At 72.6% G+C, this 57671-nt stretch carries 30 protein-coding genes and 1 pseudogene (1 of these 31 running past the window's edge); 9 read left to right on the top strand and 22 right to left on the bottom strand.

What is annotated here, in order from left to right; genetic code table 11:
• The 6 genes from ACFWIS_RS21180 to ACFWIS_RS21155 form a co-directional block, all read right to left on the bottom strand.
• Positions 1-1887 carry the 5' portion of an FtsX-like permease family protein gene (locus tag ACFWIS_RS21180; RefSeq protein WP_380461491.1) on the bottom strand. The gene continues 696 nt to the left of window position 1, outside the view, so only the first 1887 of its 2583 coding nucleotides appear in the window; the start codon lies at positions 1885-1887; its stop codon lies off the left edge, out of view.
• On the bottom strand, positions 1881-2714 hold the full coding sequence (locus ACFWIS_RS21175) for an ABC transporter ATP-binding protein (RefSeq protein WP_380523953.1): 834 nt from the start codon (positions 2712-2714) through the stop codon (positions 1881-1883). Before ACFWIS_RS21175 ends, ACFWIS_RS21180 begins: the two co-directional genes overlap by 7 nt.
• A 100-nt stretch (positions 2715-2814) precedes the next feature.
• Complete coding sequence (locus ACFWIS_RS21170; protein ID WP_380461489.1) at positions 2815-7527, bottom strand: DNA repair ATPase; 4713 nt, start codon at positions 7525-7527, stop codon at positions 2815-2817.
• A 24-nt stretch (positions 7528-7551) separates the two neighbouring features.
• Positions 7552-9573 carry a flotillin family protein gene (locus ACFWIS_RS21165; protein WP_380461488.1) on the bottom strand — a complete coding sequence of 674 codons (2022 nt, stop codon included), beginning with the start codon at positions 9571-9573 and terminating at the stop codon, positions 7552-7554.
• Positions 9574-9638: 65 nt separating this feature from the next.
• Entirely contained in the window at positions 9639-10433 is a 795-nt protein-coding gene (locus ACFWIS_RS21160; RefSeq protein WP_380461487.1) for a hypothetical protein, read from the bottom strand.
• A 290-nt stretch (positions 10434-10723) separates the two neighbouring features.
• Positions 10724-11851: a PucR family transcriptional regulator gene (locus tag ACFWIS_RS21155; protein WP_380461486.1), complete on the bottom strand. Its 1128-nt coding sequence runs from the start codon at positions 11849-11851 to the stop codon at positions 10724-10726.
• A gap of 249 nt (positions 11852-12100) precedes the next feature.
• Between ACFWIS_RS21155 and ACFWIS_RS21150 the strand changes: the two genes are divergently transcribed.
• Entirely contained in the window at positions 12101-12862 is a 762-nt protein-coding gene (locus ACFWIS_RS21150) for a tyrosine-protein phosphatase (RefSeq protein ID WP_380461485.1), read from the top strand.
• A gap of 96 nt (positions 12863-12958) precedes the next feature.
• Here ACFWIS_RS21150 and ACFWIS_RS21145 read toward each other — a convergent pair whose 3' ends face one another.
• Complete coding sequence (locus tag ACFWIS_RS21145) at positions 12959-13819, bottom strand: ABC transporter permease (protein ID WP_380464051.1); 861 nt, start codon at positions 13817-13819, stop codon at positions 12959-12961.
• Complete coding sequence (locus ACFWIS_RS21140; protein WP_380464049.1) at positions 13816-14727, bottom strand: ABC transporter ATP-binding protein; 912 nt, start codon at positions 14725-14727, stop codon at positions 13816-13818. Before ACFWIS_RS21140 ends, ACFWIS_RS21145 begins: the two co-directional genes overlap by 4 nt.
• 134 nt (positions 14728-14861) lie before the next feature.
• Between ACFWIS_RS21140 and ACFWIS_RS21135 the strand changes: the two genes are divergently transcribed.
• Entirely contained in the window at positions 14862-16094 is a 1233-nt protein-coding gene (locus tag ACFWIS_RS21135) for a sensor histidine kinase (protein WP_380464047.1), read from the top strand.
• Positions 16091-16747: a response regulator gene (locus ACFWIS_RS21130; RefSeq protein WP_380464045.1), complete on the top strand. Its 657-nt coding sequence runs from the start codon at positions 16091-16093 to the stop codon at positions 16745-16747. The genes ACFWIS_RS21135 and ACFWIS_RS21130 overlap by 4 nt, the downstream gene beginning before the upstream one ends.
• Before the next feature lie 254 nt (positions 16748-17001).
• On the opposite strand, the gene ACFWIS_RS21125 is transcribed toward ACFWIS_RS21130, so the two are convergent.
• The 9 genes from ACFWIS_RS21125 to ACFWIS_RS21085 all read right to left on the bottom strand — a co-directional run bounded on the left by ACFWIS_RS21125 (position 17002) and on the right by ACFWIS_RS21085 (position 27179).
• Positions 17002-18108: a hypothetical protein gene (locus tag ACFWIS_RS21125; protein WP_380460794.1), complete on the bottom strand. Its 1107-nt coding sequence runs from the start codon at positions 18106-18108 to the stop codon at positions 17002-17004.
• 370 nt (positions 18109-18478) lie between these two features.
• Positions 18479-19132 carry a hypothetical protein gene (locus ACFWIS_RS21120; protein ID WP_380460792.1) on the bottom strand — a complete coding sequence of 218 codons (654 nt, stop codon included), beginning with the start codon at positions 19130-19132 and terminating at the stop codon, positions 18479-18481.
• Positions 19133-19292: 160 nt separating this feature from the next.
• Complete coding sequence (locus ACFWIS_RS21115) at positions 19293-20312, bottom strand: N-acetylglucosamine kinase (RefSeq protein ID WP_380460790.1); 1020 nt, start codon at positions 20310-20312, stop codon at positions 19293-19295.
• A 136-nt stretch (positions 20313-20448) separates the two neighbouring features.
• Positions 20449-21747 (bottom strand): 6-phospho-beta-glucosidase, encoded by a 1299-nt coding sequence (locus tag ACFWIS_RS21110; RefSeq protein ID WP_380460788.1) that lies wholly within the window; start codon positions 21745-21747, stop codon positions 20449-20451.
• Positions 21747-22646 carry a carbohydrate ABC transporter permease gene (locus ACFWIS_RS21105; protein WP_380460786.1) on the bottom strand — a complete coding sequence of 300 codons (900 nt, stop codon included), beginning with the start codon at positions 22644-22646 and terminating at the stop codon, positions 21747-21749. Before ACFWIS_RS21105 ends, ACFWIS_RS21110 begins: the two co-directional genes overlap by 1 nt.
• Positions 22647-22667: 21 nt before the next feature.
• Positions 22668-23666 carry a carbohydrate ABC transporter permease gene (locus tag ACFWIS_RS21100; protein ID WP_380460784.1) on the bottom strand — a complete coding sequence of 333 codons (999 nt, stop codon included), beginning with the start codon at positions 23664-23666 and terminating at the stop codon, positions 22668-22670.
• Positions 23667-23690: 24 nt separating this feature from the next.
• Positions 23691-25037: an ABC transporter substrate-binding protein gene (locus ACFWIS_RS21095; RefSeq protein WP_380460798.1), complete on the bottom strand. Its 1347-nt coding sequence runs from the start codon at positions 25035-25037 to the stop codon at positions 23691-23693.
• A 151-nt stretch (positions 25038-25188) separates the two neighbouring features.
• Positions 25189-26379 carry an ROK family protein gene (locus ACFWIS_RS21090; protein WP_380460782.1) on the bottom strand — a complete coding sequence of 397 codons (1191 nt, stop codon included), beginning with the start codon at positions 26377-26379 and terminating at the stop codon, positions 25189-25191.
• Between the two features lie 344 nt (positions 26380-26723).
• Positions 26724-27179, bottom strand: a complete 456-nt coding sequence (locus ACFWIS_RS21085; protein ID WP_380460780.1) for a MarR family winged helix-turn-helix transcriptional regulator — start codon at positions 27177-27179, stop codon at positions 26724-26726.
• A gap of 151 nt (positions 27180-27330) precedes the next feature.
• On the opposite strand from ACFWIS_RS21085, the gene ACFWIS_RS21080 reads away from it, so the two are divergent.
• Both ACFWIS_RS21080 and ACFWIS_RS21075 read left to right on the top strand, forming a co-directional pair.
• Complete coding sequence (locus ACFWIS_RS21080) at positions 27331-28830, top strand: MFS transporter (RefSeq protein WP_380460778.1); 1500 nt, start codon at positions 27331-27333, stop codon at positions 28828-28830.
• A gap of 36 nt (positions 28831-28866) precedes the next feature.
• Positions 28867-30864, top strand: coding sequence for an aldehyde dehydrogenase family protein (locus ACFWIS_RS21075; protein ID WP_380460776.1), 1998 nt, complete (start codon positions 28867-28869; stop codon positions 30862-30864).
• A 64-nt stretch (positions 30865-30928) separates the two neighbouring features.
• Here the strand turns inward: ACFWIS_RS21075 and ACFWIS_RS21070 are convergent, their stop codons facing one another.
• On the bottom strand, positions 30929-32080 hold the full coding sequence (locus ACFWIS_RS21070; protein ID WP_380460774.1) for a mechanosensitive ion channel family protein: 1152 nt from the start codon (positions 32078-32080) through the stop codon (positions 30929-30931).
• A gap of 526 nt (positions 32081-32606) precedes the next feature.
• On the opposite strand from ACFWIS_RS21070, the pseudogene ACFWIS_RS21065 reads away from it, so the two are divergent.
• Positions 32607-33110: pseudogene (locus ACFWIS_RS21065) on the top strand (HNH endonuclease); the annotation flags it as partial.
• Between the two features lie 282 nt (positions 33111-33392).
• On the opposite strand, the gene ACFWIS_RS21060 reads toward ACFWIS_RS21065, so the two are convergent.
• Positions 33393-37181 carry a beta-N-acetylglucosaminidase domain-containing protein gene (locus ACFWIS_RS21060; protein ID WP_380460772.1) on the bottom strand — a complete coding sequence of 1263 codons (3789 nt, stop codon included), beginning with the start codon at positions 37179-37181 and terminating at the stop codon, positions 33393-33395.
• A gap of 329 nt (positions 37182-37510) precedes the next feature.
• A complete protein-coding gene (locus tag ACFWIS_RS21055) occupies positions 37511-41959 on the bottom strand; it encodes a ricin-type beta-trefoil lectin domain protein (RefSeq protein ID WP_380460770.1) in 4449 nt (1482 codons plus the stop codon).
• Between the two features lie 214 nt (positions 41960-42173).
• Between ACFWIS_RS21055 and ACFWIS_RS21050 the strand changes: the two genes are divergently transcribed.
• From ACFWIS_RS21050 to ACFWIS_RS21040, 3 genes are all read left to right on the top strand, one after another.
• Complete coding sequence (locus ACFWIS_RS21050; RefSeq protein ID WP_380460768.1) at positions 42174-49514, top strand: polymorphic toxin-type HINT domain-containing protein; 7341 nt, start codon at positions 42174-42176, stop codon at positions 49512-49514.
• A gap of 724 nt (positions 49515-50238) precedes the next feature.
• A complete protein-coding gene (gene malQ, locus ACFWIS_RS21045; RefSeq protein WP_380460796.1) occupies positions 50239-52401 on the top strand; it encodes a 4-alpha-glucanotransferase in 2163 nt (720 codons plus the stop codon).
• 9 nt (positions 52402-52410) lie between these two features.
• Entirely contained in the window at positions 52411-52635 is a 225-nt protein-coding gene (locus ACFWIS_RS21040; protein WP_380407886.1) for a hypothetical protein, read from the top strand.
• 120 nt (positions 52636-52755) lie between these two features.
• On the opposite strand, the gene pepN is transcribed toward ACFWIS_RS21040, so the two are convergent.
• Together pepN and ACFWIS_RS21030 are read right to left on the bottom strand one after the other, a co-directional pair.
• On the bottom strand, positions 52756-55335 hold the full coding sequence (pepN, locus tag ACFWIS_RS21035; protein WP_380460766.1) for an aminopeptidase N: 2580 nt from the start codon (positions 55333-55335) through the stop codon (positions 52756-52758).
• Positions 55336-55468: 133 nt separating this feature from the next.
• Positions 55469-57157 carry a PQQ-binding-like beta-propeller repeat protein gene (locus tag ACFWIS_RS21030; protein WP_380460764.1) on the bottom strand — a complete coding sequence of 563 codons (1689 nt, stop codon included), beginning with the start codon at positions 57155-57157 and terminating at the stop codon, positions 55469-55471.
• Positions 57158-57671 lie beyond the last annotated feature (514 nt).

Here is a 57671-nt window from a genome sequence, read left to right as displayed (position 1 = left end):
GGCCAGCCGGACCGCGACCTGCCCGCCGACCCGGGGCGAGCCCGGCCAGGTGCGGCTGAGCGCGACCGAGCCGGGGCCGAGGTCGGCGAGCGAGCCCGCGACCACCGGCAGCCGGTCGACCTCGGCCAGTGCGGCCGGGTCCGCCGTGGCGGCGCTGAGCGGCACCAGGGCCTGGCCGGTCGGGTCGACGGCCATCAGCGAGGTCGGGGTGATGACCAGCGCCCGAACCCCCGGGACGGCCCGGACCCGCTCCACCACGGCCCGGTTCAGCCCGGGGGTACCGGCCGGGCTGACCACCAGGTCTGCGGCGGACAGCTGGTGGCGGACCTCGCTGACCTGCGCGCGGTTGATGGTGTCGATGCTGCCGAGCAGGCACCCGGCGAAGGCGATCACCAGCACCACCGGGGTGGTGGTCGCCGCGGTGCGCCGGAAGGCGGTCAGCGAGCTCTGCCGGGCGGTGGCCCAGACGATGCCCCCGGCCTCCTCGGCGGGGCGCCCGCGCAGCCGGCCCACCAGCGCGGGCAACGCGGTCAGCAGCCGGATCGCCGGCCCGGCCAGGACGGCCGCCAGCAGCACGCAGCCGGCCACGACGGCCAGCAGCAGGGCCAGCGAGTCGGCGGCGTTGGCCGCCGCGTCCGGCCAGGTGCGGGCCGTCAGCACCAGGGCGACGATGCCGCCGCCCAGCACCACCAGGCCGCTCACCCAGCGGAACACCAGCGCGCCGCGCGAGCGCCGCTCCACGTCCGCGTCCGCGAGCGCCTCGCCGGGGCTGATCAGCCCGGCCCTGAGCGAGGAGATCAGCACGCCGCCGAACGCGGTCAGCAGCCCGACGGCGCCCGCGACCAGCAGTCCCCACCAGGTGACCGGCACGGTGAACTCGGTGGGCACCATGCCGTGGTCGACCAGCCAGCGGCCGGCCGGCGCCGCCCCGGCCGCGCCCAGTCCGCACCCGGCGGCGGAGGCCAGCACGCCGACCACCAGCGCCTCCCGGTTGACCAGGGCGCGCAGCTGCCGACGGGTGGCGCCGATCAGCCGCAGCAGCGCGAGTTCGCGCCGGCGCTGGGCGATGGACAGCGCGAAGGTGCCGGCCACCACGAACACGGCGGTGCCGCTGGAGACCGCGGCGGACAGGCCGAGCGGGGTCTGCACGTCGTCCAGCCTGCTGCTGACCTCGGCGTGGTGCGGGTCGACCTGGCCGCGCTCGGCGCCGGTGAGCACCCGGGCGACGCTCGCGCCGCCGGCCGCGTCGACGGCCCGGCGCACCGCGTCGACGGGGCCGAAGGCGGCCAGCACGCCGACCGCGGGGCAGTAGCGGGCGGCCTGGGCGTCGGTGAAGAAGACGGCGTGCTCGAAGGCCTCGGCCTCGGTGACGCCGGAGACCGTCGCGGCGTGCGGGCCGTCGGCGGTGACGTACCGGACCTGCTGGCCGACCAGCTCCGGGCTCCCGCCGCCGATCACGACCTGGTCGTCGGCCGCGGGGGCGGTGCCGGCGGTGAGCCGGTAGCCGCCCAGGGCCGCGCCGGACCAGGCGCGCCCCACCTGGCCGCGCGGGCCGTCGGCGAGCTGGGCGTAGAAGGTGTGGTCGGCGACGGTCGGGCCGGTCGCGGCGACGGCGGTGATCAGGGCGGCGGGCAGGCCCGGCTGGGCGGGGACCGGGGTGGGCTGGGGGTCGCCGCCGCTCGCGGGGGTGAAGTCCACGTTCAGGTCGGCGGTCACCAGGACCGGGGCCTGGGAGAAGCGCTGACGGCCCTGGTCGGGGACGTCGGCGGTGGCGGCGATGACCAGCAGCGAGGTGGCCATCAGGGCGACGCCGCAGGCCAGTGCGATGAAGCTGCCGACGAACGAGGCCCAGCGGAGCCGGACGGAGGCGAGCGCGAGGGTCAGCATGCGACGGCCTCCAGCGAACCGGCCTCCGGCGAACCGGCCGCCGGCGAACCGGCCGCCGGCGAACCGGCGTCCGGGGAGTCGGCCGTCGGCGAACCGGCCTCCAGCGCCGTCATCCGGGCGGCGACCTGCTCGGCGGTGGGCCGCTCCAGCGAGCCGGCCAGCCGACCGTCCCGGAGGAAGAGCACCCGGTCCGCGTAGGAGGCGGCGACCGGATCGTGGGTGACCATGACCACCGCCCGGCCCGGGTCGTCGGCCGTCCCGCGCAGCAGGGCGAGCACCTCGCGGCCGCTGGTGGAGTCCAGCGCGCCGGTCGGCTCGTCGGCGAGCAGCACGGCGGGGCGGGCGAACAGCGCCCGGGCGATGGCGACCCGCTGCTGCTGCCCGCCGGACAGCTCGGCCGGTCGGTGCCCGGCCCGGTCGGCGAGGCCCACGGCGGCCAGTGCGGCGGTCACCTCGGCCGGTGCGGGGCGGCGGCCGGAGAGCCGGGCCGGGAGCGCGACGTTCTGGGCCGCGGTCAGCGCGGGCAGCAGGTTGAAGGACTGGAAGACGAAGCCGATCCGCTCCCGGCGCAGCACGGTCAGCTCCTTGTCGCGCAGCCCGCCGAGGACGGTGCCGTCGACCCGCACTTCGCCGCCGTCGATGGCCTCCAGACCGGCCGCCGACCGCAGCAGGGTCGACTTGCCGGAGCCGGAGGGACCCATGACGGCGGTGAAGGTGCCGAACGGGAACCCGATGGTCACGTCGTCGAGGCCGATGACGGGTTCGGGCCCGCGCCGGTAGGTCCGGCGGACGGAGCGGAGTTCGACGGCGAGGTCGGTGGCGTTCATGATCCCCATCCCACCGCCCGGGGCGGTGGTGGCTCAATGACCAGGGGTTCACTTCCGGGGGTGTAGCTGGCTACACCCCCGCGTGCCACCGGCGCCTCGGCTACACCCCCTCGCGCCACCTGCGCTTCAGCTGCTCCCAGCGCGCCGACTGCTCCGGCGTCAGGGCGCCGCGCAGCTCCGCCAGCTTCAGCAGCTGGGCCTCGGCCTCGGCGCCGAGCGGCTGGGCCTCGGCCCGGTAGTGGTCGGTGAGCAGGGCGTCGAGTTCCGGCCGGGTGAGGGCGGGGTCGAGGCGCTGGGCGAGCTTGGCCATGTTGCGGTAGGAGCCCTGGAGCAGGAACGGCGGCTCGGTGCGGGCGCGGTCGTCCTGGGCGGCGGAGGCGAGGTAGGCGCGGTTGACGGCCAGCACGGTGCCGCGCAGGTGGAGCAGTCCGGCCAGTACGGCGGTCATCCGCTCGGCCTCGGCGGCCGGCCAGGCGCCGGCCAGGGTGCCGCCGGGGGTGCCGGAGGCGCGGGCGAGCAGGGTGTCCAGGTCGGCGCGTTCGGCGGTGGCCAGCGGGGCCAGGTGGGGGCTGGCGGGCAGGGCGTTCTCGACGAAGCTGAGGGCGAAGAGGTCCTCCCGGCCGGCCACCGCGTCGCCGAGGTTCCAGACGTCGGCGCGGTTGGCGAGCATGTCGGGCAGTCGGAAGAGCCGGCCGGACTCGGTGTACGGGTTGGCGGCCATCACCACCGCGAAGCGCTTGCCGCGCAGGTCCCACTCGCGGGCCTCGCCGTCGTGGACGCCGTCGATCCGGCGCTGGGCGTCGCAGAGCGGGATGAAGCGCTGCAGGAACTCGGGCGAGGTGTGCTGGACGTCGTCCAGGTGGAGCAGCACGTTGTCGCCCGCGTGCAGGGCGAAGTTGAGCTTCTCCAGTTCGCGCCGGGAGGTGGCGTCGGGGGCCTCGGCCGGGTCCAGTGAGGTCACCCGGTGGCCGAGGGCGGGGCCGCTGACCGAGACCAGCAGCAGGCCGAGCCGCTCGGCGAGGTACTCGACCAGGGTGGTCTTGCCGTAGCCGGGCGGGGAGACCAGCAGCAGCAGGCCGCTGCGGTCCACCGGCCCGCCGGTGTCGGTGGTGCCGAGCTGCTTGGCGAGGTTGTCGCCGATCAGCGGCAGGTACACCTGGTCGATCAGCCGGTTGCGGACGAAGCCGTTGAGCGGCGCGGGCCGGTACTGGTCGAGCCGCAGCCGGGCGTGCTCGGCGGTCAGCAGTTCGCCGCGCAGCCGCTGGTAGGCGCGCTGGCCGGGGGCGTCGACCCGCTCGAACTCGCGGACGCGGGAGAGCAGTTCGTCCAGTCGCAGGTCGAGTGACCCGCCGGTCAGCCGGGGGTGGTCGCCGAGCAGTCCGGTCAGCCGGGTACCGACGGCGCCCTCGGCGGGGCGGCGCGGCAGGGCCGGGCAGAGCAGCACGGCGGCGGCCTCGGCGCGATCGCCCGGGTCGGCGTCGCCGGCGGCCGACTCCAGCCAGGCGGAGGCCAGTTGGCGCCGTACCGGGAGCAGCGCAGGGTCGTCGGGGAGGGTGGCCAGGGCCTGGGTCAGCCCGGCGGACTCGGGGGCGGCGTGGAACTTCTCCAGCAGCGCGCCGGCCCCGGCCGAGTGGGCGAAGCTCGGTGCGGCGGCGGCGAGTTCGGCCACCAGGTAGTCGCCCGCGCCGACCGCACCGGGGGTGAACTCCGCAACGGCTTCGGAGAGTTCGCGGGCCAGCTCGGCCAGTGCCGGGACGGTGCCGCCGTACGCCTGCCGGGCGAGGCCGAGCGAGCGGGCCCGGGTGTGCCAGACCAGCCGTTGCCGGTCGTCCGTGCCGTGCGCCCAGTACAGCTGGGCGGCCGCCCGGGCCTCCGCCGGGTGGCGCAACAGGCCCGCCTCGGCGTCGAGTTCGAGCAGGGCGCGGAGCACCAGTGCCGCGTCGTGGTCGTGCACCCCGCGCTGGTAGCCCTCGTCCGGGCGCTGTTCGGCAGCCCGGCGGACGTACTCCAGGAGGTCCGCGTCGGAGGACAGCGAGCCCGGTTCGGCGGCCAGCAGCAGGCTGGCGGCCAGGTACTCGGCCCGGTAGAGCGCGGGTGTCTCGGAGGGCAGCGGGCGGGACCAGTAGCGCTCGGTGGCGGCGAAGGCGGGGTCGGTGACGGGGGCGCGGTAGCCGGTGCCGGTGAGGGTGAAGGCGGGGCGGCCGTGCCAGGGCAGCAGGGTGAGTTCGGGGCGCTGGGTGGTGACGGTGAACAGGTGGCGGCCGAGCCGCAGGGTGCCGGGGCCGTCCCCGGCGAGTTCGGCGCGGTCGCGCAGGGCGCGGTGGGCGCGGCCGCGGGCGGCGCGCAGCCGTCCGGTCAGCTCCTCGGCCCGGACGGTGTCGCCGAGTTCGGTCAACCGGCCGGCGAGGTCGCGGAGTTTGACGGCGGTCGGGTCGGCGGCCAGGGCGGCGTCGATCTCGGCGGCGGTGCCGAGGGCGGCGAGGCGCCGGTGCAGGGTGTCGAGGATGCGCTCGGCGGAGGCGGCCAGCCGGTCGGCGCGGCCGGCCCGCTCCTCCAGCAGGTGCTGGCGGCGGGCGGTGAGCGCGTCGTGGATCTCGGTGCGGCGTTCGGCGAGCTGTTCGCCGAGTGAGGGGTCGGCGTCGGCGAAGCGGGTCTCCAGCTGCTCGATCCGCAGCAGCAGTCGGCCGAGCCGGTCGTCGCAGGCCTCGGGGGTGTCGGCGGCGGCGAGGGCCGCGGTGACGGCCTGGGCGAGCAGCGCCGTCTCGGCGGCGAACTCGGCGGCGGCCTCGCGGGTGCGCAGTTCCCGGCGGCGGACGGTCAGCGTGGAGCGGCCCCGGTTGAGCAGCCCGAGCACGTCGGCGAGCCGGTCCAGGATCGCGGTGCGGGTGGTGGCGTCGGCCAGGTCGAGGGTGCCGACCAGCTCCGAGACGGTCTGCAACGCCTCGCTCTGCTCGGCCAGTCGGGCGGACAGCGGCTCCGCCTCGGCAGCGGTGGTGATGCCCGCGCAGCGCTCGGCGAGCTCGCCGGCCCGGTGCCGGTGCGGCTCGAAGGCCGCGGGTTCGGCGAGCTGGCCGACGGCCCGGCCGGCGGCCTCGGCCAGCCCCTCGGCGAGGTGTGCGGAGAGTGCGTCGATCCGCTGGGGGTCGGCCCGGGGCAGGTCGCGCAGCGCCTCCACCCGGCCCTGGGCGCGGCGCAGGGCGGCCAGCCGGTCGACCCACTCGGCGGCGTCGGCGAGGGTCTCGCCCCGCGCGGTGCGCAGCAGGCCCTCGACGTGCTCGGTGGCCTCCTCGGTGCGGGCCGCGGCGTGCGCGGTGAGCTGGGCGATCGCCTCGTACTCGGCGATCACCTGCCGGGTGGTGTCGCGGATCGCGGCGAGCGGCGCGGCGAGGTCGCCGAGGCCGTCCTGGCCGAGCCAGTGGTGCCGGTCGGCGGTGCGGGCGCAGGCGGCGAGCACGGCCCGGTGCCCGGCCGGGGTGTCGGCGCCGGCGGCGGCCAGCCGGGCGAGGGCCAGGCAGTCGGCCAGGCCGCGGACCAGGTCGGCGTTGCCGATCCGGGCCAACGGGCCGGTGCCGGGCGGCTGTTCGGCGGCGTGCCGTTCGCTGGTGAACGGGCTCTGCCACAGCTGGACGGGGTGCAGCCGGGTGGGGCCGTCCTCGGCGGGGCGCAGCGCGATCAGGGTGCCGTCGTCGAGCAGCGCGTAGCCCTGGCAGGCGAGCGGGGTGGCGGCCTCCTGGCGGACGGAGTTGTACGGCTGGAGCAGCGCGTGCCCGTCGGTGGTGGAGCGGAACTCGTAGAGCACGTCCTCGCCGTTGGGGGAGAGGACGGTGCGCTCGTAGGCCAGGCCGTCCACCGGCTGGTCGAAGGTGCGCACGGTGCCGTCGGCGAGGTGGCAGCCGCCGGGGAAGGCGACGCCCTGGTCGGCGGGCAGCCGCAGGCAGGCCCGGCCGAGGGCGTCGATCCGGGTGACCTGGCCGGTGGGCAGGTGGACCACCAGGTGCCGGACGGTCTCCTCCTGGTACGGGCGCACCCGCACCAGCAGCAGGGTGGCGAGCCGGGCGTGGGCGATCTGGGCGTCGGCGAGGGTCTGCAGGGCCTCCGCGAGCGGCTCGTGGTGCAGTTCGCGGCCGTCGGGGGTGGTGAAGGTGAGCCGCCCGCCGTCCACGCCGAGGTGGACCTCCCCGGCGAGGTCGGCGCGCGGTGCGCTGCCGGGGGCGGCGGGCAGCTGGTCGTCGCGGGTGAGCGGCGTCCAGTCGAGCTGCTGGCCGTCGGCCGGGGTGTGGTCGCGTTCGCCGCGCCCGTCCTGGTAGTCGGCCCGGTCCTCGTCCAGGCGCCAGCGCAGCACCCGGACGTCGGCGGCGGCGGGGCCGGTGCGGAAGACGGCGAGCAGCCGGCCGCCGACCGGGCGCAGCCGTTCCAGTCGGGCGTCGCGGAAGTAGCGGCGCAGGTCGGCGAGGTCCTGGCGCAGCCGGGGGTCGTCCAGCAGGGCGCCGTCGGTGGGGGAGAGGTCGTCGGGCCGGTAGAGGCCGAGGACGTCGGTGAAGTCCTCGGCACCGTCCAGCACTTCGGCCGGCCGGGTGCCGAGCAGCAGCCGGCCGCCGACGGCGGTGAGGTCCTGCGGCAGGCAGGGCCGGGCGGTGGTGAGCCGCCCGGTGCCGGTGAGCCGGAGCTCCCCGCCGCCGAACTCCTCGACCCGGCGTGTGTTCAACGCCTGTGCACGGTCGGTGAGTTCGGCGGCGGACCGGGCGAGCCGGCGGCGCAGGACCTCGTAGCTGCCGGTGTCGGGCCGGGCGTCGTCGAGGGCTTCCACGGTCACGTTCCCCAGGTGCTCGGCGGGTGGCTACTTGCTGCCGTTCAGGGAGGCGCCGGCCAGCGCCCCGATCGGGGTCTCGGCGATCCCCAGCCTCTTGGCGGAGTCCAGCAGTTGGCGCAGCTGCCCGGCCTGCTCGCCGCCGCCGCCGATCAGCTTGAGCAGCAGCGCGGACACCGTGAGGTTCTGCACGTCCGCGGTGGACACCGAGGACAGCACCCGGGTGAGGTCCTCGGTGAAGCTGGCCCGGCCGTCCAGCCAGGGCCCGGCCAGCGCCTGGGTGGTCTGCGAGTGGCCGACGAACGCGTCCACGCTCTTGCCGGCCGTCACCGACTGCACCAGCTTGTCGAAGAACACCGAGTCGCCGCCGACGATGTCGATCTTCGCCTTCTCCAGCCCGGTCGCGACCAGCGCGGCCTGGGCCTCGGCGATCTGCCGCTGCGTCTCCAGCCCGGCGAGCCGGACGTCCTTCTCGGCGGCCAGCCGCAGCCGGTACTCCTCGTGCCCGCGCGAGGCCTCGTCCAGCTTGGCCATCGCCGCGGCCTTCTCGGTCAGGCCCTCGGCCTCCGCCTTCAGCTTGGCGCCGACCTCCAGCGCGGCCGCCTTGGCCTTCTCGGCCTGGACGGCGGCCTCGGCGCGGCCGACCTTCTCCACCGCCGCGGCCTCCTGCTCCCGCACCTGGACCCGGGCCAGCCCCTCGGCGGCGGCCTCCGCCCGGACGCCCTCGGCCAGCTTGACCTTGGCGGCGGCGTCCAGCTCGGCGGCCTGCTGCCGGGCCTCGGCCAGCACCAGCGACTCGCGGGCCTTGTGCGAGGCGGCCTGCTCGGCGGCCTCGGCGGCCTTGATGTCCTTGACGAGCCTCTCCTGTGCCTCCGCCTCGGCCTGGATGACGACGGCCTTGCGCACCCGCTCGGCCTCCTCGACGGCCCGCAGGGTCTTGACGGCCTCCTCCTGCTCGGCGACGGTGCGGTCGACCGCGACCCGCTCGCGGACCACGTCGGCGACCTCCCGGCGGCGCGACTCGACCTCCTTCTGCTTGGCCATGACGGCGAGTTCGGTCTCCCGCTCGCGGCCGACGACCTCCAGCAGCCGGTCCTTCTCGATCCGCTCGTTCTCCACCGCGATCACCCGCTCGCGGTTCTTCTGCGCCACCGCGACCTCACGGGCCTGGTTCTCCCGCTGCACCCCGAGCAGTTCCTCGGTGCGCAGGAAAGCGGTCTGGGCGTTGAGCCGCTCCTCCTCCTGCACCCGGGCGATCACCGCGTCCTCCTTGGCCCGCAGGGTCTCGATCTCGCGGCGCTGGCGGATCTCGGCGTCGGCCTGGCGGCGTTCGAGCTCCAGGACGGTCTCCCGGGCGTCCACGTTCTGCCGGGTGATCTCCTTCTCCTCGGTGCGCTGGTACTCGTTGGTGCGCACGTGCTCGATCGCGGTCAGCTCGGTGATCTTGCGGATGCCCTGGGCGTCCAGGATGTTGTCGCTGTCCAGCTGGCTCATCGGGGTCTGTTCGAGGTGGTCGATGGCCGCGTCCTCAAGGGTGTAGCCGTTGAGGTCGGTGCCGATGACCGCGATGATCTGGTCCCGGAACTCGTGCCGGTGGGTGTAGAGGTCGGTGAAGTCCAGCTGCTTGCCGACGGTCTTCAGCGCCTCGGCGAACTTCGCCGCGAAGAAGTCCTGGATCGCCTGCGGGTCGGAGGCCCGGGCGGTGCCGATCGACTGCGCGACCTTGACGACGTCCTCGACGGTCTTGTTCACCCGGACGAAGAAGGAGATCCGGATGTCCGCCCGGATGTTGTCCCGGCAGATCAGGCCGTCCCGGCCGGCCCGGTGGATCTCCACCGTCTTCGCCGTGATGTCCATCAGCTCGGCCTTGTGCAGGATCGGCAGGACGATCGCCCCGGTGAAGGTGACGTCCACGCTCCTGGTCCGGGAGACGATCAGTGCCTTGCCCTGCTCGACCTTCTGGAACAGGCGGCCCACGAAGAGCAGCGCGGCGAGCAGGATGAGGAGCACGACGGCGATGAGTACGCCGAAACCCACGGCGATGGTGTCCATCACGGAGTCCTTTGACGGAGATGGTGGTGCGAAGTGGTTGTGTCTGGAGAAGAACTGACGTGACGTCAGAGACCTGGCGGGGACGGGTCGAACGGCGCCACCAGGAAGTGCTCGCGGTCCGCGTCGTAGTCGTAGATCAGGGCGGTGCGCCCGGCCGTCAATCCCGGCTCGGCGTCCGGGGTGCGGACCTGCAGGGTCGCGGTGGAGCCGTCCTCGGCGGTCACCTCGGCCTGCCCGAAGTCGGCCGTCACCCGGCCGGTGCGGATCACGCAGACCCGGCCGACGAAGTCCCCCCGGGTGATCGGCCGGTCCTGCGGGAACAGCCGCCGCAGCGGCCGGACGAGCACCCGGGTGCCCGCCCAGGAGGCGACCAGCGCGACGGCGAACACGCCGCCGCGCGCTGGTGCCCCCGAGGTCAGGACGGTGCCGGCCAGGCTGACGAACCAAGCGAGCGCGACCAGCAGCGAAACCGCCACCGTCGCGGGTACCCCGCCCAGCCCCAGCGCGTCCAGCACGCCCCCGTGGTGGCCGGCGCCCCGCCCCCCGTGGGCACCGTCGTGGGCGTTCCCCCCGCCGGCACCGTGCCCGCCGGACGCCCCGTGGGCCACGTGCCCCCCGGCACCGTGCCCCCCGGCACCGTGCCCCCCGGCACCGTGCCCGACGTGACCCACCGGGCCCACGTGCCCGGCGTGCCCGGTACCCAGGTGGTGCCCGACGCCGTGCCCCCCGTGCAGGGCGTCGAACCCCAGGCCGCCGATCAGCATCAGCAGCCAGTACCCGATGACCACCACCAGCGCGAAGCTGAACAGCGCCGTCGGAAAGGCCAGCGCGGCCGCGAAGAAGTCCCCCGTCCCGGCCATGCCCCCCGCCCTTCCCACGGCGCCGCACATCGGCGCCGGGGAGATCATGGCAGCGGGGGAGGCGTCCGCACATTGCCAGGATCCGGCAATCTTTACGGCCTTTTGACACCCTGGTACGCGCGCTCGCCGTGACATTGCGACAACCGGGCAACAGGGCGGCCCCGGGCGGGTCATCCGGGGTTTGCCGATCTCTCCCGGCAGCTCTCCGGGGTCCTTCTGCGCCCCTCCCGGCGGCCCCTTCCGGCGGCCCCTTCCGGCGTTCCTTTCCCGGCAGTCGTCCCGGACGCGTCCTACAGCGGCTGCTCCGGCCAGTTCAGCAGCCGAGCCCCCATCGCCGCCGTCTCCAGGGTGAAGCGCTGCAGGGCGTCCGCCGGGTCGTAGCCGGTGAGCGCCCTGATCCGCTCCAGCCGGTAGCCGAGGGTGCGCACGCTCAGGCCCAGCCGACGCGCCGCCTCCGCGTTCACGTACGCCGCCTCCGCCTGCACCGCGATGGTGTCCAGCAGCGGACGGGCGCCGCCGCGCGCCTCGGTCAGCGGGCCGAGCACGCTGCGCACCAGGTCGGCCATCGCCGCCCGGTCGCGCATCAGCACCGGGAAGACCAGCAGCTCCTCGGCCTTCAGCAGGCGGGCCGGCAGGCCGAGCCGCTGGGCGTAGTCCAGGGCGTCCAGCGCCTCGTCGTAGCTGCGCAGCACCCCGCTGGCGCCCGAGTGCCGGCGCCCGGTCGCCACCCGCAGCACCGGGCGGTAACCGGAGCCGGGGCGCAGTGTGAGGTCCGCGAAGGCCTCCAGCACGGCCCGCTCGGAGTCCGGGGCGATGCACACCAGCCGGCCGTCCTTGCTGGCCAGCAGGACGTCCCGCTCGCCGAACCGCCCGGCCAGCTCCCGCTCCACCCGGTGCACCATCGGATGGACGTCCGCGAACGGCTCCTCGCCCACCGCCACCGCCACCGTGTACGCGCCCGCCAGCCGCAGCCCGAACCGCTCCGCGCGCTCGGCGAGCAGCCCGAGGTCGGTGCGGCCGTGCAGCAGGTCGTCGATGAACTCCCGCCTGGCGGCCTCTTCCTGACGGACCGCCAGGCGCTGCGCCCGCTCGTGGCCCTCGCCCAGCGCGGCCAGTGCGGCGTCGGTGGCGGCCAGCACCGCGTCGCCCATCCGGCGCAGCTCGCCGACGCTGGCGGCGGCGGTCGTCCCGGGCAGCGTCTGCCAGGCCCGCCGGGCCGCCGCCAGGCAGTGCGCGACCACCTCGCGCAGCCCGTAGCCGGCCTCGGCGCAGTGCTCGCCCAGCCGGCGCAGGCGCTCCAGCTCGTCCCGGCGCAGCAGGCGCCCGGTGCGGGAGACGTCGGCGAGCAGGAGGAGGTAGGCCTCGGCCAGCTCGGTGGGTATGTCGTTCTCGTTGCCGTTCTCGTTGGTGTCGTTCACCGCGCGCTGCCAACCCCCGTGTGGCCTGGATTTTCGGCGGTGAACCTTATCAGGATCCTTACGGTCGGGGGCCCCGCGCGGCCCCGGTCCGCCGTTCCGAGGTGCCCCCGGCGGGGTGGGGCGGAGGATGGAAGGGGCGCCGTTGGGAGGCCGTGGCTTGCCCGGCGCCCCGGTGAGGCGTTAGACATCTAGATGTCCTGTTGGACGTCCTGCTCCGCCCGGCGCGGCTCCACCTGAAAGGCCACCCGCATGTCCCTGGTCAACTTCCGCGATCCCGCCGTCCTCAGCGACCCCGAGGGCCTGCGGATCCGCCCCGGTGTGCTGTACCGCTCCGCCCAGCCCTACCCGGCCGCCGACGCGGCCGTCGTCGCCCAGCTGCGCTCCTGCGACATCCGCACCGTCGTCGACCTGCGCGACCCCCGGGAGACCCGCCCCGACGACTGGGCCGCCGCCGAGGCCGCGGGCATAGCCGTGGTCGCCGCCCCGGTGAACCCGGCCACCGACGTCCTCACCGCCCGCATGGCGACCATGACCACCGCCGCCGACCTCGGCGAGTTCTACCTGCTGCTCGCCGAGTCCGCCCCCGAGGCCGTCGCCGTCGCCGTCGAGGCCGCCACCCGTCCCGGCGCCGTCCTGCTGCACTGCGCCGCCGGCAAGGACCGCACCGGTCTGCTCACCGCGCTGCTCCTCGATCTCCTCGGCGTCCCCGCCGAGCGCATCGTCGCCGACTACGCCCGCACCTCCGACGCCCTCCCGCAGATCTTCGCCAACCTCGCCGAGCGTCACCGCACCGCCCTCAACGGCCAGGGCGCCACTCGCGTCACCGACTCCGACGGCCGCGCCCTCACCATCCCCGCCCCGCTGCTGGAGGCCCCCGCCGAGGCGATGACCGTCTTCCTCGGCCAGGTCCGCTCCCGCCACGGCGGCGCCGAGGCCTTCCTCCCCGCCTGCGGCGTCCCGGCCGCCACCCTCGGCGCCTTCCGCGCCAAGGCGGCGGTCACCACGGCCTGAGCCGCCGCCCTCGTCCCGGGTGCCCGCCCGAACGCCCGCACCCGCCGCCCGCCGAGACCGGGTGGCGGCTCGGCGGGCGGCGGGTGCGGGAGGGCCTCACACGTCCCGGCGTCGGACCACGACCACCGTCACCGCCATCGCCACGACCGCCCACACGCCCATGGTGATCCAGGAGTCCAGCACGCTCGGTGCCCACTTGCTGATCGTGGTCGAGGAGTCGGGGTTGTAGGTCAGCCGGTCGACGGTCTCCATCGGCAGGTGGGCGCCGATCTCGTGCAGCCAGCGGTAGCGGTCCCCGCCGAACATCAGCGGCAGGATGAAGAACAGCATCACCAGGGAGACGATCGAGGCGGTGGCGTGCCGCAGCACCGCGCCCAGCGCCATGCCGATCAGCGCGCAGACCGGCACGATCGCCGCGTAGCCGAGGACGGCCCGCAGGCTGACCCCTTCGGTGATGGAGAGCCCGACGTGCCGGGAGGCCAGCATCGCGTTGCCGCCGAAGAAGGACGCCGTCGACACCACCACCCCGGCCAGCGCGGTGATCCCGCCGATCAGCAGCACCTTGGCGGCGATCACCCCGCGCCGGTCGGGCACGGCGGCGAAGGTGGTGCGGATCAGGCCGGTGGTGTACTCGCCGAACACGGTGATCGCCCCGAGGCTGCCGGCCGCGATCGCCATCAGGTAGCAGGAGGTGCTGCTGAGGCTGTGGTACAGCGCGTCGTACCGGTACGGGGGGAAGCCGGGCATCGGGGCCGGCGGGTGGTCGATGTACGTCAGGTCGCTGTGGACGGCGTTCAGGTTGATCACGATCGCCGTCAGCGAGGCCAGCGCCAGCACCCAGTACGTCGAGCGCAGCGAGCGCAGTTTGATCCACTCGGCGGCGAGCAGGTCGGTGAACCGGGGCGCCGGTTCGGTGACCCGGGCGCTCTCCGTACGGGTCAGGGTCATGGTGCTCATCGGGCCTCTCCTGCCAGGTACTCGACGCTGTCTGCGGTCAGGGACATGAACGCCGACTCCAGGGACGACGTCCGGGCGGTCAGCTCGTGCAGCACCAGCCCTTCCCGCAGGGCCAGTTCACCGATCCGCTCGACGGCCATCCCGGTGACGATGCCGAACTGCGGGTCCACCACGCCGACTTCGGCCCCCTCGGTGCGCAGGGCCTCGGCCAGCCGGGGGAGTTCCGGCGCCCGGACGGCCACGCTCGACTCCGCGTGGCGGGCCGAGAACTCGACCAGGGACTCGTCGGCGATCAGCCGGCCGCGGCCGATCACGATCAGCCGGTCGGCGGTGTGCTCCATCTCGGCCATCATGTGGCTGGAGACGAAGACGGTACGGCCCTCGTCGGCGAGCCGGCGGAACAGTCCGCGCACCCAGAGCACGCCCTCCGGGTCCAGCCCGTTCAGCGGCTCGTCGAAGAGCAGCACGGGCGGGTCGCCGAGCAGGGCGCCGGCGATGCCCAGGCGCTGCTTCATGCCCAGCGAGTAGCCGCCGATCCGCCGCCCCGAGGCCTTCCCGAGGCCGACCTCGGCGAGCACCTCGTCCACCCGCCCGAGCGGGATCCGGTTGCCGCGGGCCAGCGCCGACAGGTGGGCCCGGGCGCTGCGGCCGCCGTGCACGTCGCTCGCGTCCAGCAGTGCGCCGACGTGCCGTAGGCCGCGCGGTCGGCCGGCGAAGGGCACGCCGTCGACGGTGACGGTGCCCTCGGTGGGGGTGTTGAGGCCCAGGATCATCCGCAGCGTGGTGGACTTGCCCGCGCCGTTGGGGCCCAGGAAGCCGGTGACGGTGCCCGGCCGGACGGTGAAGGTCAACTGGTCGACGGCCGTGGTGCCGCCGTACCGCTTGGTCAGTCGCTCGATCTCGATCACGGGGACAACAGTGCCGGTCAGGGCCGTGGACGGGCATCGGGCGGCGGGACACAACCGCGGGCCGCCATCCCCGCCCCCGGGATTACTCCCGCGGGCCAATGCGCCGCCACTCCGCCCGCCGCTACCATCGCGTCATGATCACCGAACCCCGCCCGCCCCTGCTCAGGCGCCTGCCCGCGGGCGTGTGGGTGGCGGCGTTCTGGACGACCATCGTGGTGTTCCGGTTCTTCACCCGGGACAACGAGTTGCACCACCTCTTCGACTACAACGGCAACACCGAGGACATGCCCCTGGTGGTCACGGCCGTGGTCACCACCCTGGTCGCCTTCCTGCTGGTCCGGCTGCCGCTGGCGGCCGTCGCGGTGGCGCTGGCGGGCGGCGTCTACACGCTCGGGATGTGGACCGTCCCGACGGCGCCGGTGCAGTTCCTGATCGCCGAGGTGGTGGTGGGCTACTGCGTGGTCACCCGCTCCCGGGCGGTCTCCACGATCGCGGTGTCGATGCCGCTGGCCGTGCTCGCCACCCTGTTCACCTGGGGCGCCGTCAACGGCTACACCGTGAACCCGTACGCCTACCTCGGACTCGCCGCCACCGTGCTGATCGCCTGGCTGATCGGCAACACCGTGCGCCAGAGCCGCGCCCACGCCGAGGCCCTGCGAGGCCGGGCCTCCGAGCAGGCCGTCACCGCCGAACGGCTGCGCATCGCCCGCGAGTTGCACGACATGGTGGCCCACAACATCGGCATCATCGCGATCCAGGCGGGGATGGGCAGCCGGGTCATGGACACCCAGCCCGCCGAGACCCGCAACGCGCTGGACGCCATCGAGGCCACCAGTCGGGAGACCCTGGCCGGGCTGCGCCGGATGCTCGGCGCGCTGCGGCAGGGCGACGGGGAGGCCGCGCCGCTCGAAGTCGCCCCCGGGCTCGACGAGTTGGACCGACTGGTGGAGCGGACGGCGGGTGCCGGGGTGCGGGTCGCGCTCACCCGGCGCGGCGAAGCCCGTGCGCTGCCGGCCGAGGTGGACCTCGCCGCGTTCCGGATCGTCCAGGAGTCGGTCACCAACGTGGTCAAGCACTCCGGCACCCGGGACTGCCACGTCACCGTCGAGTACGGCGCGGAACGGCTCGCCGTCACCGTCGTCGACCTGGGCGCGGGCACGGCCACCCACACCCCCGGCACCGGCTACGGCCTGGCCGGCATGCGGGAGCGGGTCGCCCTGCTGCACGGCGAGTTCAGTGCCGGTCCGCGCCGCGAGGGCGGCTTCCGGGTCGCCGCCCTGCTGCCGATCCCGGAGGCACCGGCGGCACCAGCGGCACCCACTACGCCCGCAGTACCCGCAACAGCCGCCCCGGAGGTGGGACCGTGATCCGCGTCGTCCTGGTCGACGATCAGCCGCTCATCCGCACCGGCCTGCGGGTGCTGATCGCCGACGCCCCCGATCTGGAGGTGGTCGGCGAGGCCGGCAACGGCGCCGAGGCCGTCGAACTGGTCGGCCGACTGCGCCCGGACGTCGCCGTGATGGACATCCGGATGCCCGGCATGGACGGCATCGAGGCCACCCGCCGGATCCTCGCCGATCCGGAACTGCCCACCCAGGTCCTCGTCCTGACCACCTTCGACGACGACGACTACGTGTACGGCGCGCTGCGCGCCGGGGCGAGCGGCTTCCTGGTCAAGGACCTCGCCCTGGAGACCATCCTGGACGGCGTGCGGGTGGTCGCCGCCGGGGACGCCCTGCTCGCCCCCGCCATCACCCGCCGCCTGATCGGCGAGTTCGCCGCCCGTCCGGAGGCGGCAGGCCGGCCCCGGAAGTCCGCCGAGGGCATCACCGAGCGCGAGCGCGAGGTGCTCACCCTGGTCGGCCGCGGCCTGTCCAACACCGAGATCGCCGAGGAACTCACCATCAGCGTGGCCACCGCCAAGGCGCACGTCGCCCGCCTGTTCACCAAGCTGGGCGCCCGGGACCGGGTGCACCTGGTCATCCACGCCTACGAGTTCGGCCTGGTCGCACCGTCCTGAGACCGCATCGGCCCGGGCCGGGACCTGCCCCGGCCCGGGCAGCGCGAAGCGCCGGGGCGGGTCCGCACGACCCGCCCCGGCGCCTCCACCCGCACCGGACCGTCAGGGCACGAGACCCCTCTGTCCCCTCGGATCCGCCGGATCATTCGGTTCCCGAACCGCCCCACGCCGCCCGGGAGCCGGTGCTCACGCAGGTGCCCGGCGTCCCGCGCTCACGCGGTGACGCTCTGGACCCCGCGCTCACGCAGTGGTGCTCAGGGGACGATCGCGTGCGAGATCTGGCACGCGCTGACCGCGTTCGACCAGGTGCCCTGCATCGCGAACGAGCCGGTCGCGAAGGCCACGTTCTGCGAGCCGCCGGTGCCGCCCACGCCCTTCCAGGAGCACTTGTCGGCGTTCTCGGCGCCGGAGGAGTCGGTCCAGCCGCCGGCCGGGTTCTGGTCGGTGACGGTCTCCGCGTACTCGTGGCCGAACACCATGGTCACGCCGTCCAGCAGGCCCGCGTTGCCGCTGTTGACGTAGTTCTGGCCGCAGGAGGTGCCCATGTCGGTCACGTACGGGTCGTTGCTGAACGCCACGTCGCCGTAGGGCGAGGTGGCCGCGCCGCCGGTCAGCGTGGTGTCGCCGTTCCAGTCGTGCCAGGCGCAGAAGTTGCCGGTGGAGGTGTTGAAGCCGTCCGGGTGGGTGCCGGTCGGCGAGAGCACCACGTACTGGGCGTTGCGGTTGGCGGCGGCGGTGGTGTTGCCGAAGTGCCCGGCGGCCTTGATGGCCTCGTTGGCGATCTGGTTGCCGGTGGCCTGGCCCGGGGCGGCGGCGGAGGTGTCCACCCAGACGCCGGCCAGCGCGCCACCGGTCGGGTAGCCGACGTGCGCGGCGGTGGAGCCGCAGCTGGTGGAACCCTTGGCGACGCCCTCGCAGTACTGGGTCATGACGCCGGACCAGGTCTCGTTGTTGGTGCCGAGGCCCTTGTACAGCTGCTGCGCCCGGACGGCCTCGCCGGACGGGTCGCCGGACAGGGTGGTGTAGCCGTTGGCGTCGGTGCCCGCGGTGCCCCACTGGGAGCCCCAGAAGATCACGTACACCTTCGGTGCGCCGGTGGTGACGCCTATGCCGTCGACCCCGCCGCCGAACTTCAGGTTCGTCGTGCGGGCGGTGGCGGCGTTCGTATTGGCGTGCTCGGCGCTCTCCCTGGTGGGGACGGCACCGTGCCGGTAGGGGTGGCTGTTCCCGGCGAACTCGCTGCCCGGCTGGTCGGCCTGGGCGGCCGGGGCGGCGGCGAATCCGGCGGCGGCCAGCGCCAGCGCGCTGAGCCCGGTGAGGGCCCGGACTCGCGTCCGACGGGAGGTGGGGGACATGCCCATCGTGAGGGTTCCTCTCTGCCTGCCGACCGCGCACCGGTAGGGCGCGGCGACACCATGGGGGGACAAATCGGAGGAGCGACGACGGCAAGCCGGGTGCCACCGACCGTTCGTCATGAACAGTCAGCGAAGCGGGGATGGGGGACCGGTTCGCCGTCGGGGTCCGAAGCAAACCAGAGCAGCTGAAACCGGGTCAACGAGGGCAAGAGTAAGACCAACACCAAGAGCGGCCCCGAAAAACGTATAGAACGCCAAAAGCCCCCAGCTGGGCACTCGTTGATGCGCGTAGCGCAGGCGAATCTCAACAGTTGAGGGGAGGTTCTACACCGTATGGCCCGCTACCGTACGGCCCGTTCCGCGGCCGGTGACCGGTTCACGCCGTCGGGGTCTCGATCTCGGCGATCCGCATGATCCGCCCGTGGGAGTCCAGCACCACGTCGTAGGCGTTGCCGTCGCAGGCGTACGGGTCGGCGGGGTCCAGCTCGGCGAGGCAGTCGTTGAGGTGGGTGACCAGGTCGTCGAGCTGGACGGGCTTGGCGGCGTCCCGGTGCGGGCGGTCGACCAGGGTGGCGGTGACGCCGGCGGCGGCGAAGCCGTAGTGGACGGGGGAGCCGGTGGCCTCGTAGCGCGGCGGGGTGCAGGCGAAGCGGGCGGGCTGGGCGGTGAGTTCGGCGGGGCCGGCGGCGACCACGATCAGCACCTGGTGGCCGGGGTCCGGCGCCGGGGCGGTGCACTCCGGGTCGGCGGAGGGGTCAGCGGCGGCGGGGCCGGTGCCTGAGGAATCGGTGGCCGAGGGGTCGGCGTCGGAGGGCGCGGCAACGGTGCCCGCGGTGGGGTACGTCCCGCCGTCGGCGAAGTCCTCGTCGTCGTCGAGCAGCGGGTCGTCCAGGCCGTCGTCGGCGAGGGCCGCGGCCGAGGAGGCGGCGGCGACCGTCGGCCGGGAGTCGGCGGGCGTGCAGCCGGTGAGGCCGACGAGGGCGGTGCCGGTCAGCACGGCGGCGGCGAGGAGGATGCGGGACACGGCCATGGCGCAAGTCTCCCCGGGCGGCGGTGGTGGTCGGCACCCGGGTACACGAGCGGTGCGCGCCGCACGGTTCCCGCCGCACGGTTCCCGCCCCCGCCGGATGTGCGGACCCGGCGGGGGCGGGAGGTCACGGGGGAGCGGGAGACCTGCGGTGGACGGGCCGTCAGACGGCTACCGGCCGCTGCGCCTCGTACGCCTCGCGCACCCGGGCCTGCGCGTCCGCGCCCACGCCCAGGTGGTCGAGCCCGAGCAGCGCCGCGCCCAGCACCGGCGGCGCGACGACCACCCGCGGCTCGGCCAGCGGCGCGGCCTCCGCCAGTCGCGCCGTCACGTTGTCGAGCAGCAGCGGCTGCCGGGAGGCGAGCACCCCGCCGCCGAGCACCACCGGGGTCGGCGAGCCCAGCAGATCCAGCCGGCCGAGGGCGACGGCGGCCAGCCGGACGATCTCGTCGGCCTGGCGGTCGATCAGCTCCAGGGCGACGGTGTCCCCCTCGCCCGCGACCGCGAACAGCACCCGGACGATCTCGTGCAGCCGGGTGCCCGGCAGGTGCCCGAGGTGGACGGCCTCGGCGACGGCGCCGGCGCTGGGCAGGCCGAAGTGTTCGGCGATGGCGCGGGCCAGGCCGGTCGGCCCGCCCCGCCCGTCCTCCGCGCGCACCGCGTGCCACATGCTGGTGACGGCGAGCCCGGAGCCGCCGCCCCAGTCGCCGGTGAGTTCGCCGAGGGCGGGGAAGCGGGCGGTGCGCCCGTCCGGCAGCAGACCGACGCAGTTGATCCCGGCGCCGCAGACCACCGCGACCCCGCGCGGGCCGTCGGTGCCGGCCCGCAGCAGGCCGAAGGTGTCGTTGACGACGGTGTTGCTGAGGCCCCAGGGGTGCGATTCGAGGGCGGCGCGCAGCGCCTCCTCCTCGACCTGCAGGTCGGCGTTGGCCAGGCAGGCGCTGACGTGGCTGGTGAGCACGCCCCCGGCAGCGGGGAGGCCGGCCGCCGCGGCGGCTTGCTCGACCAGCGGGGCGAGGCCGGCCACGGCGGCGGCGCCGCCGATCTTCTGGGGGGCGAAGCCGCCGCCGCGGGCGGTGCCGCGGACGGTGCCGTCGGCGCCGATCAGGGCGACGTCGGTCTTGGAGTTGCCCGCGTCGATGGCGAGGACGCCGGACAGGAGCGGTTCGGGCTGGTGGGTCATTCAGGTCCCCGCGGCTCGTACGTGGCCCGGCCGCAAGCCCCGGCCGGGGGCCGGGCCCTCTCAGAGGGCCCGGCGAGGGCGCCGGGGCCCGTCTTCGAACCCGCGCCTGCGGGGCTTCGGAGACGGGCCCCAGGGCCTAGGCCCAGGCGAGGTGCTCGCGGTTGTGGGCGAGCAGTCGGTCCGTGAGCCGGTCGGCGAGTTCGATCTGGCCGACCAGGGGGTGGGCGAGCAGGGCGTCGAAGACCCGGTCGCGTCCGCCGCGCAGGGCGGCGTCGAGGGCGAGGTGCTCGTACGAGGTGACGGCGGCGATGAGCCCGGCGTACAGCGGCTCGACCGGCCGCTGCGGCAGCGGCCGTACGCCCCGGGCGTCGACCTCGGCCGGCACCTCGATGACGGCGTCGTCCGGCAGGAACGGCAGCACCCCGTCGTTGCGGGTGTTCACCACCTGGACGGACGTCCCGCCGCCGGTCCCGAGCAGGGAGGCGATCAGCTGGACGGCGGCCTCCGAGTAGAAGGCCCCGCCGCGCCGGCCGAGCAGCTCGGGCTTGGTGTCCAGCGTGGGGTCGGCGTACAGCTCCAGCAGCTGCCGCTCGATCTCGGCGACCTGCGCGGCCCGCGAGCCCTGCGCCTTGAGCTCCTCGACGACCGCGTCGTGCTGGTAGAAGTACCGCAGGTAGTAGGAGGGCACCACGCCGAGCCGCTGCACGAGGGCCTGCGGCAGGTGGAGGTCGTCGGCGATCTCCTTGCCGTGCGAGGCGAGCAGCTCCGGCAGCACCTCCCGCCCGCCGGCCGCGCCGGGGGAGTCGAGCAGGGTCACCCCGCGTTCCCAGGTGAGGTGGTTGAGCCCGACGTGGTCCAGCCGGACCAGCTCCGGGGCCACCCCCAGGTGGGCGGCGAACTTGCGCTGGAAGCCGATGGCGACGTTGCACAGTCCGACGGCCTTGTGCCCGGCGTCCTGCAGGGCGCGGGTGACGATGCCGACCGGGTTGGTGAAGTCGACGATCCAGGCGTCCGGGTTGGTCCGCCGGACCTGCTCGGCGATGTCCAGCACCACCGGGACGGTGCGCAGCGCCTTGGCGAGCCCGCCCGCGCCGGTGGTCTCCTGGCCGACGCAGCCGCACTCCAGCGGCCAGGTCTCGTCCTGGTTGCGCGCGGCCTGGCCGCCGACCCGCAGCTGGAGCAGCACGGCGTCGGCGTCGGCGACGCCGGCCACCAGGTCGGTGGTGACGGTGACCACCGCCGGGTGCCCCTGCTTGGCGAAGATCCGCCGGGCGAGGCCGCCGACCAGCTCCAGCCGCTCGGCGGCCGGGTCGATCAGCACCAGCTCGCCGATCGGCAGGCTGTCGCGCAGCCGGGCGAAGCCGTCGATCAGTTCCGGGGTGTACGTCGAACCTCCGCCGACGATGGCCAACTTGAGACTGGTAACGGAGGACATCAGCCCTTGACCCCTGTCAGTGTCACGCCTTCGATGAAGGCCTTCTGCGCGAAGAAGAAGAGGATGATCACCGGCGCCATCACCAGCAGGGTGGCGGCCATGGTGAGGTTCCAGTTGGTGTGGTGGGCGGCCTTGAACGACTCCAGGCCGTAACTGAGCGTCCAGGCCTCGTGGTTGTTGCTGGCGTAGATCTGCGGGCCGAAGTAGTCGTTCCAGCAGTAGAAGAACTGGAACAGGGCGACGGCGGCGATGGCCGGCTTGGCCATCGGCAGCACGACCCGCAGCAGGGTGCGCAGGTCGCCGCAGCCGTCGATCCGGGCGGCCTCGAGGTACTCCTTGGGGATGGTCATCAGGAACTGGCGCAGCAGGAAGATCGAGAACGCGTCGCCGAAGGCCATCGGGATGATCAGCGGCCAGAGCGAGCCGCCGAGGCCCATCTGCTTGGCCCAGAACAGGTACATCGGGATGACGGTGACCTGCGGCGGCAGCATCATCATCGCGATGACCGCCATCAGGGCCAGGTTGCGGCCGCGGAAGCGGAACTTGGCGAGGGCGTAGGCGACCGGCAGGCTGGAGACGACGGTCAGCAGGGTGCCGGCGCCCGCGTACACCAGGGTGTTGCGCCACCAGGTGAGGAAGCCGGGGGTGTCCCAGACCTGGGCGTAGTTGCCCCAGTTCCAGGAGGTGGGCCAGTAGTCGGTGGTGAGTGCCTGCTGGTCGTTCATCACCGAGGTGAGGAAGACGAAGACGAAGGGCAGCAGGAAGAACAGCGCGGCGGCGATGGCCAGCGAGTGCACGGCCACCCAGTTGAGCAGTGCGCGGCGCCGGGCGGACCGGGCGGCGGCGGTGCCGGCGGCGGTACGGGCCGGCGGCTTGGTCAGGGTGGAGCTGAGAGTCATGACAGAGTCCTCATCGGTCCGCTAGTCGTCGCTGGCCATGAAGCCGGACTTGCGGCGGAGCAGGATCGAGGTGACGGCCATCGAGATGGCGAACAGCACCAGGGCGACGACGCAGGCCGCGCCGTAGTTGAAGCGCTGGAAGCCGAGGTTGTAGACCATCTGCGGCAGGGTCCAGGTGGAGCCCTGCGGGTAGCCGGGCTCGAACTGCTGGCCGGAGTTGCCGGCGATGCCGCTGGCGACCTTCCCGGCCACGATCGCCTGGGTGTAGTACTGCATGGTCTGGATGACCCCGGTGACCACCGCGAACATGATGATCGGGGAGATGTTCGGCAGCGTGACGTACCGGAACCGCTGGAACGGGCCGGCGCCGTCCAGCTCGGCCGCCTCGTACTGCTCCTTGGGGACGTCCAGCAGCGAGGCCATGAAGATGACCATCAGGTCGCCGATGCCCCACATGGCGAGCAGGGTGAGCGCGGGCTTGGACCAGCTCGGGTCGGCGAACCAGCCGGGCTGCGGCAGCCCCAGCTCGCCGAGCAGGTGGTTGAGCGGCCCGGTGCCGGGGTTGAGCAGGAAGGCGAAGGCCACGGTGGCGGCCACCGGCGGGGCCAGGTACGGCAGGTAGAAGACCGTGCGGAAGAAGCCGGCCCCGGTCTTGACCTTGGTGATGAGCAGCCCGACGCCGAGGCCGAAGGCGACCCGCAGGGTCACCATGATCAGCACCAGCCACAGGGTGTTGCGCAGGCCCTGCCAGAAGGTCGGCAGCTGGTTGAGGACGTAGTCCCAGTTCTTCAGGCCGTTGAAGGTCGGCGCGCCGAAGCCGTTGTACTGGGTGAAGGAGAAGTAGGCGGTGGAGATCAGCGGGTAGACGAAGAAGACGCTGAAGCCGATCAGCCAGGGGGAGAGGAAGGCGAGGGTGCGGGCCGCCTCCCGGCGGCGCTTCCGGCGCAGCAGGTGCTGCGTGGAGGGCGCCGCCGGGTCGGCCGTCCCGGCGCCCTTGCGGGTGCCGAACGCGAGTGACATGGGGAGCTCCGAGGGCCGTCGCCGCTACTTCGCCTGGGCGATGTCGGTGTCGATCTGCTTGGCGGTGGCGGCCAGTCCGGCCTTCAGGTCGGTCTGCTTGCCGGACTCGTAGTCGTAGCCGAGGTTCTGCAGCGAGACGATGTACCCGCCGCCGTTGACGCTGGCCGGGGTGGTGCCGGAGTTCGGGTTCTTGGCGACGTCCAGGAAGGTCTTGAAGTTGGGGTCGCTGACCAGCTTCGGCGAGTTGAGCGCGTCGAAGGTGCTGGGCACGTTGTGGATCGCGTTGGCGAAGTCGACCACCGCGTCGGTGTCGGTGGTCAGGAACTTGACGAACTCCCAGGCCGCGGCCTGCTTCTTGCTGGTGCTCGCGATGCCGACGATGGTGCCGGTCTGGTAGCCGCGGCCGTAGCTGGCGGCCTGGTCGTCCGGCACCGGGAAGGGCGCGGTGGCCCAGTCGAAGTCGGGCTTGTTCTCGGCGAGCGAGGCGGTGCGCCACTCGCCGTCGATGGCCATCGCGACCTGGCCGGTGTGGAAGGGGTTCTTGGCGCTGAACTCCTCGCCGAAGGTGGCGCGGTACTTGTCCAGCTTGGCGTAGCCGCCGAGCTGGTCGACCATGCCCTTCTGCCAGTCGAGCATCGCGGCGACCTTCGGGTCGGCGGCGAGGTTCGACTTGCCGTCGGCGCCGAAGTAGGTGGCGCCGTACTGGCCGAGGAAGTGCTCGGTGGTGGACTCGTAGCCGTGGTACAGCGGCATGAAGCCGAGCTGTTTGTACGAGTCGCCGTCGGCGACGGTCAGCGCCTTGGCGTCCGCGGCGAACTCGCTGAAGGTCTTCGGCGGGGCCGTGATGCCGGCCGCGGCGAAGGCCTTCTTGTTGTAGTACAGCCCGTACGCGTCGCCGAGCAGCGGCAGGGAGCACTGGTTGCCCTGGAACTGGGTGTAGTTGAGCATCGCGGCCGGGAAGGTCTTGGCCGCGTCGATGCCGCTCTTCTGCAGCTGGGGCTTGAGGTCGATGAACGCCTTGGTCGAGCAGAACATGCCGACGTTGTTGGTGGTGAAGGAGGAGACCACGTCCGGGGCGTCGTCGCCGCCGGCCCGCAGGGCCTGGTTGACCTTGTCGTCCGCGACGTTGCCGACCGGCTTGACGTGGATGTTGGGGTGGGCCTTCTCGAAGGCGGCGATGGTGTCGTTGATCGCCTTCACCTCGTTGTCCTGGCTCCAGCCGTGCCAGAAGGTGATGGTGACGTCCTTGCCACTGGCGGAGTCGTCGCTGCCGCCCGACTCGCTGGAACCGGTGCAGGCGGAGGCGAGCAGGGCCAGGACGGCGCTGCCGGCGACGGCGGCGACGGTGCGGCGGCCTCTGCGGGAGGTGATGGGGTGCACTTCGAGGTCCTCCTGGGGGTGCGCGGGCAGGCGTCATTGCCTCGGGGCCCGCGTAGGGGTTGGGGGAGAGGTGGGTGCAGGTGACAGGGGGAGCGTCAGCGGGTGGAGCGGCGGGCGGATCAGTGGCGGATCAGCGGATGGATCAGTGGGTGGAGAAGACCGCCTCACGGGCGTCCGTGAGGGCGCGTTGCAGGGCGCCGATCAGGACGGGCGAGCCGGGCAGGGCACTGCTGCGGATCTCCGGACGGGCGAGGCAGATCCGGGCCAGTTCGTCCTCGACGAGCGCGCGCAGTCGTTCGCCGCCCGTGCTCGGCACCGCGCCGGAGAGGACCACCAGCCGGGGGTCGACCACGGCGACGATCACGGACAGCCCGACGGCGAGCCGTCCGGCCAGCTCGGTGAGGAAGGCCTCGCCGGCGCCCGGGGTCTCCAGGGCCTTGGCGATCGACTCCTCCGCGGTGGGCGCGCCGAGTCCGTGCTCGCGGGCCAGGGTCCGGACGGCGGGTGCGCCGACCTGGTCCTGGAAGCCGCCGAACTTGCGGCGACGGGCGTCCCACTGGACCGGTGAGCCGGGTACCGGCATGTAGCCGACCTCGCCGGCGCCGCCGGTGAAGCCCCGGTGCAGCCGTCCGGCGATCACGACGGCCGCGCCGACGCCCGCGCCGGCCCAGAGCAGGACGAAGTCCTCGAAGCCGGCCGCCGCACCGGAGGCCTGCTCGGCGACCGCGGCAAGGTTCACGTCGTTCTCGATCGACACCGGGGCGCCGATCGCCGCGGTCAGCTCCTCGACCAGCCGGGGCGAGTGCCAGCCGGGCAGGTGGGAGGCGTAGCGCAGCTTCCCGGTCACCGGATCCGGAGCGCCGCCGACCCCGATCGCGACGGTCCGCAGGCACCGCTCGGGCAACCCGGCCGCCCGCACCGCCTCCGCGACGGCGGCCGCCACCCTGGGCACGGTCTCGGCGGCCGGGACACCTCTGGTGGACACGCTGTGCTCGGCCAGCGTGCCGCCGGTGATGTCGGCGACCGCGACCCGGATCCCGCTGTTGGTGACGTCCAGTCCGGCCACGTACCCGGCGGCCGGATTCACCTGGTACAGCTGCGCGTTGGGCCCCGGCCCACCCTCCGTGGTGCCCACCGGCACCACCAGCCCGGCCGTCTCCAGCCGGGACAGCAACTGCGACGAGGTGGGCTTGGACAGCCCGGTCAGGCTGCCGATCTGAGTGCGGGACAGCGGCCCGTTCTCCAACAGCAGTTCGAGCGCGGCGCGGTCGTTGATCGCGCGCAACAGACTGGGGGTGCCGGCGAGGGGAGCCTTGGCGGTGCTCTTGGTCATGCCCGGAATCCTCCCCTCCCGACTGATGGACCGGAACTGTTAGGAAACTTTCCAGTCGCTTGTCACAGGACCGTACGGTCCCCGTCAGCGGAGTGTCAATGGCCGGTCCCCCGGAGGATGCCGAAGCGTTATCCGGCCCCCGAAGGCCCCCGCCCCAAGGCAAGGGGGCCGGGCTCACACTCGCCCGGCCCCCGACGGAACCTCAGGAAGAGAAACAGGAAGAGAAAAACGTCAGGCCCCTGCGCAGGAAGTCGGCCTGGTCGACTTCCTGCGCACAAGGCGGAAGGGCCGCTGGTCAACCCGCCTGCACTGCCGTGGCGGATTCACCGAACGGGCCCGGCCGCTCAGCCGGTCGGCTCGGAGAAGACCCGGGCCAGCAGGGCCTGGAGGGCGTGGCGGTCCTCGTCGTCCAGCTGTTCCAGCCCGGTGAGGCCCGACATCATGTCGGCGCGGATCCGGCGGACGGTCTCCTCGCCCTCCTCGGTCAGCAGCACGTTCTTGACCCGACGGTCGGCCGGGTCGACCTCGCGGCGGACCAGCCCGCGGGCCTCCAGGCGGTCGACGATCCCGGTGACGTTGGAGGCGTCACAGGCGAGCAGGTCGGCGAGGGTGCGCATGGGCCTCGGCTCGCGGAGCAGGCTGAGCGTCTTGCCCTGCATCAGGGTGAGGCCGCGCTCGGCCGCCATCGCGGCGAAGTTCCGGTAGTAGGCCGCAGCGGCCCGCGCCAGCTGGTCCATGAGCTGGACGGGCGTGGGGGCGCCCGTGGGGGCGGATGTGGACGGGCCGGCGGGCTGCTGCATGGCTCGAGTGTAAGCGAGATTGCTTGACATCCTCAATCATTCAGGTCTACCTTCGACCTATTGCTTGATGACATCAACTATCTAGGTCTTCAAGCCTCAGGCCCGGTCCCGCACCTCCGCGCGGCGGGCCCTCCCCGGAAGGACCCCCCTGATGAGCCACGCCCCTGCTGTCGGCCCGCCGAAACGCGGCAGCACTCCCCTGATCATGGCGCTCGGCCTGGCCGCGATGGTGGTGGCGATGGCGCAGACCCAGGTCGTCCCGATCCTCGCGCTGCTGCAGAAGGACCTGCACACCGGCGCCGCCGGCGTCAGCTGGGTGACGACCGCCGCACTGCTCTCGGCGGCCGTCTTCACCCCGTTGCTGGGCCGGGTCGGCGACCAGTACGGCAAGAAGCGCACGCTGCTCGCGGTGCTCGGCGTGATGGTGGTCGGCTCGGTGATCGCCGCCACCACCACCTCGCTGGCCCTCCTGATCGTCGGCCGGGTCCTCCAGGGCTCCGCCACCGCGATCTTCCCGCTCGCCCTCTCGGTGATCCGCGACGAAGTGCCGCACGAGAAGCTGCACGGAGCGATGGCGCTGGTCAGCGGCACGCTGGCGTTCGGCAGCGGCCTCTCGCTGGTGGCCACCGGGCTGCTCACCCAGGGTGCCCACCCCGACTACCACCTGGTCTTCTGGTTCTCCACCGCGCTGACCGTCCTCGCCCTGGCCGCCGTCGCGTTCGTCGTCCCGCACGGCGGCTCGCCCGCCGGGGGCCGGATCGACGTCCTGGGCGCCCTCACCCTGGCGGTCTTCCTGGTCCTGCTGCTGCTCGGCATCTCCCAGGGCCACGAGTGGGGCTGGTCCTCCGCCCGCACGCTGGGCTCGCTGGGCGGGTCCGTGGTGGTCGCCGCGCTCTGGGTGCTGGTCGAGCGGCGGGTGGCCAACCCGCTGGTGGACATGCGGATGTTCGTCCACCGCCAGGTGCTCTTCACCAACCTGGCCGGACTCTTCGTCGGCTTCGCCTCCTTCGCCCAGTTCATCGGCATCTCGTACCTGGTCCAGATGCCCGGACGGCTCACCGGCTACGGCTTCACCGCCTCGGTGCTGCGGGCCTCCGTCGAGTACCTGCTGCCCAGCGCCCTGATCGCGCTGGCGGCAGCCCCGGTCGGCGGCCGGCTGGTCCGCCGGATCGGCGCCCGCTCCACCCTCGGGGTGGGCGCGCTGATCGGCGTCGGGGGCTTCGCCTGGCTCGCCTTCGGCCACGGCGCCGAGGGCTCGGTGATCACGGCCGGCATGCTCACCGGCATCGCGATCTCCTTCGGCTACGCCGCGATGCCCGCGCTGATCGCGGCCAGCGTGCCGCTGCACCAGACCGGCATCGCCAACGGCATCAACTCCATCTCCCGTTCGGTCGGCAGCTCGATCGCCAGCGCCGTGGTGACCTCGCTGCTCGCCTCCAAGGTGATCGATTACCCGGCGATCGGCGCGGCGCTGCCCGCCGAGAGCCAGTTCACGGTCAGCTTCGTCCTGGCCGCCGTGGCGCTGCTGCTGGCCGCGGCGGTCGCCTGGGCCGGGCTCAGCAGGCACCACCGGCCGCTCGCCGCCGCCCCCGCGCCGGCCGAGACCCCCGCGCCGACCGAGGCCCCCGAAGCGGCGCCCTCCCACTCCTGACCGACTGACCGACCGTCTTCCCTCCCGGAGCACCACATGACTTCCGTCCTCTTCGTCGTCACCGGCGCCACCCACTGGACCCTGGCCGACGGCACCGAGCACCCCACCGGCTTCTGGGCCGAGGAACTCGCCGAGCCCCACCGGATCTTCAGCGAGGCGGGCTACCGGATCACCGTCGCCACCCCCGGTGGCGCCCCCGCCACCGTCGACCGGGGCAGCCTGGCCGCCGAGGTCAACGGCGGCCAGGAGCAGGCCGACCGCCTCACCGCGTACCTCGCCTCGATCGGCGACGCGCTCCGGAGCCCGGTCGAGCTGTCCCAGGTCGACCCCGACGCGTACGACCTGGTCTTCTACCCGGGCGGGCACGGCCCGATGGAGGACCTCGCGGTGGACGAGGTCTCCGGCCGGATCCTCACCCGCACCCTGGACTCGGGCAAGCCGCTGGGCGTCGTCTGCCACGCGCCCGCCGCGCTGCTCGCCGCCCGTCGCGAGGACGGCAGCTGGCCGTTCGCCGGCTACCGGATGACCGGCTTCACCAACGCCGAGGAGAGCGCCGTCGGGCTCGCCGCCAAGGCCGAGTGGCTGCTCCAGGACCGCCTGGTCGAGCTGGGCGCCGACTTCGCCGAGACCGCGCCGTTCACGCCGCACACCGTCATCGACCGCAACCTCTACACCGGCCAGAACCCGAGCTCCTCCGCCGCCCTGGCCCGTACGCTGGTCGACGCCGTCTCCACCGACCCGGCCACCGTGGTGGCGCGGCTGCGGAGCACCTTCGACACCGGCCGGACGAGGCCGCTCGCCTGGCGCCTCGCCCAGCTGGGCGCCCTGCGCGCGCTGCTCACCGAGCAGTCCGAGGAGTTCCTGGCCGCACTCCGGGCCGACCTGGGCAAGAGCGCGGCCGAGGCGTACCGGGGCGAGATCGGGTTCACCGTCAACGAGATCGACCACACGGTGGCACACCTGGAGGAGTGGCTGGCCCCGGCGCCCGCCGCCGTCCCGGCCGCGTTCCTGCCCGCCGAGGCCCGCGTGGTCCGCGACCCGCTGGGCGTCGTGCTGGTCATCGCCCCGTGGAACTACCCGCTGCAGCTCGCCCTCGCCCCGCTGGTGGGCGCGCTGGCGGCCGGCAACACCGCCGTGGTCAAGCCCAGCGAGCTGACCCCGGCGACCTCCGCGGCGATGGCCCGGCTGCTGCCGCGCTACCTCGACCGGGAGACCGTGGCCGTCGTCGAGGGCGCCGTGGCGGAGACCACCGCACTGCTGGAGCAGCGCTTCGACCACATCTTCTACACCGGCAACGGCACGGTCGGGCGGATCGTCATGGCCGCTGCCGCCAAGCACCTCACCCCGGTCACCCTGGAGCTCGGCGGCAAGAGCCCCGCGGTGGTCGAGCCCGGCGCCGACCTGGCGGTCACCGCGCAGCGGATCGCCCGCGGCAAGTTCCAGAACGCCGGGCAGACCTGTGTCGCCCCCGACTACGTCCTCGCCATCGGCGACACCGCCACCGCGCTCGAAGCCGAACTGGCCACCGCGGTGGGCGCGCTGTACGGCGAGGACCCGGCGAGCAGCCCCGAGTACGGACGGATCGTCAACGAGCGCCACCACGACCGGCTCACCGCGCTGCTGGGCGACGGACGGACCGTCACCGGCGGCGGCCACGACCGCTCCGCCCGCTACCTCGCCCCGACGGTCCTCGCCGACGTCTCCCCCGAGGCGCCCGTGATGCAGGCGGAGATCTTCGGCCCGATCCTGCCGATCGTCACCGTGCCCGACCTCGACGCGGCGATCGCCTTCATCAACGAGCGGGACAAGCCGCTCGCCCTGTACGCCTTCACCGACTCCGAGCGGACCAAGCAGCGCCTGGCCCGGGAAACCTCCTCCGGCGGCCTCGTCTTCGGCCTGACCGTCTCCCACCTGGCCGTGCCCGAGCTGCCCTTCGGCGGAGTCGGCGAGAGCGGCATGGGCCGCTACCACGGGAAGTACTCGATCGACACGTTCAGCCACACCAAGGCGGTCCTGGACAAGCCCCTGGGCTGACCGCCGCCGACGGCGCCACCCGGCCCGGCTCGGCCCCGCGAGGGCCGAGCCGGGCGCTGGACCGTTACGGCTTCGCCAGGTCGTCCGTCGGCGGCTTCGGCAGCGGGATCGGCTCCGCCGCCCGGTAGCGCGGCGAGGTCGGGTCGGCCAGGGCGGACGGCGGCGAGGGCTCCACGGTCGTGATCGCCACCCCGGTGGCCACCGCCGCCGCCTCCTCCTTGACCTTGATGCCGGCCAGGTCGAAGGCCGTCTTCAGCCGCCGGCGCAGCGCCCGGGAGACCACCGGGGCCTTGCCCGGGGCCGTCCGGGCCTCGATCCGGACCATCACCGAGTCCGCCGCCACCGACTCCACGCCCAGGATCGACACCGGTGCCCAGACCAGCTCGTCGTACGGCGCCTCCTTGGACATCCCCTCGGCGGTCTCCTGGATCAGGTCCTCGACCCGCTGGAGGTCCTCCTTGTACCCGACCTGGACGTCGACCGAGGCGGTCGCCCAGCCCTGGCTCATGTTGGCGATCCGCTTCACCTCGCCGTTGCGGATGTACCAGATCTCGCCGTTGCCCCCGCGCAGCTTGGTCACCCGCAGGCCGACCTCCAGCACGGTGCCGGTGGCCACCCCGGTGTCGATCTCGTCGCCGACGCCGTACTGGTCCTCCATGATCATGAAGACCCCGGAGAGGAAGTCCGTGACCAGGTTGCGGGCGCCGAAACCGATCGCCACACCGGCCACTCCGGCGCTCGCCAGCAGCGGCGCCAGGTTCATCCCGAGCGCGGAGAGCACCATCAGCGCGGCGGTGCCCAGGATGGTGAAGGACGCCATGCTGCGCAGCACCGAGCCGATCGCCTCCGAGCGCTGCTGGCGCCGCTCGGGGTTCACCACCCCGTGGTTGGCCAGCAGCCCGCCGAGCCGGCTCTCCTCCCGGTGGTCGTGGCTGCGCGTCATCCGCGCTATCAGCTGGGTGACCAGTTTGTTCACCACGGCCCGCAGGACCAGCGCCAGCAGGATGATCAGGACGATCCGCAGGCCGCCGGCCAGCCAGCTCTGCCAGTGGGTGTCGAACCAGCTGGCGGCCTGCTTGGTGGTGTCGGTGACCTCCTGCGCACTGGTCGGGATGCGCAGCTGTGGCAGGTCCGGTGCGGTGGGCGACGGGGCCGGCGTCGGGGTGGATAGCGTCGGGGACGCGTCGGTCGGACCGGTGGCGCCGGAGCGGAACACGTGCGGGGCCTTCCTTGCTGGGGGCGTGACCGGTCCGTGCCGCACAGGCGGCCCGCGGACCGTGCGCGCTAGCCTATCCGGCACCGAATACCGGCCCGGACCGGCCGACCGGCGTGCGTCCCCGCCCGGACGCCCCGTCAACGCCCCGGTGCGCTCCCCCGGAGGAGAACCCCCGAGCCACCCCGGCACCACCGGCCACACCGCCCCCGGACGGCCCCAGCCCGTCCGCCGAACAGCCCCCGGCGCTGCTCCGACCGGCCGATCCGCACCCCCGGCCGGTCCGCCGTCCCCGCCCCGCTCCCGCCCCGCCCCCGTCCCGGCCGCGCCCGGGTGCAACCGGACCTCCGCCCGGGCATACCGGGTATGACAGACACCACACCCGGAGTTCACGTCAGGTCCGTTACACAGGAGTGGTGGCGCCGTACGAAGGCGTAAGGCGACACTGGGGGAGATCACGCACTCGTTGCGCGATCCAACCGCTCGTCCCGGCGCGAGCCACGCGTCGCAGGCGTCCAAGGAGGCATCCGTGCCGCATGTCCTGGTCCTCAACGCGTCCTACGAGCCACTCGGCGTCGTATCGATGCGCCGCGCACTCATCCTGGTCCTCAACCACAAGGCGGTCAGCCTGGAGGACACGGGAGTCACTCTGCACAGCGCCACCAGCGCCCTTCCGGCGCCGTCCGTCGTCCGACTGACCCGCTTCGTCCGGGTCCCGTTCTGCGGGCCCGTCCCGCTCACCCGCCGGGCGCTGTTCGCCCGTGACCACGGCCGCTGCGTCTACTGCGGGGCCGCCGCCACCAGCGTCGACCACGTCATCCCGCGCAGCCGGGGCGGCCAGCACCGGTGGGACAACGTGGTGGCGGCCTGCCGCCGCTGCAACCACACCAAGGCCGACCGCCACCTGACCGAACTCGGCTGGCGGATGAAACGCCCACCGGCGCCGCCCAGCGGCCTCGCCTGGCGGATCATCGGCACCGGGATCAAGGACCCGCGCTGGCGGCCCTACCTGGAGCCCTACGGCGGCGGCGACCAACTGCGCGCCCCGCAGTGGGGCGAGTACGAGCACCACGACCATACGGAGTCGAGCCACTCCGTCCCGATCGGCCGGGCGCACACCGCCCACGCCGCCCACTCCGGCCCCGTCCGCCGCGGCGAGCAGCCCGAACCGCTCTCCGCCTGACCACAGCACCACAAGGGCCCGCCCGTCACACCGTCGGTACGCGCCTCATGGGCCGCCGCGCCCCCCACGAAGGGGAGCCCGGCGGCCCGCCGCCGTTTCCGGCCCCGCCGCTGGTTCCGGCCCCCGCCGCGCCTACGGCTTGGTGGCCGGCGGGGCGGCCGGTGTCCCCGGCGTCCCCGGCTGGGCCGGCGGGTTGGCCGGCTGCTGCGGCGGAGCGGCCGGGGCGGTGACGGCGTACAGCTCGATGCCGTACAGCGAGTAGCCGAACTTGGTGGCCCGCGCCACGCCCTGCATCCGCACGTACCGGACGTTCGGGGCGTCGAAGCGCACCGTCTCGTCCCCGCCCTTGCCGTTGTCGACCGTCGCGGCGTCCGTCCAGGTGCTGCCGTCCGCCGAGACCTGGATCTTGTACGAGGAGGCGTACGCGGACTGCCAGTGCAGCACCGCCGCGCCCAGGTGACCGGCCTGCGGCAGGGCCAGCTGCACCCAGGCGTCGTCCTTGGCCGGTGAGGACCAGCGGGTCTTCGGGTCGCCGTCGGCGATCGCGGCGGCCGGGAAGTCCGGCGTCTCGTCGCCCGAGGAGGACGCCTGGGCGCCGCGCGCGAGGTCCGGACCGCCGGTCGGCGGGACGACGTGCACCTGCAGCACCTGTTTCACGGTGGTGCCGCCCGCCAGGTAGGACACCGGCACCTGGTACGTCCCGGACGGCGTGCCCGCCGCGGCCGTGACCAGCAGCGGCACGCCGACCCGCCCGCCGCGCGGCACGGTGACCGGGCCGGCCGGGGTGACGGTGAGGCCCTTGGCGGTGGTCGGCACGTCGATCCGCAGCTCGCCGGTGGTGCCCTCGGGACGCCCGGCCTCGACGGTGGCCTGGGTCTTGGCGGGGGCGGCGGCACCGGTGACCACGTCCAGGGCCGGGTCGGTGAGGCTGAGCCGGGCCGCCGGGGCGTCGGCGTACCAGGGGATCACCTGGTTGACCACCGGCGGGTCGCCGCCGGGCTTCCAGGTCAGCCGGAACGCGTCGGCGGGCTGCCCGCCGGCCGGCAGCTCGTTGTAGCCGGGCTGCACGGTGCCGATGTCGACCCAGCCGCCGTCGGAGCGGCGCACCGCGACGGTGGCGGTGGCGTGCACGTTCGGGTCGGTGAGCACGGTGAGCCGGTCCAGCGGACGGGCGGCGCCGAGTTCGACGGTGAGCGGCTCGTCCTGCGCGGTGGGCGCCTTGGCGGCGCGGTACGCGGTGTCCGGGTTGCCGTCCAGGACGGCCGCGGCCGAGGAGCCGGGCGCCGCGGCGGGGCCGCCGGAGACGCTGGCCGGGGACTCGTCCGGGGCGGTGACGGTGAACTCGCGCACCGCGACGGCGGTCTTCTGGGCGGCGGTGGCCCGCAGCCGCACCGCCCGCACCACGGTGCCGGGCGGCAGCTGGGCGCTGACCGTCTTCTGGTTTTTCACCACGGCGAGCTGCTGCCAGCCGCCCGCGCCGGTGCTGTACTCCAGGACGCCGTCGCGGATGTAGTCGTCGGCGGCGTTCTGGGCGTCCGGGCCGTTGCCCCAGCCGCCCATCAGCACGGTGACGCCGCTGATCGGCCGGCCCGCGCCGAGGTCCACGCCGACCGAGTCGCCGGGCTGCGGGGGAGCGGAGCTCCAGTAGAAGGTGTCGGCCTGGCCGTCGGTCATCAGCGCGGGCAGGTGGTCGTGCGCGGTGCCCATGCTGCTGGTCGGGGTGACCCCGCCGCTGACCACGCCGGACCAGTTGTCGGCGGCGCGCACGGCCCGGTCCAGGAAGGGCGCGAGCACGCCCGCGCCGATGGTGGCCGGGGCCTGGGCGAGCTGGGAGCGCAGCTGGTTGAGCTGGACCCGGGCCTTCCAGGCGGCCGTGCCGTCGCCGCCGTGCTGGGCCAGCAGCATGTCCAGCGCGGCCTGCCCGGCCAGCCCGTAGTCGCGCAGCGGGCCGAGCCAGGGCCCGGCCTCGGCGGCGAGCTGGGCGGTGGCCTGGGTGCCGGCGAGGGTCTGCTGGGCGCCCGCCATCGCGGCGAAGGCGTCCCGCAGCGGGCCCGCGGCCGCTATCAACTTGGCGAGGTCGGGGGCGGCGCCGGAGGTGGGTTCGGCGTTGGCCCAGAACTGGTCGAGCAGCGGCTGGAGGTAGCCGGACTCCTGCTTGGCCAGCGGCGAGGAGGTGCTGTTGCCGGCCAGCGCGGTGACGGCGGACAGCACCGATCCGGCCGGGGTGGCGGCGGCGCCGGTCGGTCCGGCGAGCGAGCGCACCGCGGCCTGCCAGGAGTCGCCGGGCTTGTAGCCGGCGGGGTTCCAGGCGAAGTCCCCGGCGGTGGCGAGGGCTATCCGGGAGGCCACCGGCTGCTGCATGGCGCCGGTCAGCAGCACCGCGGAGCGGGTCGCCACCTCCGGGTCGCGGCCGGTGTAGGCGCCGAGGAAGAGCCGGTCCGGGCTGGCGTCGTTGACCGGGTAGTTGTCCATGGTGACCAGCGGGTGCCCGTACAGGCTGCCGGTGTCCGAGGTCTGGGCGCCGGTGATCTTCTCCGGGATCACCGCGCCGCCGCTCCAGGCCACCTGCACACCGGCGGGCAGCGCGTCGGCCAGCGCCTTGCGGTACGGCGTGGAGCCCTGCTTGTGGTACTCGGTGGGGACGATCGACAGCGGCGCCAGCCCGGGGTTCTTGGCGATCAGCCGGTCCTGCACCTTCTTGACCAGCGAGGCCTGCGCCTTGGCGGCGGCGGCCGGGCCGCGGCCGTACTCGTCCCGGTCGTCGTCGCAGTGCCACTCGTCGTAGCTGACGTCCAGGAACTGCAGCTGGAACGCGGTGAAGCCGAGCTTGCGCAGCCCGTCCAGCTTGGCGACCAGCGCGTCGACGTCCTTGCCGGAACTGAAGCAGAGGGACTGCCCCGGATCGATCGCGTAGCCGAGGGTGACGTGGTTCTGCCGGGCCCGGTCGCCGAGTTCGCGCAGCTCGGACTGCTGGTTGGCGGGGTAGGCGTCGCGCCAGCGGTTGAGCCGGAACGGGTCGTCACCGGGGGCGTAGAGGTAGAAGTTCTGCTTGGAGCGGCCCAGGAAGTCGACCTGGTCGAGCCGCTGCTGGGCGGTCCACGGGGTGCCGTAGAACGCCTCCGCGGTGCCGCGCGCCGCCGCGCCGCTCGGCCAGTCCCGCAGGGTGACCCCGGGCAGGCCGAGCCCGGCCGCGCCCGGCCCCTGGCCCTGACCGGCGGGTACGGCGGCGAGCAGTTGGCGCAGGCTCTGCGCGGCGTAGAAGGTGCCGGTCGCGTCGGCGCCCGCGAGCACCACCGCGCCGTACGTCCCGCCGCCCTGGGCGGGCAACTGGCCGACGGACAGCACGTAGCCGCCGGGCGGCATGCCCGCGGTCGAGGGTGCCGAGCCGTCCTTGCCGCCGGCCGCGGCGGCCAGCTGGCGCAGCGTCCGGTCGGTCTCGCCGTCGGCGCCCTCGGCGGGGCCGCCGATGTACACCACCAGCGAGCCGGCGGCGGGGGTGCCGCCGTCCGGCTGCGGGGTCACCGCGCTGGCCCCCGCGACGGTCAGCACCTCGCGCACGGCGTCCACCGCGCCACCGTCCACCTTGGGCGCGGTCACCAGCGCCACGGCGGCCGGCACGGTGACGGCCTTGCCCGCCACCGTCTGCTCCTGCGGGTGCGGGAACACCTGCGGGTCGGTCACGCTGCCCAGCGGCGTCTGCGGCGCGGTGCTCACCACGTCCGGCCCGGGCCCGGCCGCGTACGCCGACGAGGGCAGCGGCCCGGCCAGCAGCCCGCCGACGACCGCCGCGGTCACCACCCCGGCGGCGATCCGCACCGCCCGCCGCCCCGGCCGCCGCGCCGCACGCTCCGCCCGTACCGACGCCAGCAACGGCTCCGTCCCCTTGAGATCGGAGATCAGCCGGTCCGCGGTCCGCGGCACCAGCTGACGGCACGTCCGCGCCGTGGCCCGCCGGGCCGCCAACGCCGCCGGATGGTCAAGCACCTCGCGCAACACGGGACTCTGCTCCAACTGCTGCCGCAGCCGCCGCCCGGCCGCAACGGACACACGGGCTTGCACAGGGGCCTCCTCGCCAGGCCTGGACCACAACGGTCGCCACCCCACCAGCTACCCAACCCGGTGTCAACGTCACCGACGGCTATGACGGTTTTGCCCTGTTTGATCCTCTGTCGGGATTGCCCCTGACAACCGTTCGGGCCCGCCCGCCAGGCGGCGGAGCGGGCCCGAGGTGCGGCGCTCAGGACACGGGGTCAGGAACGCGGGGGTGCGGGCTGTACGGCCGTCCGCAGGTTCGGGACGTACCACTGGTGGTTGGGGGCGAGCTGGTCGATCTGGCAGTCCCAGAGCTGGAGCCGGGTGGCGTTGTCCGTGTGCCCGCCCGGCAGGTCGAGACAGCGGCCGGAGGCCGGGTGGTACAGCACCTCGTTCGCGAGCGGGATCCACTTCTGCGCGGCGGTGCCGTCGCAGGTGTGGTACTCCATCTGCGTGCCGTTGCCCGTACCGGCGTTCACCGGCGCCAGGCAGCCGTTCATGACCCGGACGCTGCCGTCACCCCCCAGCGAGAACTGCTGGGCGGGGCTCCCGTTGCAGTCGTAGAGCTGGATCGCGCTGCCGTTGCCGGCCACGGCGCCGTTGAGGTCCACGCACTTGTTGGTGTCGACGCGCGAGCGGATGACGCTCGCGGTGCCCGGCGCGGTCGGTGCCACCGCGAACGGGTAGACGGCGGTGCTGCTGATGCTGCCGTCGAAGGCGTCGCTCGGCTTCGACTGGTACCGGTAGCGGCCCAGCACGAACGGCCCCGACGGCGACGGGCTGGTGCTCGCCCGGTGGTAGCCGGTCGTCGCGAGGACGCCGTCGACGTACAGCGACATCGCGCCGGTGTCCGCGTTGTAGGAGGCGGTGAGCCGGGTCCACACGCCGGGGCGGAAGTAGGCGGAGGCGTTCCTGGTGTCCGTGAAGTCGTACGACCAGGTGTCGTCGTCACTGACCGACAGGCCGAAGGCCCAGAAGCCGTACTTGGCGTCGGCGTACAGGATGAAGTTGCTGCCGTGGACGGTGTCCTGGCTGGCGACGACGCCGCCCTTCGGGCCGGTCTTGGCCCATGTGGAGACCGTGAAGCTCTTCCGGGTGTCCACCACCGGGCGCGACATCGTGACGTTCGACCCGGCCCCGGGGCTGAAGGCACCCACGGTGGCGGCGCGACCGTCAACGGTGTCCCCGACCCAGCTCACGCCTGAGGCCGTTCCGTCGGCCTTCTTCTGGCCGTCCCTGACGGCGTTGCTGCCGTCAGGCGCGGCCAGCCAGTTGCCGATCGGGCGGTTGAGGTTGCCGAGCACGACCGGGTTGGTCTCCAGACCGGTCACCGTCGGGCCGCTGTTGACGTCGGGCGCCTTCGTGCCGACGCCGGCCCAGGCGACCAGCTGGTTGCTGGTGTCGACGGCCCAGAGGTCCGGGACGCCGTCGCCGGTGACGTCACCGTTGGAGCCGACCCTCGGGTAGAGCTTGGCGTCGACGCCGTTGGCCAGCCAGCCCTTGGTGGGCTCGGCGAACGCGGAGGCGTCGAAGGTGCCCTGGGTGCTGCCCTTGCCCAACTGGTAGGAGTGGATGGTGCCGTCCCACTTCGAACGGCCCCAGACGGTGGGGATGTTGGTGCCCTTGGCCGGGCCGGGGGTGATCAGGTCGTAGGAGTCCCAGGCCTGGCTCTGGGAGAGCAGGATGTTCGGACCGTCCAGTTGCCCGACGCTCGATGACAGGGCGAGCCAGAGTCGGCTCTTCTCGACGTAGAGCAGGGACGACCGGGGCAGGCCGGCGGTGACCGTGCCCGGGTTCTTGGGAGTGTCCCCTGTGGGCGAGCCGAACGCCGCGATCTGGGTCACCGACGACCAGTTGCCGCCGTTCCCGTAGTCCGCACACGAGATCGGCGTGCCGTCGGGGAGCGCACAGCTACCGGACTTGGACAGTGGAATCGAGTACTGGCCGTCTAGGTGGGCGGCGTTGGCGTCGTTGGCGTAGAGGTACAGCTCGGCAGCGCCGGGCGAGTGCGCGATCAGGTCATCGACATTCCGCTCGGTGAACGAACCCCGGTGGGTGATCTGGGCCGTGCTCCAGTCCTGATTGTCGGCCGCCCCCGGTGCGGACGCAGGCTTGGTGTTCGGGGCGGCGTACGGGTCGGCGTTCGCGCCGACCAGGCGCAGCGAACCGGTGCCGTCCGGCAGCAGGACGTCGCCCTTGCGGTCGCCGTCGATGTCACCCATGACCGGGTCGCCGGCAGCCGGGTTGCTCGGCACGAAGTAGGTGTAGGCGACCGGCTGGGACATGTTGCCGGCGTTGTCCTGGGTCTGCAGGTACAGGAAGTTGGTCCCCCAGTGCCAGGGGGTGTACTTCAGCTGGAAGCTGCCGTCGCCGTCCATCTTGACGACGTTGCCGCCGTCGTTGCAGTTCCACCCGGTGGCCGCGGCCTGGATCGGGTCGGTGGTCCAGCGGGCGCAGGCCAGGCCGGAGGACCGGCCGCCGGTGGCCGGGGCCGGGTCGGTGCCGGTCAGGGTGAAGACACCCTCCTGGCCGACCAGCTTGGGGTGGCCGCCCAGGGTGCCGGACTCCGGGAAGTCGGTCGACGTGACGCGGGCGGTCGGCGGGGTGCGGTCGATGCGCAGGAAGCACATCGCGGTGTTGTCGCTGTTGAGCGTTCCGTCGCCGGTGCCGGCGAACCAGCCGTACTGGTGACCGTCGATCAGGGATCCGACGCTCACCGAACGACGGCCCGAACTGGAGGCCCAGCCGGTCTCGTAGATCTTCGACGAGCCGTTGTCGTCGTCGTCCCAGATCTTGAAGGTGGTCCAGAGCTGCTCGCCGGTCGGCGACCAGGTGTCCGCGGCCAGGTTGACGTCGGTGTTGATCCCGACCCACCCGGGGTTGTCCCAGGGGTGCGCGGAGCCGGGGGTCTGGCACTGGTCGTACGCCGCGTCGCGGGCGAAGCCCGGAGTCGGACTGGTCCCCGGGCTGCCGATGTGCGGGGCGAAGTCGTAGGTGACGACGATGTGGGGGTTGTTGGCGAACCGCTCGCGGTAGTACTTGTTGCCCTCGTCGTCGGGGGCGAACAGGAACGTCCAGCCACCCCAGTGCTCGCGCGCGGCCTGGGCCATCTGGCTGTAGACGTCGTACTCGACGCCGCCCTCGCCCTTGATCCAGTTCATTCCGACCTTGGCGCAGTTCCCGAGCTCCGGGCAGGGCTGGGCCTTCCACGTCGTCCACTGGTTGATCGGATTGCTGGTTCCCGAGCCGGTCGAGTAGAGGCCCATCGGCGACGGGGTCGAGGGGCTGGACGAGGCCGCGACGGTGGCGTAGAGCTTTGCGCTCTGGACGGCCGAGTCCCAGAAGACCGAGTTCAGGCCGACCTGGAAGTAGGCGCGCTCCTTGCCCTCCTTCGTGCAGCGGTTGTTGGTGTCGATGTAGCCGCAGTAGCCGGCAGCCGGCTTGTCCTGGCCGTACTGGGTGCCGTTGTACTCGGGGGTGTCGGGGTAGGCCGACTGCACCTGGGCCCAGGCCTGGGCGCCGTTGTCGACGCTGGGGTTCCAGCCGGGGTCGATGAACCACGGGCCGGTGCCCTGGCCGAGGACCGAGGCGTCCGGCACCAGGTCGATGCCGCCGCCGCTGACGGTGGTGGCGATCGGCGCGGTCTTCGCATTGGGGCCGGGTGCCTTGCTGCTGGATCCGGTCACGCCGACCGGGGCGTCATCGGTCGCGGCCGGTGCAGCCGCGACCTTGCCCTGGGTCTTCGGCTGGGCCGACGAGGCAGAAGCGGCCGTCGTGGTGGAGTCCCACAGCACCGGTGCCGGTGCCGTGAATCGGGCCTTCCCGGATGCGTCCTCGGCTGTCAGGTTGCCGTTGGCGTCCGCCTTGACGGCCAGCCCGTCGGCGACGGTATCGAGGTGCAGTTTGGTGATCTTCGGGTCGGCCGCCGCCTTCGCACTGCGGACGATCAGGACCTGACGCCAGCCGCCGGCCGGGGTGGCGCTCAACTCCAGGTCGACGTCGGGCAGTACGGACCGGTAGAGCGCGCTGCCGCCGTTGATCTCGGGCTTCGGCAGGTCGAACGGTGCCTTGATCGACAGTTTCCTGCCGTCCGTCGTCGCCATGGTCGCCAGTGGTCCGCTGCCGCCGCCGGAGAACGTGAGCGCGGAGGGGACGGCCGTCGGGGCGAGTGTGCCGTCCGGGTTGGTCCGGAGGGCCGCGTCGACCGGTCGCCAGCTGCCGTCGGCGTTCTTGACCCGCTCCACCACCGGAGTGGCGTCGGTGGCCACAGTGCCGTCCGGGTTGGCGGTGGTCCGACTGCTGCCCGTGGTCAACGCATCGACGACAGTGGGCTTTCCGCTGCTCTTGGCCGTGGCCTGGGCGGCGCGGATCGCGGCGACCTGTACCGCTCGCGGGTCGGAGCCGTCCTTGGCGGGCGGGGTCGGCGTAGCCGGCCAGGAGGGGTCGGCGGGGCCGTGGTTGCGGTCGGCCGGGGCCGCGGCGGCGATGGTCGGCACGGCCAGCAGGCCCGCGCCGAGGGAGAGCGCGGCGGTGCAGGCGAGCGGAAGGAGGGCCGCGCCGAATATCCGGTTTCGTATGTTCCGTCTGCGAGTTGAGGGTGCTGTGAGCTGTGGCCTCGGCATGAAGAACCCGTCGTCGATGGTGATGTGAGCAGGGGTCAGGCGCACGCTGCCTTCACATTTCGTGCGCTGTCAAAGCTTTTTGTCGACAAGGTGTCCGAGTTGTCGGGGGTGGTGGCACATTGCTCTCCGTGTGATGTTCGCCACCTCTTGTGATTTTAATATTTCCCTACCTTCGATTGGTCGTGTGCCCCTAAGGTGCCGTGGGCCTGGGCCGTTGGGGTCGGTCCGATCAAAGGCTTGGCAATCTGTGGGGGATCAGGTGTCTCGTCGCTTCCGGCTGTTCAACCGTTCGCGCAGTTCGCGACTGGCCACCGTGGCCGCTCTGGCCGTCTGCATGTCCGTGGTGACGCTCCCTTCGGTTCAAGCAGTCGCCAAGACCGCCATGCCGCCCGAGGTCTGGGTGCCGCCGAACACTCCGGTGCCGGACGCCCGGCCGGTGAAGGGCACCAACGGCAAGGCCGCAGGGCACACCCCGGACCCAGGCAAGAAGTGGTCGCCACCAGCGGACTCCAGTCCACCGTCAGGGACAGCCACCGCCGTGCTCGGCGGTGCCGGCGCCAGCAAGGCAGCCATGGCCCCGTCCGCCGTCCCCGGGAAGCCGGTCCAGGCCGGCTCGCTGCCGGTCTGGATCGCGTCGCCCGCTACCGCCGGCGCCGCCCCCCGGATCGCGGCGGCGGCCCCGGTGGGCGACGGCGCCGCCGCGACCCTCCAGGTCGACCTGGCCGACCAGGGCCGGACCAAGGCCGCAGGCGTCAACGGCGCCCTGCTCGCCCTCACCGACACCGGTGAGGGCGGTCGGGCCGGCCGGGTCCAGGTCGGGATCGACATCCAGGCCTGGGCGAAGAACGCGGGCGCCGACTGGGCATCGCGGGCCCGGATCGTGCAGCTGCCCGGGTGTGCGCTGACCACCCCCGGCGCCGCGGGCTGCACCACCCGCACCCTGGTGCCGTCCCAGCGCGACGCGGCCACCGGCCGCCTGACGGCCGAGGTCGAGCTCCCGCAGGCCGCCGCCACCAAGTCCACCGCCAAGTCGTTCTCCGCCGGCGCGTTCGAAAGCCCGGCGGCAGCACCCGCCCCGTCCGTGGCGATCGCCGTCGAGGCGGAGGCCAAGGGCAGCGGCGGTGACTTCACCGCTTCGCCGATCACCCCGTCCGCCTCCTGGCAGGCGGGCGCCAACGCCGGCAACTTCACCTACGGCTACACCGTCGAGCTGCCGTCCGCGCTGGCCGGTGCGGCGCCCGCCGTGTCGCTGGGCTACGACTCCTCCGCGGTGGACGGCAAGACCGCCTCCACCAACGCCCAGCCGTCCTGGATCGGCGACGGCTGGGAGTGGCACCCGGGTTCCATCGTCCGCGGCTACAAGAGCTGCAAGGACGCCGGGGTCGAAGGCTCCGGCGACCAGTGCTGGGGCGGTGACCTGCTCCAGCTCTCGCTCGCGGGCCACGCGGGCCAGCTGGTCAAGGACGACAAGTCCTGCGAGTGGCACCTCCAGGGTGAGGACGGCACCAAGGTCGAGCGGCTGACCGGCCAGAGCAACGGCGCCTGGAACGGCGAGGCCTGGCGGATCACCACCGGCGACGGCACCCAGTACTACTTCGGCGCCAATCACCTGCCCGGTGGCGACGGCAGCGACCAGGCCAGCAACTCGGTCTCCACCGTGCCGATCTACTGGCCCGGTGGCCAGGACCCGTGCCTCAAGGACGGCTCACCGGCCGCCAAGTCCTGGAACCAGATGGGCTGGCAGTGGTCGCTGGACTACGTCGTCGACCCGCACCAGAACCTGATCACCTACCGGTACGACCAGGAGCAGAACTACTACGTCCAGGGCGGCGGCCAGAACAACGGCACCGGCCCCCGGACCCAGTACCAGCGCGCCAGCTACCCGACCTGGGTCGGCTACGGCCAGCGCCTGCCCGACCAGATCGCCGCCAAGGGCAAGGCCAACCCGGCCGCCCAGGTGTGGTTCCGCACTGCGGAGCGCTGCCTGCCGGACAGCGCCTTCTCCTGCGACCCGTCCCAGCGGAACAAGGCCAACGCCAAGCGCTGGCCGGACACTCCGATCGACCAGAACTGCGACGCGACCGGCGACTGCACCGTCTCCTCGCCCACCTTCTGGACCACCAAGCGGCTCACCAGGATCGACACCGAGGTCTGGGCCGGCAGCTCCTACCGCCCGGTCGACTCCTTCGCTCTCAACCAGTCCTTCCAGGACCCGGGCGACGGCACCTCGCCGTCGCTGTGGCTCGACTCCGTCCAGCGCACCGGCAGCAACAACCGCACGCCCATCACCCTGCCGGCGGTGTCCTTCCAGCCTCAGCAGATCGCCAACCGCGTCCAGGGCAAGATCGTCCGCCCGGACGGCACCTCGGCCTCGATCGAGCCGTACAACCGCCCGCGCATCCAGAAGATCACCACCGAGACCGGCGGTCTGATCAACGTCGTCTACCGCCCCGCCGAATGCTCCCGGGAGCCCGGCGGCACGATGCCGGCGTCCGAGGACAGCAACACGATGGCCTGCATGCCGGTCAAGTGGTACCTGCCCGGCCAGAGCGACCCGGATCCGGTCAACGACTGGTTCAACAAGATCATCGTGCAGTCGGTGACCCAGGAGGACGCGGTTGCCGGCGGCAACCCGATCGTCGTGACCAACTACGTCTACGGCGGCGGTGCGGCCTGGCACCGCAACGACTCCGAGATGCCCAACCCCAAGGCCCGCACCTGGGACCAGTTCCGCGGCTACGCCACGGTCACCACCCTCACCGGTAGCGGCAGCGACATCGAGGCGCCGCGCACCAAGTCGGTGGCCACCTTCCTGCGCGGCATGGACGGCGACGTCCTCGCCGACGGGTCCACCCGCCAGGTGAGCGTGAAGGACGTCAACGGCGGCAGTATCAAGGACGAGAACGTCCTGGCCGGCTATGTCCGTGACTCCGCCGACTACAACGGCGAGAACGGCGAACTCCTCTCCACCACAGTCTCCGACCCATGGATCGGACCTGTCACGGCCACCCGCAACCAGTCCGGCGGCATGCCCGCCATCACCGCCCGGGCCGTCAACTCCCTCAAGGTGACCAACCGGGAGAAGCTGGCCAACGGCTGGCGCACCCGCGAGCGCTCCACCACGTACGACTCGACACCGTTCGCTCGCCCGCTGACGGTTTCCGACAACGGCGACCTGGCCCACCCCGAGCAACTGCTCTGCACTTCCTTCGAGTACGCCACCGGCCCCGGCAACGCCCCGACCCAACTCGCCTCGCGCACCGTGGTCCTCAAGGGCGCCTGTGGTCAGACCCCGACCAAGGACAACACGGTCGCGGACACCCGGGCGTACTTCGACGGCCTGCCGCTCGGTACGGCCGGCGCCAAGTCGGAGCAGACGTCGACCGAGGTCCTGGAGCGCTACGACGCCAACGGTCAGCCGGTCTACCGGACCACCGCCCGGGCGAGCTTCGACGCCTACGGCCGTGTCACCAGCACCGTCGACCCGACCCGCACCGACGCCACCCACCCGACCGGTGCCGAGACCAAGACCGCTTACTCCCCGGCCACCGGACAGCTGCCGACCCAGGTCACCCACACCAACCCGATGGGCTGGCAGACCGTCAGCACCCTGGACGTCGGCCGCGGATCGCCACTGAAGATCAAGGACGAGAACGGCCGGATCAGCGAGCAGGACTTCGACGCCCTCGGCCGAGGGATCGCCGCCTGGAGCCCCGGCAACGACCGGACGAAGAATCCGGGCCGCCCGAACCGTAAGATCTCGTACTCGGTCAACGGCACCAACGCACCGTCCCAGGTGCTCAGCCAGGCGCTGATGGGTGACCTGAAGACCTACACCTCCAGCTTCACCATCTACGACGGTCTCGGCCGTGTCCGCCAGACCCAGGCCAGCACCCCCTCGGGCGCCACCGGCCGCATGATCACCGACGCGCTGTTCGACTCGCACGGCTGGCAGACCAAGACCAGCGCCGCCTACTACAACGACCAGGCACAGCCCAGCGGTCAGCTCTTCCTGCCCAACGGCGGGGTGCAGCCGGACGGCAAGATCCCCGCTCAGACCGTCCAGAAGTTCGACGGCACGGGCCGCACCGTGGACTCGATCTTCCAGTCGTACGGCGTGGAGCAGTGGCGCACCCACACCGACTTCGTCGGCGCCGACGAGGTTCGCACCACCCCGCCTGCCGGCGGCTTCGCTTCGGCGACCGTCAAGGACGCCCGCGGCAACACCGTGGCGCTGCGTCAGTACAAGTCCAACACCCCGAGCGGTGCTTACGACGAGACCACCTACGGCTATTCGCCCGAAGGCAAGGAGCTCTGGCGCAAGGACGCGGCCGGCAACACGTGGTCGTACGAGTACGACCTGCTCGGCCGGCCGGTGAAGTCCAGTGACCCGGATTCGGGTACCGGAACGACGTCCTACGACGACAGCAAGAACCTGACCACCGCCACGGACTCGCGCGGCAAGAGCGCGACCACGGTCACCGACCTGCTCGGCCGCACCGTCGCGGCCTACGAGGGAACGGCGGTCGATCCGGCCAAGCAGGTCGCCGGTTGGACCTTCGACACCCTCGCCCTGGGCAAGCCGACCTCCTCCACCCGCTATGTCGGTGGGGCGAGCGGAGCCGCCTACAAGTCGGAGATCACCGGCTATGACATCGGCTACCGCGAGACGGGCTCCAAGACCACCATCCCGGCGGCCGAGGGCAAGCTCGCGGGCGTCTACCAGAGCGACAGCACCTACAACGAGGCCGGCCGTCTGACGAGCACGGTGATGCCCGGAGTGCCGGCGGCGAACCTGGGGCGCGAGACGCTCAAGTTCACCATCGACACCGGTGGGCAACTGGTAGGGCTGAGCGGCGCCTTCGGGTTCGACCCATCCACCACGTATATGGCTGACGTCCGGTACGACCCCTATGGCAGGCCGTACCGGACCACGGTGGGCGGCGCAGGAGTCCAGGTCGTCGCCACGATGGTGATCGACGACGCCACGGGCAGGGTCACCCGCTCCATCCTCGACAAGCAGACTGCCGAGACCGCCCACGTCGACTCGGTCGACTACACCTACAACCCGCTGGGCCAGGTCACCTCGGCCCGCGACGCCCAGGACGGTGCCGTCGCCGACCTGCAGTGCTTCACCCACGACTACCTCGGCCGCCTCACGCAGGCCTGGACCGACACCGGCACCCAGACCACCAAGCCGCAGCCGAGCGTGCCGGGCGTCGGCACCTGCACCAACAGCGACGGCCCGTCCGTCGATGGTGGTCAGCCGAGCGTCGGCGGTCCGGCCCCGTACTGGCAGCAGTACGAGTACGACCTCATCGGCAACCGCACCAAGCTGGTCCAGAAGGACGTCACCGGCGACGCCACCAAGGACGTCACCACCACCCAGACCTTCGGCACCGGCCCCAACGCCCCCTCCACCGACCCGAAGACGGGTGGCGGCACGGGCGGTCCGCACGCGCTGATGAAGTCCACCCGGACGGGCCCGGCCGGCACCGCGGTGACCTCCTACACCTATGACGCGGCGGGCAACACCACCGCGATCACCGACACCCCCGGCACCAGGACACTGACCTGGAACGCCCAGGGCAAGCTCGACCAGATCACCGGCACCGGCGAGAACGGCGCCACCAGCTACCTGTACGACGTGTCGGGCAACCAGCTGATCCGCCGCGACCTCGGCAAGACCACGCTCAACCTGGGCGCGGACCAGATCACCCTGGACACCAACTCCGGAGTAGTTACCGACGTCCGCAGCTACGCGGCCTCCAACGGCCTCTCCATCACCCGCACCACCACCAGCAGCGGAACGTCCGCGCTCGCCTACCAGAGCTCGGACCCGCACGGCACCAACGGTGTCCAGCTCGACTCGGCGACGCTCGCCCACGTCCGCCGCCCCACCGACCCCTTCGGCAACGACCGCGGCACCCAGCCCGCCGAGGGCGTCTGGGCCGGCGACAAGGGCTTCGTCGGCGGCACCAAGGAGAAGGCCACCGGCTTCACCCTCCTCGGCGCCCGCGAGTACGACCCCAACACTGGTCGCTTCATCAGCCCCGACCCCATCACCGACCCCGGCGACCCCCAGCAGTGGAACGCCTACGCGTACGCCAACAACAGCCCGATCAACAAGTCGGACGCCAACGGCCTGAGGCCCACCTGCGACACCCCGGCCGAATGCCAGGGCCTCGCGGACGAGCGGGACAACGGCCACGGCTACTCCTACATCACCAAGGCGACCGTGCAGCCGCCGCCCACGGCGGAGGAACAGACTGCGGTGCACGCGGCCTTCGAGGCGCAGAAGAACCTCAACGAGACCAAGCACAAGCGCGATGAGCTCGTGCACAAGGTGGTCGACATCGTCGGCGACCTGATCGGCTTCAACGACGCCCGTGACTGCTTCACCAAGGGCGACGTGATGGCCTGCATCAACACGGCTCTCAACGTGGTGCCCTGGGGCAAGATCTTCAAGGCCATCAAGGTCGGCATCGAGGCCCTCAAGATCTACAAGGAGATCAGCCGGGTCTACGACGCCATCAGGGGCGGCGAACGCGCCGCGAGGGAAGCCGAAGCGGCCCTGGTCACCGCCAGGACAGCCGCATCCGAGGCCCGCGCGGCCGAAGCAGCAGCAGTCAAGGCAGCCGAAGAAAAAGCAGCAAAAGAAACAGCAACCGACGCGGCAGGCACCGAAGCAAAACCAAGCAGGGCTGAGGCGGATTCATCCCCGAGCCCCGAAAAGTGCAACAGCTTCCCGGCAGCGACCCTGGTCCTGATGGCGGACGGCACCACGAAGGCCATCGGCGACGTGCACGACGGCGACGTCGTCGTGGCAACCGATCCCCAGACCGGCGAAACCCGCCCTGAAACCGTCACCGCCACCGTCACCACCCCTGACGACAAGGACTTCACCGACCTCACCCTCACCGACGACGCCAGCCCCCGCGGCCCCCCGTCCGCCGACCAGGCGAAGATCACCTCCACTCACCACCACCCCTACTGGAGCGAGACCCGCCAGCAGTGGGTCGACGCCGGCGACCTCACCCCGGGCGAGAAGCTCCGCCAGCCCGACGGCACGACCCGCACCATCGAGTCCGTCCGCAACTACCCCTACGCCGTCACCACGCACAACCTCACCGTCGATCAGCTCCACACGTACTATGTCGCTGCTGGTAGTTCATCAGTGCTGGTACACAACTGCCCCCCAAACGTTGATTACGGCACGATTGACGCGGAAGGGCGCCGCTCCGGCGTTATTGCTGAAGTGACCCCAGCGACGACCAAGGGAACTAAAGCGCGACAGCGCATCCAGCCTCCGGGTTTTGGTGGGCAGGCTGCCGGTCATTCTCGTGGGCATCTTCTGCCCAGCTCTATGGGTGGAGCCGGCAACGTCGAAAGCAATTTCATTACCACGCTTGAAGCGATTGATAACGGTCCAATGAATGAGTTTGAGAAATTGATTGCGGCGCATGTGGCGAAGGGAAATGACATTATCTATGCGGCTACGCCACACTACCGCCCGGGTAGTAACATTGCGCATGCGCTAACGATCGAGGCTGTGGATGACTCGGGATGGTTCATGTCCGCTACGTTCAAGGTGTTGTAGGTGATCTGGGTGCCCCATTCGATGCTTCGGCAGATCCTTCCGCCCGATTGCTGCGACGGTGAGGGGGGAGGTTCCTCAAAGGTTTACGGTTCTATTCCTGGTGAATACTCCTCGATCCTAACGTCCTATGGTCCGGGCTGTTTTAGTGGGTTTCTCTGGGTCTATGGAGTCTGCTCGGAGAACAAGTATCTAAATCTCGCGTGGCGTACCGAGAATACGCGACGGGTGCTTCATGCTCACCCCGAATGGCCCGCCTGTAGGAGGATTTCCGCCCTAGGAGTGCGGATTGATGACATTATTTGCTGGGGGGGGACTGATAATGGAGATATCTTGATCTGGATTCCACCGGATCGCGAATATGGGTGGCGTACGCTTATTATTGATGGGGGCGATGGAGAGTGGTTCGAATCGGACGTTCCGCCGGAGGATCTAATTCTTCAGTTGATCTCTGGAGAAGTGGCATGCCCGATATTTCCGGATGACTTTCCAGTGGTGGCCGGTGTCTCGTATAGTCGAAACCCGTACGTCTGAGAATCTTCCGCGCTTTCGGGGGAACGGATGTGGCTGGGATGTTGCTGGTGAGCGCCGCCACCGCCCGTACTCGTGTCGCACAGCGTGCTCGACCCGTCACCCGGGTAGGACTTGGGAGTCCTGACCAGGCGTTGCCGAGACATCGCAGGAGCCGCGAGTGGCCGCTTACCACGACAGTGACGGAGCCGACGGGCTGAAGGTCCCGACGCAGGACGCGCCGCCGCCGCCCGCCGAACTGCTGGCGCTGGCCCAGGCGTACGGGGTGGACACCCGGTACCCGGGGGCGGGCGGGCAGGCGGTGGGGGCGCGGACGCTGGTCGCCGTGCTGGCGGCACTCGGCGTGGCGGCGGGGTCGCCGGAGGAGGTGCGGGAGGCGCTGGAGCGCCACCGTGCCGAGCAGCAGGCCCGGTTGCTGCCGCCCTGCATCGTCGTGCGGCAGGGCCGCCGCACCGCGCTGGACGTCCCGGCCGATGCCCGGCTGCACATCGAGCTGGAGGACGGCGGCAGTTGGCAGCTGCCCCGCGGCCACTCGCACTGGCTCCCCGCCGACCTCCCGCTCGGCCGCCACACCCTCACGGCGGAGACGACCGACAAAGAGGAGCGGGCCCCCCTCATCGTCGCCCCGAACCAGCTTCCCCGACTCCCCGGCCGCAGCTGGGGTTTCCTCACCCAGCTCTACTCCGTCCTCTCCTCCCGCTCCTGGGGCATGGGCGACCTCGGGGACCTCGCCGAACTCGCCCAGTGGGCCGGCGCCGAACTCGGCGCGGGCTTCGTCCAGATCAACCCACTCCACCAAGCCCTCCCCGCGGCCCCCGGCACCCCCTCCGACCCGTCCCCCTACCGCCCCTCCTCCCGCCGCTTCGCCGACCCGGTGCACCTGCGGATCGAGGCCGTCCCCGAGTACGCCTACCTGACGCCGGAACAGCGGACGGCAGCGGACGACCTCACCCGCCGCGCAGCACGCCTCCGCGACGAAGTCCTCGCCCACGACGGCCTGGTCGACCGCGACGCCGTCTGGGCCCTCAAGCGCGAAGCCCTCCACCTCCTCCACGACGTCCCGCGCGGCCCCGGCCGCCAGGCCGCCTACGAGGCGTACCGGCGCTGCGAGGGGGAGTGGCTGCGCCGGCACGCCCTCTGGAACGCGATCGCCGAGGCGCACGGCGCCGACTGGCACCACTGGCCGAAGGGCCTGCGTCACCCGAACGGCCCACACGTCGAGCAAGCAGCCAAAGAACTCGAAGAGCAGGCCGAATTCCACCGCTGGCTCGCCTGGCAGGTCGACCAGCAGCTCGCCGCCGCCCAGCGCGCCGCCCGCGACGCCGGCATGCCGGTCGGCCTGATCCACGACCTCGCCGTCGGCGTCCACCCGGACGGCGCCGACGCCTGGGCGCTCCAGGACGTACTGGCCGGCGGCATCTCGACCGGCGCCCCGCCGGACGCCTTCAACGCCCACGGCCAGGACTGGGGCCTGCCGCCCTGGCGCCCGGACACCCTGGCGAGGACCGGCTACGCCCCGTACGCGGAACTCCTGCGAGCGGCGGTCCGGCACGCCGGAGCCCTCCGGATCGACCACGTGATGGGCCTCTTCCGTCTCTGGTGGGTCCCGAACGGCCACCCGCCCACCGAGGGCGCCTACGTCCGCTACGACGCCGAGGCGATGCTCGGGGTGCTCGCGCTGGAGGCGCACCGGGCCGGCACCGCGGTGATCGGCGAGGACCTGGGGACCGTCGAGCCGGGCGTACGCGAGGAGCTGGCCGCCCGCGGCATCCTCGGCACCTCGGTCCTCTGGTTCGAACGGGACTGGAACGCCGGTGGACGGGTCCTGCCCCCCGACCGCTGGCGCCCCGGCTGCCTGGCCACCCTCACCACCCACGACCTGCCGAGCACCGCCGCCCGGCTCTCCGGCGAGCACGTCGAGCTGCGCCACCGGCTCGGCCTGCTGGCCCGCCCGCTGCCGGAGGAGCAGCAGGAGGCGGCCGACGAGCTGGCCGACTGGCGGGCCGAGCTGACGGCCCTGGGCCTGCTCGCCCCCGACGAGCCCCTCTCCATGCCCGTCCTCTACCGCTTCCTCAGCCGGACCCCGGCCGAACTGGTCGGCCTCTGGCTGCCCGACCTGGTCGGCGACCCGCGCCCGCAGAACCTGCCCGGCACCTGGGACCAGTACCCGAACTGGCGCCTGCCGGTCGCCGACGGCGCGGGCGACCCGGTCACCCTGGACCGCCTCGCCGCCATCCCCGCCGCCCGCCTGCTCGCCCACCTCCTGGCCCCGCCCAGCCCCCACCCCTCCGGCCCCGGAATCCACAAGCGGAACCCACAGCACCACCCCGACGCGCGCCCTCCCGTAAGCGGCGGGTAAGTTGGAAACGTGGACAAGAGGAACGCTTTGCGAGCCGGCGCGGTCTCCGCAACGGTCACGCTGATGATGCTGCTGTCGTCGCCCGCCATGGCCCTCACCAGGGACGACGGCGACGACCCGGGTGCCGGCCTGGGCGTCGGCCAGACCATCGGCCTGTACGTGCTGATCCCGCTGGCCGCGTTCGTCGTCATCGCGGCCCTCGCCGGTCTGCCGTACGGCAAGAAGAAGAAGTAACCGCCGCGTCCGCCCAGGACACGCAACCGGTCCACCAGGACCCGCAGGACCCGCACAACCCCGAAGGGGCGCCGGACGATCCGTCCGGCGCCCCTTCAGGCGTTCATCAGCGGTAGGAGGTCACCGGCTCCCGGCGGCCTTGTCCACCGCCTGGGCCTTGAGCGCCCGCTCGATCCCGGCCCGCGACTCGACGACCTGACGCCGCAGCGCCGGCGCCGGCTCGGCCGAGGCCAGCCACTCGTCAGTCGCGTCCAGCGTCGCCTGGGAAACCTGGAGCGCCGGGTACAGCCCGACGATGATCTGCTGCGAGATCTCGTGGCTGCGGGTCTCCCAGATGCCCTTGACCACGGCGAAGTACTTCTCCGCGTACGGCGCCAGCAGCTCCCGCTGGTCCGACTGCTGGAAGCCCGCGATGACGGCCTCCTGCACGTAGTTGGTGAGCTTGTCCGACTCCACCACCGCGGCCCAGGCCTCGGCCTTGGCCGCCGCGGTCGGGCGAGAGGACCGGCAGCTGGCCGCGTGCTCCTGACCGGCCGCCGTGTTGTCCCGCTCCAGCTCCGCCACGATCAGGGATTCATCCGCCCGCCCGGTGGCGGAGAGCCGGGACAGCAGGGTCCAGCGCAGCTCGGTGTCCACCGCCAGGCCCTTGAGCTCGACGGAGCCGTCCAGCAGCCCGGCCAGCAGGTCCAGCTGACCGTCCGTACGGGCGACCGAGGCGAGGGTGCGGGCCCAGGCCAGCTGGTGGTCGCTGCCGGGCTCGGCGGCGCGCAGGTGCTCCTCGGCGGCGGCGGCCCAGCGGCCGAGGCCCTCCTCACGCCAGTCCGGGTCGGCGTAGGCGTCCAGGGCCAGCTTGACCTGACGCTGGACGGACTGCACCACGCCGATGTCGCTCTCCCGGCCGAGGCCGGACAGCGCCAGCGCCACGTAGTCGCGGGCGGCCAGCTCGCCGTCGCGGGTCATGTCCCAGGCGGAGGCCCAGCACAGCGCGCGCGGCAGCGAGTCGGTGAAGCCGCCGAGGTGCTCGGTGACGACGGCCAGCGAGTCCTCGTCCAGCCGGATCTTGGTGTACGTCAGGTCGTCGTCGTTGAGCAGCACGACGGCCGGACGGTGCCGACCGACCAGCTCCGGCACCTCGGTGCGCGGGCCGTCGACGTCCAGCTCGATCCGCTCCGTCCGCACCAGCGAACCGTCCACCAGCTCGTAGAACCCGATGGCGATCCGGTGCGGGCGCAGCACGGCTTCGCCCTTGGCACCGGCCGGCAGCGCGGGCGCCTCCTGCAGCACCGCGAACGACTCGATCTCACCGTCCGTGTTCAGTACCACCGACGGCCGCAGCACGTTGATGCCGGCCGTCTCCAGCCACGCCTTCGACCACGCCTTCAGGTCGCGCCCGCTGGCCTCCTCCAGCGCCCCGAGCAGGTCGCTGAGCCGGGTGTTGCCCCAGGCGTGGCGCTTGAAGTACGCCCGGACGCCCTCGAAGAAGGCGTCCTGGCCGACGTACGCCACCAGCTGCTTGAGCACCGAGGCGCCCTTGGCGTAGGTGATGCCGTCGAAGTTGACCTGGACGTCCTCCAGGTCGTTGATGTCCGCCATGATCGGGTGGGTGGACGGCAGTTGGTCCTGCCGGTAGGCCCAGGTCTTCATCTGGTTGGCGAACGTGGTCCAGGAGTGCGGCCACTTGGAGCCGGGGGCCTCGGCCTGGCAGACCGCCTCGGCGAAGGTCGCGAAGGACTCGTTGAGCCAGAGGTCGTTCCACCACTCCATGGTGACGAGGTCGCCGAACCACATGTGGGCGAGCTCGTGCAGGATCGTCGCGGCGCGCGCCTCGTACGCGGCGTCGGTGACCTTGGAGCGGAACACGTACTGGTCGCGCAGGGTGACGGCGCCCGCGTTCTCCATCGCGCCGGCGTTGAACTCCGGGACGAAGAGCTGGTCGTACTTGGGGAACGGGTACGGGTAGTCGAACTTCGCCTGGAAGTAGTCGAAGCCCTGCTTGGTGACCTCGAAGATCGCGTCGGCGTCCAGGTACTCGCGCAGCGAGGGGCGGCAGTAGACGGCCAGCGGCACGCGCTGCTCGCCGTTCTCGTAGGTGTCGAAGACCCCCACGTACGGGCCGGCGATCAGCGCGGTGATGTAGCTGGAGATCCGGCCGGTGGGCTCGAACTTCCAGACCTGGGTGGCGCCTTCGCCGACCGGCTCGGGGGTGGGCGAGTTGGAGACCACGGCCCAGCCGGTGGGGGCGGTCACGGTGAACGCGAACGTGGCCTTCAGATCGGGCTGTTCGAAGTTGGCGAAGACCCGCCGGGCGTCCGGCACCTCGAACTGGGTGTACAGGTAGGTCTCGCCGTCGACCGGGTCGACGAACCGGTGCAGACCCTCACCGGTGTTGCTGTAGGCGCAGTCGGCGACCACCCGCAGCTCGTTCTCGGCCGCCAGGCCGGGCAGCGGGATGCGGCTGTCGGCGAAGCTCGCCGGGTCGAGCGCCGCGCCGTTGAGGGTGATCTCCTCGACGCCGGGGGCGACGAGGTCGATGAAGCTGTCGGCGCCGGGGGTCGTGGCGGTGAACCGGACCACGGTCGTGGACCGGAAGGTGCCGCCGTCGCGGGCCGAGCCGAGGTCGAGCTCGATGTCGTACGCGTCCACCCGGATGAGGTCGGCCCGGGTGCGGGCCTCTTCGCGGGTCAGGTTGGTGCCGGGCACTCGCTGCACTCCTTCGTCAGGCTGATGGATCGAATCCTCGCATGCCCGACGGGCGGCCCGACCCGATAGGACGAAGGCGGGGCGGGCCGGGCCACCGGCCCGTTCCCGCCCCGCCCTCAGCCGTCGGAGCGCGTCACTTCCGCCACTTGGTCAGCGGACCGTCGGTGCTGGTGTAACGGCGGAACGCGTACACCGCGTTGCCGTCGTCCGAGACGAAGTACACCGAGGTGCTGGAGCTGATGTCGAACTTCCCGTTCGCGTTCGCCACGGTGCCGATGTCGGTCATCGACCCGTCGGTCGGCGAGAGCGTCACCAGCCGGGAGGGCTTGTCGTAGCCCTGCGAGACCACGGCCCGGACCTTTCCGTCCTTGTCGGTGCCGGTGACGATCCGGATGTCGCTGCCGCTGGTGGTGCCCGGGCTGGCCACCCACAGGCGCTTGCCGGTGTTCAGGTCGTAGGCGTTGATGGCCGGATTGGACGGGTTGACCTGGACGTACAGGGTGCTGCCGCTCACCACGTTGCGGGTGAACGCGGTGTCCTGGCCGGACAGGCGCAGGCTGTCCGCGCCGGGCTCCTTGACGGACATCTGGTTGCCCGGCTTGTTGTCCTTGTCGAACGGCAGGATGTAGTCGCCGTTCGGGCTGTTGGTGATCAGCAGGACCAGCGGCTTGTCCTGGATGACCGAGTCGACCTGCTCGATGGTGCCGGTCAGGGTGATCGGGGTGCTCGCGGGCTTGCCGGAGTCGGCGTTCACGATGACCAGCTGCGACTTCGGGCCGCTGGTCATGTAGCAGCGGTCGCTGATCGCGATCTGGTTGCCGGCGGCGCGGGCCCGCATGGTGCAGTCCTTGTCGCGCGGCTGGTACTGCCAGGCGGGCTGGCCGGTGGCGATGTTCAGCCCGGCCACCGCGTTGCCGCCGACCGCGACCACGTTGTCGGTGACGCTCAGGGTCGGCTGGGACAGCCGGTCGGCGGTGGCCTTGACGGTCCACAGCAGCTTGCCCTGGGTGAGGTCGACCGCGCCGACGGTGGAGCAGTCGTAGTCACCGGTGTTGAAGGCGACGGCCGCGATGTTCTTGGAGTTGGAGGTGTACGAGGCGCTGCACACCTCCTTGCTGCCGGACGGCACCGGGATGTTCCAGGCGGGCTTGCCGTCGGTCAGGTTGTAGGCCTTGACGCCGTCGCTGTCGACGCGGACGGCGTACTTGTCGGTGCCCCAGATGCCGAGCAACTGGTTGGAGGCGTCCGTGTTGGACGGCGTCGGGGCGTTCCACGCGACGTTGAACGTGGCCTTGCCGCCGGTGTTGTTGTCCGGCGTCGGGTTGACGGTGTTCCCACCGTTGTTACCGCCGACGGTGCTGGAGCCGCTCGAGTTCGCCACCGGCCCGGGCCCCGGGTCCGGCTTGGGGTCGTTCGGCTTGAGCAGCACGACCAGCCCGATCACGATCGCGATCGCCAGCACACCGCCGATGATCCCGCCCCACAGCATCACGGGGTTGCGCTGCTTGGGCGGCACCGGCACCGGCGCACCCGGGTAGGCGTACCCGCCCTGCTGCGGGTACTCGTACCCGCCGGTGGCGTACCCCTGGGCGGCGTCCGGCGCGGCGTAACCGCCGTTCACCGGGTCGTACGGACCGATCGGCGCACCGGCCGGCGGCGGCGGAGCCTGGGCGGGGATGCCGGGCGCCGTCGGCGCGTACGCCCCGTAGTCCACACCCCCCACCGGCGGCTGCGCGGGCGGCGCCGGCGGCTGGGCCGGAGGCGGCGGCGGGCTGGCGGGCGCGCCCTGCCCCGGCACCGCCGAGCCGTCCAGCTGAGTCATCTGATCCGCAACGGCGGCTGGGTCGACGCCACCCGCCGGGCGCCCGAACGAGACCCCCCGGTTGTCCTGCGGGCCGCTGCCCGGTGCTGCGCCTGCCCCCGGCGTAGGGTGATCCCCTGCCATCTGATACCCCGTCATGTCTGGATGCGTCCCCCTGCCGAAACCGTCCACGGTTCCGGTGGGACGGCTGAGATTGGGCACCATGCTAGTGGCGGGCGGTTTCAGGCCGCCGCCAGGACCGCCGAACCCCGCCCCCACACCCCCTGGCCACGCAACACCTTCACCCCCCACCCACCCCACCCCCACGCCCCACGCGCCCCCACCCACCCCACCCCCACGCCCACCCACCCACTCACGCCCACCCACCCACTCACGCCCACCCACCCACTCACGCCCACCCCCACCTCCCCCCTCCCCCTCCCCCCTCCCCCTCCCCCTCCCACCCGATCCAGGCGAGAGGGACGCGCTGCGGGAGGGGGCGGTGGAGGGGGTGGGTGCGGAGAGGGGCGTGACG

The sequence above is a fragment of the Kitasatospora sp. NPDC127060 genome (assembly GCF_042724935.1).
Lineage (GTDB): Bacteria > Actinomycetota > Actinomycetes > Streptomycetales > Streptomycetaceae > Kitasatospora.
Note: the sequence above shows the minus strand (reverse complement) of the source record. Positions and strands in the feature narration are given on the sequence as shown.

Bases quoted from the DNA above. Each gene is read 5' to 3' on its own strand.
- ACFWIS_RS21175 (WP_380523953.1), bottom strand. From the start codon at position 2,714: ATGAACGCCACCGACCTCGCCGTCGAACTCCGCTCCGTCCGCCGGACC.
- ACFWIS_RS21165 (WP_380461488.1), bottom strand. From the start codon at position 9,573: ATGGACACCATCGCCGTGGGTTTCGGCGTACTCATCGCCGTCGTGCTC.
- ACFWIS_RS21160 (WP_380461487.1), bottom strand. From the start codon at position 10,433: ATGGCCGGGACGGGGGACTTCTTCGCGGCCGCGCTGGCCTTTCCGACG.
- ACFWIS_RS21150 (WP_380461485.1), top strand. From the start codon at position 12,101: ATGTCCCTGGTCAACTTCCGCGATCCCGCCGTCCTCAGCGACCCCGAG.
- ACFWIS_RS21145 (WP_380464051.1), bottom strand. From the start codon at position 13,819: ATGAGCACCATGACCCTGACCCGTACGGAGAGCGCCCGGGTCACCGAA.
- ACFWIS_RS21135 (WP_380464047.1), top strand. From the start codon at position 14,862: ATGATCACCGAACCCCGCCCGCCCCTGCTCAGGCGCCTGCCCGCGGGC.
- ACFWIS_RS21125 (WP_380460794.1), bottom strand. From the start codon at position 18,108: ATGGGCATGTCCCCCACCTCCCGTCGGACGCGAGTCCGGGCCCTCACC.
- ACFWIS_RS21120 (WP_380460792.1), bottom strand. From the start codon at position 19,132: ATGGCCGTGTCCCGCATCCTCCTCGCCGCCGCCGTGCTGACCGGCACC.
- ACFWIS_RS21115 (WP_380460790.1), bottom strand. From the start codon at position 20,312: ATGACCCACCAGCCCGAACCGCTCCTGTCCGGCGTCCTCGCCATCGAC.
- ACFWIS_RS21110 (WP_380460788.1), bottom strand. From the start codon at position 21,747: ATGTCCTCCGTTACCAGTCTCAAGTTGGCCATCGTCGGCGGAGGTTCG.
- ACFWIS_RS21105 (WP_380460786.1), bottom strand. From the start codon at position 22,646: ATGACTCTCAGCTCCACCCTGACCAAGCCGCCGGCCCGTACCGCCGCC.
- ACFWIS_RS21100 (WP_380460784.1), bottom strand. From the start codon at position 23,666: ATGTCACTCGCGTTCGGCACCCGCAAGGGCGCCGGGACGGCCGACCCG.
- ACFWIS_RS21090 (WP_380460782.1), bottom strand. From the start codon at position 26,379: ATGACCAAGAGCACCGCCAAGGCTCCCCTCGCCGGCACCCCCAGTCTG.
- ACFWIS_RS21085 (WP_380460780.1), bottom strand. From the start codon at position 27,179: ATGCAGCAGCCCGCCGGCCCGTCCACATCCGCCCCCACGGGCGCCCCC.
- ACFWIS_RS21080 (WP_380460778.1), top strand. From the start codon at position 27,331: ATGAGCCACGCCCCTGCTGTCGGCCCGCCGAAACGCGGCAGCACTCCC.
- ACFWIS_RS21075 (WP_380460776.1), top strand. From the start codon at position 28,867: ATGACTTCCGTCCTCTTCGTCGTCACCGGCGCCACCCACTGGACCCTG.
- ACFWIS_RS21030 (WP_380460764.1), bottom strand. From the start codon at position 57,157: ATGACTCAGCTGGACGGCTCGGCGGTGCCGGGGCAGGGCGCGCCCGCC.